The following is a 53,839-nucleotide window of genomic DNA, read 5'->3' as shown; positions in this document are numbered from 1 at the left end:
AGTTGGAGCTTTGCCTATTGAGGAATATCGAGGTTACCAAATGACAACAAATTGGTCAGGTATTGAACCAAATGGCAATTGGTTTCAGCATGCTGGCGGTAGCTTAGAATTTCGTTGAACTTAGAAGGGCCAACAGGTGCGGATTGCGGATCGACCTAAAAATTGAAAAATGGGTAAATAGTGCATGGCAGCAAGTTGCCGTGTCAGAGTCTGCAAAGTTGCTTCAGAGTCTGCAACTTCCAGTGAGTCCATAAATTACACTGCATCAAGTGGTTACTATCGAGTTATTGTTTATTCTTACTCAGGTTCGGGCAACTATGTTCTAAATATGACCCGTTGATTTCATGACTAAGAGCAACGCGTCATTTTTTATAAGGGAATAAACGTGTTGCTCTTCGCGCATTTTTTACTAAGAAGCTAACGGATTTGAACGTAACTACTTTGATTAACTGGGTTGTTTCGCCGTAATCGAGCTACCCAGTGAAGCTATGATAACCATTAAAATCGCAAGCCATTGCCAAAATGAGAGTATCTCGCCCAGAATAAGTAAGCCGGCAATGGCGGCAATCGCAGGTTCAAGGCTCATCATGATACTAAAGCCTTGAGCAGGCATGTTGCGAAGCGCAACCATTTCTAAACTGTAAGGTAGTGCGCTTGATAGAACACCAATCATGATACCAAGCGGGATAAGATCCCAATTTAATAATGCACTGCCTTGCGATACGACGCCAACCGGAACGAGGCAAATAGCGGCTATGCTCATACCAAGTGCAACAGTAGTCCCACCAGAACCTTGATTTCCAGATTTCTTGCCAAACAAGATATATCCAGCCCAACATGCTCCTGCGCCAAGCGCCAAAATCACGCCGATTGGGTCGAGACCGTTTACATTTGACATATCTGGTAACAGTAGCAGTATCCCGACAATTGCGAAAATAACCCAAAGGTAGTCTCGTTTCCGCTTAGATGAAAATAATGCAACGGCTAAAGGACCTGTGAATTCGAGAGCGACACCAATGCCTAGGGGAATGCGCTCAAGCGCAAAATAGAACATGATGTTCATACCACCTAAGCATAAGCCATAGACGATAACGGAACCCCATTGCTCTGGCAATTTACGCCAAGGTCGAAAAACTAAGCATAAAATCAGCGCCGAGAAACCGAGTCGGTAAGCTGTCGTACCTTCAGGGCCAACTAACGGGAATAGTTGCTTTGCAATAGACGCGCCGGATTGAATCGTAATCATGGCGCATAACAAGCAAATAAAAGCAAAAACAAAATCGCGATTAAAAGACCATGATAATCCCATTAAGCACAAAAGAGCGGCTAGTCTAATGTGCTTGAAAGCGCAGAACAATCAATAATTGTATACTTTATTTTATGCATACAAATTAGTGTTTATCTATTAACTTTAGTTTAAAAAAGTACTCAATCTTGCAAATTTTCAACCGCTAAATAAGCTTCCCATGCCACTTCATTTCGGGCCATTGCTTTGTGAAGTCTCGAGCGCTTATGCGCAGATTTGTCTTGTTCATTAAAGAATTCACCGACTCTACACATAGTGCAATATTGCTCGCCCAGATATTCAGGTACTTGAAGCGAGTGGTTTTCACTTAATTCAGTTTTTGAGGACCAGACATAGGTGATACCAGAGGTATCTTTGACGTGTTTATCTCGGTCTACGTTGCGAATTTTATAGTCTGGAAAAAGTTCGATATGAAAAGGACTGCACCCCAAGTAATGGTAGTTTAGATTGCTAATTAATGAACCTTCTAAATTCCACTCACGATAAGGTTTAACATCTTTTGATGTAATGTAGCTTAGCATTGGGCCGTTTGGATCGAGAGCATATTGTTGAGAATGATGAATAAACTTTCGTAATAAAATCCGATTAAGCGTATTCACAGAATATGGCGTACTTTCAAAGGCTTCTTTGGAAGTGAAAGAGGGGATTAACGGGAATTGAAAAATCACGACGTCAAACGTTCGAGCGAGCTTCGCCCAACATGTTGTATCTGTTACATCGAATTCGAAGTAGACAGGGACTTGAGCATTGTGTAAATCATCTATGGCATGTTGTTCGTATTTGTTTCTCAGCGTTTCTTCACTGTCATAAACGGATGCCACCAGTGACAAGTCTGGATAATTCATTTTTAACGCGCGGGAGAAGGTTAGATCACCGTCACCGACAGTGAGGACGCGCCAAGTAGGATTGATATGCATGTTTCAAACTAACGAGTATTCTTGGCGCTATTGTATCAGATGTATCCGTTTAACGACCAGCGTGAGCCAGTTCGTCTAATAAGTGCATGACATCGGCACTTGCTTGTTCCATCTTGTTAAGTTCTTTTACTGCACCTTGTTTGTTGCCAACACGGAACAGTTTCATCGCTTCTACACCTGCTCTGTGAACTTCTTTGTGAGGCGCATCAAGTCGTTTGAATGCAGACAAATCAGAATAGATTTTAGAGCCTTCGGTTTTCATCCACTGACCTAATCGACACATTGTATGGTCGCTAAACTCTTCAGGTTTTGTGCGGCTTTTACCGAGCAATTGGCTATACACTTCACCCTTCCAGACTACATGGTCGAGTTTTACGGTTTGAATAAACGTTAATCCAGACGCTTTTTGGATAGTGCCTTTCATGCTTTTACAACGATCGACAATCACATGATATTCATCATTGAGATGGGCAATGCTTGATGAAAGTTGCTGGTTTGACCCTTGGATGACGGACACGGCCTCAACGGTATGCTGCGTCGTACTGATTATTTTTTTTACAAGGTCGGATACTTCGTTCGCAGATTCGTTGGTATTGTTTGCAAGTGCACGAACTTCGTCGGCAACGACGCTGAATCCTCGGCCCGCTTCACCAGCACGTGCGGCTTCAATTGCTGCGTTTAAGGCCAACAAATTGGTTTGATCTGAAATTTTAGAAATGGTGGTTACGAACGTATTGATGTTGTCAGCCATTTGCGAAAGACCGGATATATTGGTGGTCATACCGCCCATGTTTGTCGACAACGTATCCATCCCACCCAAAATGTCTTTCAGTGAGTTTTCAGATTTGAGGAAAGATTGGTTGACGTAGTTAATAGCTTGGCTTTCAGTACTAATTTCTTCAAAACTGTGTAAAACAGACTCACGAATACCGTGAATTTGAGCCAGGCCGTTTAAGGCAGACTGGAGTAGCTGATTGTCCGTATTGTCGTTCAATAGCGTTTGTTGATGAATGAGTTCTTGTTTTAGTTCTTCGTTTTCCGACTCTAGTTTAGAAAGTTTGTTCTCTGCTTGTGCTAAGCTTTGTCTTAATTTTGTGACTTCTTGCTCGAGCGCTTTGTTACTAAATAATTGACTAAACACAGGCTTTCCTCTGTTGGGATAATAACTATAGAGTATCAGTGGTATGTCACTTAAGCCAGCTAATGCCGTCTTGAAGAACGAAATATTTTATGTGATTTGTCTTTGTACATTTGTAGGTCTGCAAGATTTAGTAAGGTATCAGCAGAAACGTTTGCGCGCAGTTCGACAAACCCAATACTTGCTCCCACAGAAAAAGGTTTTAGCTCGTTTAGTAGCTTCTCGCGCCATTGTTCGGTGACGGGTATAGAAGGGCCGAACGCGACAAACTCATCGCCTCCTAATCGGAAACAGTTTTCAGCACCAAACTCCATACTAATTGCATGAGCAAACAGCTTCAGAATGTTGTCACCTACTAAGTGCCCATGTTTGTCGTTGGCTGTTTTAAAGTTATCAAGGTCAAAGTAATAGAGTTGGCTGTGTGTTTCTTGCTGGGTCTCAAAAAACTCAAAGCAAGCTCGACGATTGCCGAGAGAAGTAAGTGGGTCATGATAGGCTTCAAAAAGCAGCTTTTTCTGTAGAAGTTCTTTCTCAGCCATTTCTTGATTGATTTGCTTAATTAAATTGTGCTTATGTCGAAGCATATGCAACATCGCTACTCCAATCATAATAAAACCCGCATTCTTAATGGAGGTGTCGATGATGTTGAATATTGCGAAGGAATCTTCAAAAAACTCATCAGCGATGTCTAATATCATACCAAAGCAAAAAAGCGCCCAACCAGAAAGAAAAAGAGGCGAAGTTCTATTGGGGTAGTACTGTGCTAACAAGGTTAAAGCCAAGCAAAACCACAGCATTTCCTCGATAGATTCGTAAAAAGAATGGGCTGAAGTCCACACTGTGATTGAGAAGGAAAATCCAATAATCCAAATGAATGCGATTAAAACAGGATGGCGCATTGGCAAGAAATCGAAATTAATTTACTTAAGCGTAGTCAAAGATAAAAACATTGCTATCTGAAAAAGGTGACTAACAAACACAACAGACGTTAAAACAACGCGCATTTTTCGATAGTCGGGATAATAGTCAGGCCAAAGAGGTGAATACTTTTCAACGAGTAGTACGACCCAAAACGCAGCACTTAAATAAATTAACACCATTAAAGGACTCGCTAAGGCGAGTAGTGGGAATGGAATGGTGACGGCAACGGTTAACCCAAGCGGATACTTTAGATTGTGCACCTGGCCGCCATATTGAGCCAGCCATGAATGCTGAGAATCCCCATGCTGTAATATGAAAACATGTTGATAGCCGTGGCATCGGCACCTGTAAATAATTGCCATGCGACAAAAAATAGAAAAGGAAGAAGGCCTAGATACCCCATTTGAATGTGATTGAAAAAACGTTCCATAGATAGCTCCGATTAACCCTCGTTAATTTTCATTGATTTATCGTCAATAGGCAAACGACTTGATTATCTATTTACCTTCCAAAAAATCGATTGAAATAATCTAAACAATCAATTTTATCTCTTTAGAGATTCAACGTATCTTTATCACATCGAAAGCGAACAGCGAAAACGAAAGTAAAAACTGCTCGCACACTTAATCAGTTAAATTAATTACAAGTGAGGAAAACCATGACTTCATTAATCAACACAACTATTAAACCTTTCAATGCAACGGCTTACCACAACGGTGAATTCCTGCCAGTGAGTGAACAAAATCTACTCGGTAAATGGTCAATCGTGTTTTTCTACCCAGCGGACTTCACCTTTGTATGTCCTACGGAATTAGGTGACCTTGCAGATCACTACGAGCAGCTTCAAGGCATGGGTGTTGAGGTGTTCTCTGTATCAACAGACACACACTTTTACACACAAAGCATGGCACGACGCGTCAGACACAATTAAGAAGATCCAATTCCCAATGATTGGTGACCCAACAGGGCGTATCACTCGCAACTTCGGTGTGATGATTGAAGAAGAAGGTTTAGCGCTACGTGGTACGTTTGTGATTAACCCTGAAGGTGAAATCAAGGTTGTTGAAACTCATGACCTAGGCATTGGCCGCAGCGCGAAAGAATTAGTACGTAAAGTACAAGCGGCACAATATGTTGCCAACCACGACGGTGAAGTTTGCCCAGCTTCTTGGCAACCGGGTGATGAGACATTAGCACCATCACTAGACCTCGTTGGCAAGATCTAAGCGTTTAAACAAAAACGTTAAGCAAATAATGGTGGTGCTCTATGAGCACCACACCATTCACAGCAGTTGAGACTAAATCTATGTTAGATAACAACATTAAAAATCAATTAAAAAGCCACTTTAACTCGCTATCTGACCCAATTGAATTGGTCATTGCTGTCGATGAAGGCAAAAAATCACAAGAGTTAAAGCAATTAGCCAACGACTTAGCGTCACTCAGTTCGCTGATTACAGTGAAAGTAGCGACGCAAAACAAGCGTATACCGTCTATGACGGTAACAAGCCCAGCTCGCAAGACTGAAATTACGTTTGCGGGTATCCCAATGGGCCATGAATTTACCAGTTTGGTGCTCGCACTATTACACAGTGGCGGACATCAAGCGAAAGTGAGCGATGAAGACAAATCGTCAATCGCAAGCTTAGAATCAGAATTGAATTTTGAGATGTATATTTCATTGAGTTGCCAAACCTGTCCTCAAGTCGTTCAGGCGATTAACTTGATGGCGGCTCTGAATCCAAATGTGAAAGCCACTATGATTGATGGCGCACTGTTTCAAGACGAGGTCAGTGCGAAAAACATTATGGCGGTGCCAACGGTATACCTAAACGGAGAACTGTTTTCACAAGGCGGCATTGGCCTGACTGAGATACTGAATAAAGTAGACAAAAATGCGGGCGCAAAACAAGCTAAAGCATTAAATGACAAGCAGGTATTCGATGTATTGGTTATCGGTGGTGGCCCTGCGGGTTCTGCAGCATCGATTTATGCGGCGCGTAAAGGGTTAAATACTGGTGTAGTTGCCGAGCGGTTCGGCGGGCAGGTTTCAGACACTGTGGGGATTGAAAACTTTATTTCGGTCAAAGCCACCGAAGGCCCCAAATTAGTCGCGCAGCTTGAAGAACATGTAAAAGACTACAACGTTGATATTATGAAAAGCCAGCGTGCGACCTCGCTTAAACGCGGTGAACACGTAGAGATCGGGCTAGAAAATGGCGCGGTATTGAAAGCCAAATCAGTCGTATTGGCAACCGGCGCACGTTGGAGAACGATGAATGTACCCGGCGAGCAAGAATACAAGGGCAAAGGTGTCGCGTTTTGTCCACACTGTGACGGCCCGCTCTTTAAAGGTAAACCGGTGGCGGTGATCGGTGGTGGTAACTCTGGTATCGAAGCGGCAATTGATCTCGCGAATATCGTATCGCACGTTACCGTATTGGAATTTGCCGATACGCTGCGAGCGGACGAAGTGCTTATTCGTAAGGCTAAGAGTTTGCCAAACATTACGATTATTAAAAGCGCGCAAACAACAGAAGTACTGGGAGACGGTAACAAAGTCACCGGTCTTGTATATAAAGACAGAACGACCGAAGAATTAAAAACCGTGGAACTTGCGGGTATCTTCGTACAAATCGGGCTTGTTCCAAATACTGACTGGTTAAAAGACAGTGGTATCGAGTTAACGCGTTTTGGTGAAATAGTGATCGATGCGAAAGGTGCGACATCTATTCCAGGAATTTATGCCGCTGGTGATGCAACCACGACACCATTTAAGCAAATCATCATCGCGATGGGCAGTGGTGCAACCGCAACACTCGGTGCATTCGACTACTTAATTCGCTTGGGCCAAGAAGACAACAACCAAGCCGCATAAGAATTCATTGCTAATACACCCAAAAGCAATGCAAAGCCACACTCCGGTGTGGCTTTTTTATGTTCAGGCCAAAGTAAAAGGCGTTATTAAAGTGATTGAATTACATGGAGTAAGGCAGTTTTTTAGCAAAGTTTCCAACGAGGAATAGGTAATGTAAATAACGTCAAAAAAGGTGTCGCAACCTTTGTTGTTCTTCAAAGGCTACGAAAACCCTAACTAGAAAATAGAAAAAAGGGGCAACAGCCCCATTGAGACTCACTGGGTTAAAACGTGTCTGTATTTCAAAACGAGTTGAGTTGATAACTCGAGTTTTCCTTTCGAGTCTTAAAATTAGCTGATCCATTTCATAAGTCAAACACAAAAAACAAAAAATTTACAAAAAAGTAACGTTGAGGTGGAATCGCATAGTTTTACGAATCTATAGGCTAATTGAAATAGTCATGGTAGGCTGATTTTAGGAACTGAATTAGTGTTTAATCGAGGAATTCACATGGACCCAGTCAGTCAACTTTTACAGTTTGTATTTACCATTAATTTCTTTGTATTGCTGTTTGTGATTATTGTTTTGAAAAGCAGTATTAAATTTGTGCCACAGAACCGAGCGTGGGTAGTTGAGCGGTTTGGCAAATTCCAGTCTACAAAAGAGGCTGGTTTGAATTTTATTGTGCCATTTATCGATCGAGTTGCCGCAGACAGAAGCCTTAAAGAGCAAGCAATAGATGTCCCTTCACAGTCTGCGATTACGAAAGACAATATTTCACTTATCGTCGATGGCGTGCTGTATTTCCGCGTCCTTGACCCATATAAGGCCACGTATGGTGTAGATGACCATATTTTTGCGGTAACACAGCTTGCGCAAACAACCATGCGTAGTGAGCTGGGCAAAATGGAATTAGACAAAACGTTTGAAGAACGTGATTTACTCAATACGAATATCGTTGCGGCGATTAACCAAGCTTCCGACCCTTGGGGTATTCAAGTTTTGCGTTATGAGATTAAAGACATTGTGCCACCAAATTCAGTAATGGAAGCCATGGAAGCCCAAATGAAAGCAGAGCGTGTAAAACGAGCTCAAATTTTGGAATCCGAGGGCGACAGACAAGCAGCAATTAACGTTGCTGAAGGTAAAAAACAAGCACAAGTTCTTGCAGCAGAAGCGGATAAAGCCGAACAGATCCTAAAAGCAGAGGGTGAAGCAAGAGCAATTTTAGCGGTTGCAGAGGCACAAGCACAGGCACTGCGCCAAGTGGGTGACGCAGCAAACACAGTAGAAGGTCAAAAAGCAATTCAGCTTGACCTTGCAACAAAAGCGATAGCAGCAAAAGAAGCGATTGCAAAACAATCTTCGGTCATTCTATTACCGGATGGCGCGACGGACGCGAGTAGTTTAGTTGCTCAAAGTATGTCTATTATCAATACATTAAATAAAACGCAAAAAGGCTAAGTAATGAGCTGGTTTACTGAGAATCTATGGGAAAGCATCGCCATAATAGGTATTGTCGCTTTGTGCATCGAAATTCTAGTATTTGGGTTTGCTACTTTTATATTGTTGTTTTTGGGGCTGTCCTGTCTCATCAGTGCATTGTCCATGTACTTGGGATTAATCAATGAAAGTTGGGAAGTAGCGCTTACGTTTAATGCAGTTGTAACCGTGGTTTTGGCACTGTTGTTATGGAAACCGCTTGAACGAATGCAGAACAAGCAAGACTTAACGGCTGTGACGAGTGACTTTGCAAATATTGAGTTTCAACTTGTTGAAGATGTGGAACCTAATTCCGACAATGTAACGTTTTCTTATTCAGGTATTTCTTGGAAAGTAAAAAGTACACAGCCGCTTTTGAAAGGGCAGTTTGTACGCGTAACTAAAAAGGATGTGGGTATATTTTGGGTTACACCAGTCGAAAAAATGCAAGAACTGGATCAGTAAACGTTATGTTGGTGTAGAAAAATAGTAACCCTTTTAACGCGCTAAAAGGGTTACTAAAAATCAGTTCAATTGTTCCGCTTTCGATATCGATGGCTCAAGCCAATCAAATGATTCCATTAAGAAGTCAACGGCATTTTCAGTAATAATGACACCATGTGCCATCACGATTGTCATAGGGTGCCATGCGATAATGTGCTCAATGTGCTTTTTAGCTTCCTTCTTATGAAAGGTGAATGTAAGTCGCCAGTCTAAAGGCATTTTACCGTGAGGCGCCAATACCCCAACAAGAGATGCCATAAAGCGTTTAAATGAACCGAATGCTTTTGGTGAAAAGTTTTCAATCAAATCAGTCACAATGAGAGTTTGGCTGGACTTGTGGAAAAACACGCACTCTTCCATTGCGGGAGAGCCAGTGAACAGATGAGAATCAATTTCTTTTGCCCAGGGTGTTTCTGCTAGTTTCTCCAGTGAACCGGTAAAGGACAAATCACCGCGTTTCTTTAACACTTCTTCAGTACCAAAAGATAATGCTTCAGGATAAGCGTCTTGCCACTGCTTCATAAATAGGTGATGCAGATGATTTGGTGCAATTAAATAACGGACAGAGCCTAAGTTTTCGACTTGCTGTTTTAATTGAGGGGTCAATTCAATCGGACTATGGATCCATAAATCGCCATTGCTGAGTTTTACAATGGTCATTCGGGTAGTGAAAGGCATGGTAAAAAATTGCACGGTACTACCATCGACAATCCAGATATGTTCGTCAATACTTTTCATATTACCTCCTTGGTTAAATGTAAAGTACTCGTTAATAATAGTTGCTTCTTAGAGATTACCAACCATTAAATCTCGACCAATTTGTCATTTCACCACGCTGATCGACAACGTGGTAGCTTTCATGCATTGCAGCGGTCGCGCAGGCATGATTTGGTAAAATTCGTAATATAGAGCCTATGGGATAAGATGAAAGCAACTCAGTTGACGGTAAATGGATGATTCCATGTTCTTGATTTACGCTGTTCACCATTGCACTCGCGACGATGTCTCCATTTGCCTTTTCGACTAGACCGTAACCACTTTTACCATCCCCAGGATCTTTTGATAATGCCATCCAGCCAGCATCAATAATCAACCAATTCTTTTCGGCATTGTGGCCAATTACTCGAGTAACGACGGACAGCGCGATGTCTTTTAATTCACATACTCCAAGGTTTGCCATCACCAAGTCAAAGAAAACGTATACGCCGGCTCGAACTTCTGTAACACCTTCCCAGTCCTCACCATGGTGTGCTGTTGGCGTTGAACCTACGCTGACTGTATTACAAGGTAACCCCATTGACCGGATCCGTGATGCAGCTTGAGTTATAGCAATGCGTTCTTGTATGGCAAATTGTTTGATCTCGCTTTCTGATTGGCATAAGTACGCACCGCCGCTATGCGTGAGAACGCCAGCAAAGCAACCTCGACTGGCAAGTTTTAGGGCTATTTTCCCTAGTTGTTCATCCGTTGGTTTGATGCCTGCTCGCATACCATCACAGTCAATCTCAATCAAAACATGTAACGTGCAATGGTTCGTTTCGCAAAACGCTAAAATAGCCTCGGCTTGAACCGCATTGTCGATGAGAATGTTGATGTGAGCACCTTGATGTTGGAGTTCAAGAACAGTAGGTAGTTTATCTGCGGTGATACCCACTGCGTAGGTGATGTTTCTATAACCAGCAGCAACGAATTCTTTCGCTTCTTTGAGCGTCGACACGGTGCAGGGGCTATCGTATGAAGGCAACAAAAACTTAACGGCTTCAACAGACTTTAGGGTCTTTAAATGCGGGCGAGCAGCAACGCCCAATTCGCTCAATCGAGATTTAAGACGAGAAATATTATTCATAAATCTCATTTTGTCGACGAGAAGACAAGGTGTAGAAAGTGAATCTAGCTGCATGATATTTATCCTGTGCCAAACGACTATATGAGTAGACCTCATCACGAAGAAATCTGTTCCCCGTTGAGAGTCATAATTTTGTTATTTTCATCGCGTATAACTAAACGGCTTTTGATTTTTGAGATACACGATGTCGCAAGATTATTACAATATTCATGCTTATGACTTAGCAAATCAATATCAAGCTGTTGATTTTGAATATCTACATGCTCATTGGTTGCATTTGTTGAAACCGTATTTGAGAAAAGCGCAAGCGCGTTTTCTAGACGTTGGTGCGGGAGCGGGTCGAGACGCGGTGTATTTTGCATTAAACGGCAATGACCCATACGTGGTTGCGGTCGAGCCTGCGACGACGTTAAAAAGGATGGGAGAGGCTTATTCCGGGTCGTTACCCATTCTTTGGCTAGAAGACAGCTTACCTCGAATGTTTTTTACTGAGCAGCTAGGGATCCAGTTCGATGTTATTTTATTAAGCTCTGTTTTAAATCATCTGCCAATTTGGGCGCTCAGACCTTCACTTTATCGCGTTACACAACTGTTGCTTCAAGGTGGCATTATCGTGATTAGCTTGCGAGAGTCTCAAGATGTTCAGGACAACGAGCAACGTGGCGTGACCAATATTGCAATTGAACAATTGTTGCATGCCGCAAGGTGTGAGGGTTTATCGTGTATTTACCAAAAAGAAGCGCAGGCGGACTTTTTTGGTCGGGACGCGATTAAATGGCATGTGTTTGTATTTCAAGTTCAATAATTTCTTTCTTGTTACTGGGTGACCACGCTTTTTGCGCAGCGAGTCTTTGGGGTAACCAAGTATAGGCAGTGTGTTCCGACGGATTCAAGACGAGTGTGACGTGTTCTGGCACCTCTACACTAAACACATACTCTGTATTAATGTAGTTACCAGGCTCATAACGATAGCGCCATTGAGGACGGATTTCATAGCTATTGGTATGACTATGTTGAACGACAGAAAGATTTAACTTGTGCGCATCAATACCCGTTTCTTCTTTCAACTCTCGTATTGCAGTATCAATCGGTTTCTCACCCTGCTCTATGCCTCCAGTGACAGATTGCCAAAACTCAGGGTCATCTGCTCGTTGAATTAGTAGAAAATCACCATCACGTTTATAAATTACAACAAGTACGGAGAAAGGTTGACGAAGCACGTTTGCAACTCCACGTTTACTTTGCCGATATTGTAACGGATAAATGTGACATTCAAAGGTATAAATGCATTTTCAAGATGAGTATAATTTTCGTTCAAATAATTTTGATTTTTGCATGGGTGAACTATAATCAAAGTGCATAGCTTTAACTTTTGTGTGTAGTGAGCAGTTTGGCCTGCTAAGCTTGCCTGAGTGTCTCCGCTTTCTACAATACCCCCACAAAAAAGGTCATGCTGGGTGTAACTGACTTTGAGTGGATTTGCCAAATGGCGCTTAACTTGAACCTAATTTACCTTGCTCCAGCAGTTACATCCTTTCTTAACCCGATTTATTATGGCAGTCTAAACAACTCAATTGCATTAACTGGGATTACGCATGGGTTTTACGCGAGTATTCTCGACTTCTCTCCTTTTCAATATACGCATGAATACGCTAATTGTTTTTGCTCTTTGCTCATTTTTAGTCGTTGGATGTGGGCAAGAAAAAATAGGGTTAAACAATCAAGCTGCGATCTCTGTGGGTGAACCCGTTTTAGATGCTCAATTTTCAGGTGATGCTGAGTCAATACTTTTCTTAACCCATGAACAGCAGGTCAAAATTTGGTCTTTTAGTGCAAAGCAAGTCGACGTTATTCTGCCCGAGGACAAATTACCCAAGCCAGCACGGCAGGTTGAATACTCAAAAGACGGCAGCATAGCCCTCGTGATCGGTGAAAATGACGTTGCGATTTTTAGAGTAAAACCACTTGAATACATCGGTAAGCTTAGAATGCAGGGGATTTCGCCACTGGCGCGAATAACGGCATCAGCGTTGTCTGAAAACAAACTCAAATTTGTTGCGGGGATGGAGGATGGTGCGATTAATATGGCTCAGCTAGACACCGGGATTAATAATCAATTTCAGCCACATCGTCAGCAAGTATCACATATTCAATTAACAAATAATGGCGACGTTGTATATAGTGGTTCTCTGGACGGACAAATTGCAAGGTGGCAATTTGGCGAACCGAAAGCGATTTATTCTAACATGTACCAACATCGTATTACGTCGCTGGCAGTAAACAAAAGTGCAGATCGCGTGTTTGTGTCAGATGGTTTACACGAACAGCAAATTCTGGATGCTGAATCAGGCGATGTTATTGTAAAACTTGATTATATTTCTCGTTTTAAGCCTTTTCGAGAAGCGTATTTTGACGAATCGGGCAAGTTATTAATGACGACCTCTAGTAAGTCACAAATTACGTTTTGGGATTTGAAGTCAGGTAGAGAAATTGGTGTATGGTCTTGCCAAACAATGAAGGATGGCGCAACAGTATTGGCTGTAACACAACCAGATAAAACACATATGGTAACCGTGAATACAGATGGCCTCATTGAAACGTGGAATTTGACGCCTTTGCTGGATAGTGTGGATAAGGAATAGTGACATGCGAAATTTAACGATTCTCTTTAGTTTCATACTCCTGATGAGTTGCGGTGGAAAACAAATTGAAAAGGTGGATGATGCGTTTGGACTGGTTAATGAACAAGTGATTTATGGCGCCTTTTCAAAGGATAGCCAATCAGTTCTCTTGTACACCCAAAGTAAAAATCTAGAACTCTGGGATCTATCAAGTCGTACTAAGCGAATGCAACTTGAGTTTAGCCAGATAGGTGAGGTTGCAAGAGCGTTTCTTTTGACTAACCAAAAAACAAACATAGTCGTAGGTGGTGAGCAACGACTCAGCTTTTGGTCCGTTGAAACGGGTCAACTTGAACAATATTTTAGCCTAAGTGGTGCGGATCCTCTTGCGCGAATAGCAAGTATTGCAATGTCGCCCAATGACGAATATCTCAGCGTGGGGATGACTGATGGCTCAATCGTTCTGTTATCATTTAAAGATAAATCACAACGTCTCTTTAAACCTCATTCAAGTGAAGTTGCTTATCTTATTTGGGATTCGGACAGTAAGCAGGTCATGAGCGCTGGGCTTGATGGCGTGGTGTCAACATGGTTGTTCAGTGATGCGACTGTGCTTAGTGAATTTCATGTTGAGAAGCGTGTTACCACCCTCGCAGCAACCAAAACGCTTGATACGGCATTCGTCTCTGATGCATTACATAATCAACGCTATTTTGATGTTAAAAGCGGGCACATCAAAACAACGCTTTCGTATCCTGAACGTTTTCGATGGTTTAGAGAAGGGCTGATCCTTGAAGAGAGACCTTATATTGTAACGACCTCATCCAAATCAAAACTATCAATTTGGTCCAAGGAGACGGGCAAAGAGTTAGGGTCTTGGTTTATCAATGCCTCCGGCGGGGAAGCGCTCGTATTGGATATTATTGAAGAAAAGCCGGGTACTATCCTGACCGTTAGTTCGGATGGGATTATCGAACGATGGCAAATTGATGCTTTGGTTCAAGAATAGAGAAAAAACGGTGCCCATTACGTTGGTTTGATAAATTAGGGCTTATTTTCTCGGCGATTAATGTTTAATGTACTGAGAATCTTGAGTGTTCTGCCGTCCAATATCACTATTTCAGGAGCGTTTAGGCCAAATTAAAAGCGCTCAGCGCTAATTTTAGTGCGCACAGGAGGAATTCGCGTTACAATTGATACTGTATATCATTACTATCTGCCAAAAGAACCTATACCTAACTATGACCAGTATTACGACTCACGAAGCATCTCGTCGCCGATTGCTGCTAGCATTAGCGATAACTTGTACCTTTATGGTTATTCAGCTTTTTGGGGCTTACTACTCAAACTCACTAGCCGTTTTGGCGGATGCCGGTCATTTATTTGTCCACAATAGTTCACTGTTTATCGCTGTTATAGCATCCACTTTTGCAGTCAAACTGGCTCGAAATTTCGATGAAGGACATAAAAAAGCCGAGTACACCGGTGGACTTATTAATGGTGTATTGTATCTCTCTATAAGTGTATTGATTTTATACGAAGGTACACAAAGGTTGTCAGCGCATGGCGCTGGGCACGATTTTGAAATTAACTCTTACATGATGTCCATGATATCAGCGATAGGGTTTCTATTTCATGGTCTTTCCGCTTGGATTTTGTATAAAGGCCGCAAAGACAGCATCAATGTCTACGCAGTGTTCCTGCATTCATTCTTAGACTTATTGTCTACCGTCACCACGTTTATCGCCGGTGTGTTGCTACATTTCACGGGTTGGCAAGTTATCGATGTGATTTCGAGTATGTTCATATCTTTGTTCGTTTTATATACCGGCGCGCGCGTTGTCAGGGTATGTTTAAAGGGACTGTTAAAAAGAGAAGATTTACCAAACTTAGAGCAAGTAGAGCATACTTTACTCGAAGCCGAGCATGTAGATAGCGTTCACAATGTCACCATTAAACGAGTGTCTGGCGTGGTAACTATTGGTGCGCATATTGTCTTAAAACACCACTGTACGCTCGAGCAACATGACGAGCTGTGTAAAATAGCCATAGAAACGTCTTTAAAACAACGATTTGGAGCAGTCAAAAGCATTATTCAAGTTGAAAGTCATAATTGTCCCGCTCATCCTCAGCCAATTATCTAAATTTTTTATTTAAGTTTAAGAGTCGTATGCTCAATGAGGAGAAAGCGTGTTTTTTCGCCACATTTAACTTTGATTGTTTTATGTTTTTGTAAGCTTATCTGTATCTTGTGTTGTCGAATAGATTACCCATATAAACGAAAGCACAAGTTAAGTAGTTAAAATTTCAGTATTTACTTGGCAAATTGCGCGGTATCTTTTAACTTTATAGACAGAAGATAAAATGGAACGCGCGCTTTGATAATCACTCAGCATCGACTTTTCCCGTTATTGTGTACGGTGACCCTTGGCGTCGTTGGTGGCTTTGCGAATCTATTACCTTTCTGGTTTCTTGATAGCTCCGAGTTTCTGTTTGGTCAGCTATTCGTTCTATGTGTGCTGCTATTATTTGGTTGGCAATATGCTTTACTTGCCGTTGCGATTGGTGCCGGTTTCATTTATTACCGTTGGGATCATTGTTGGTCTTCGGTGGTGTTCGCTCTTGAAGTCGTCTGGCTACAAGTTCTTTGTATTAATAGCAATAAGCCCTTATTTTTACGTGGGCTTGCGTTTTGGGTTTTAATAGGCCTAGCGCTCTTATTTCTTTTTGGCTATTTTTTCCTCGCTTTACCACTTCTCGTTATCGTCACTGCGCTTGCAAAGTACTTTATTAATGCTGCGCTATATTTAGCCGTTGTCGATTTGCTTGGCTTTTTCTTTATTCGGCAACTGTGGCGCGCCTCACCGCTATATCAGATGCTAAATTACACCGTTAGTTTATTAATAGTGTTAGTTGTCTTGGTGACCTCCATTGTGTTAACAAACAATTATTACGCCCGCCTCGAGTTGGAGGTGAAAAATCAACTCACCGAAGATTCGTTAACGGTAACAAGACAAATAGAAGACTATCTTCAAAGCTATAAAAGAGCGGTTGCGCTTACCGCTAAAAGTATCGAACTTGGTATCGATAAACAAAACGCGCTTGCTCAATTAATGTTACTCCACCCAAACTTCCGAACAGGTATTGTCACCGACAATAAAGCGCAAATTACGCATTTTTACCCTGAAGGCTTTAAGCTAAGCATGATGGACGAAGACAAAAGTGTCGCAGATAGAGATTATTACCAATCGGCACAACACTATCCTGATGGATTTGTTTCGGATATTTTCAGAGGAAGAGGACTTGGAAACGAACCAATCGTCGCAATTTCAGCTCCGGTAATGAACAATCGCAAATTTGCAGGAATTGTAGAAGGTTCGTTGATATTTGAGTCATTTGAGCAGTTTATTCCCCGACTGGTTAACACCTCTGGCGAATTGCTCGTGCTAGACAGTGCAAATAAAGTCGTTTACAGCTCATTAAAAGCAGAGTTTAAGACACTCGACTTAGTCGCCGACGATAAGCGCGCAGCGTTTGATTCGAACACTCATCTTTTTCAAACAAGCCAAAATGATATTTTCTACTATCACGAAAACAACTCACCCACATTAGGATGGACCGTCGTTACGCTGCTTGAACGTAAGCATGTTAATCTCGCGGCGGCGTCAGCATGGGGATTGTCGGGCTTTCTAGCGGTTACGATTATTGTATTGAGCAGCGTCTTTGTCAGTCAATTAACGCGTGTGCTGGTGAGTCCGATAGAGCGCTTGAGTAACCATATACATGACTTCGATCCGAGCAAGATGATATCGGACGAGCAACGAACTCAAAACGGGTTTCTTGAGATGGTTGGATTGCAACAACAGTTTTCTCAACTTGCCTTGAAGTTAAATACGAGTTTTGCGCGTTTACAGAATTCGTATGATGAAAATGAAGCGCTCAATAAAAAGCTGAAAGACTTTAACGTCAAACTTGAACAACAGGTCAATGAGAAAACGCAAGAATTGATAGAAGCTGTGCGCGTAGCAAACAAAGCGAGTCAGGCTAAAAGTCAGTTCTTAGCCAATATGAGCCATGAGATCAGAACACCGTTAAATGGTATTTTAGGGCTCTCTGAGCATCTTATTAATAGTGACGAGTTATCGACAGAAGTCTCCGATCAAGTACTCATGATCCAACAATCGGCAAACAATCTGCTCTTAATATTGAACGATATTCTGGACTATTCAAAAATAGAAGCAGGGGCATTGAAACTCGATTTTCATCCGACAGAAACTTACCGTTTATTCGATAACATTGCACGGGTGTTTGGTAAAACGGGAACTAAACCAGGCGTCAGGTTTGACTATCAAATTTCTGGAAGCCTTCCTGCCTTTTTGAATTTAGATGCGCTTAGAGTGGGACAGGTGATTAACAACTTGCTGAGTAATGCTGGGAAATTCACCGGTTCAGGTACGGTTTCTTTAGGTATTCAATACGTTGACGGTCGACTTGAAATTGTTGTGGAAGACTCGGGTATTGGTATGAGTGAACAGCAGCTTGCTAATTTATTTAAAGAATTTGTACAAGCGGATACATCAACAACACGCAAATTTGGTGGGACTGGGCTCGGCTTAACGATATGTAAACGTTTGGTTGAGCTAATGAATGGTGAACTTAATGTGCAAAGTGAACCAGACGTTGGGAGTCGTTTTGAAGTGTTTATCCCGTGCGTTGTAGTCGATGGCGAAAGTGTTTCATTAGCACCTATTACTGTCCCTGAGTTATCAGGCATTAAAGTGCTTCTTGTTGAAGACAACTTGGTTAATCAGATTGTAGTCAAAAAGATGTTGGAAAAGACACAGTGTGAAATTGAATGTGCAAGTGATGGAAAAGAGGCCTTAGTTCGTTTACAAGAGCAAAGCTTTCCAATTGTGCTAATGGACTGTCAAATGCCGAATATGGACGGGTTTGAATGCACAAGGCATATTCGTCAAGAACCCGGTAAATATGGTGGGCCACACATTATTGCCATTACAGCGAATGCATTTGCAGAGGATAGGCTCAAGTGTATCCAAGTTGGTATGGATGACTTTGTTGCCAAACCAGTTAAAACGGACGACTTATTCAGAGCGTTAAGTAAAGTGGAGCGGATAGCCACGTAATGTGTTTGACGAATCCGATTTAAGTGAGCGGGTTATATTTAACCCGCTTTTGCTTTCTTGCCTACTTCATCAATATATAAATCAGACATCAAAATTTCAGCGGATACGGGCTTTGAAAAATAGAAGCCTTGCATATAGTTGATGCCTAATTGGCTTAGGTAACGAATGTGCTCCATTGATTCAACACCTTCTGCAATACACGTCATGCCAAGGTTATTCGCAAGCATAGTAATTGTCTTAACGATGGATTTATTACTTGGCGTATGTTCCATGCTACGCACGAATCCTTGGTCAATCTTAATAATATCGATCGGGAATTGGCTTAAGTAGGTCAGCGACGAGTACCCCGTTCCGAAGTCGTCCAGTAAAAGTATAAAGCCTTGCTCATTCAACTCCATTAAGGCCGATTTTGCTTTTACCTTGTCAGCCAACAATGTACTTTCAGTGATTTCCAATCGTAGTCGGCTGCAAGGGATGCCAAATTCGTACAAAATAGCGACTAGATGTTCAGTAATATTTGCTCTAAGCACTTGGTGGGCGGATAAGTTTAGCGAAATATAAAAATCGCGGTTTTCAAGCAGTAACGGTTTCAACTCTAAAATTGCGCGTTTGAGGGCCTGATCTGTCATGACTTCAATAAGGCCAACCTCCTCAGCGACAGGAATGAATTCAGCGGGCGAAATTAACTGGCCTTCCTGTTCCCAGCGCATTAGGAGCTCAACCCCAACCACTTGGTTATTTCGTGAGTTTACAATAGGTTGATAGTGATTAAAAAAGCCATTTTCCTTGACTGCATTTTTTAGGGACGTTTCGAGTTTCAGCTTTCTTAAAATCTCATCGTTCATTGCACTGGTGAAAAACTTAAAGCTATTTCGTCCACTTTGTTTTGCATGGATCATTGCCACATCGGCATGACGTATAAGTTTTTCAGCGTTGTTCGCATCAAACGGATAAATTGCAACGCCGATACTGGCAGAGATGCTTACCGTAAAACCACTAATGGTTATTTTTTCAGGCAAAGCGATAAGTAATGCGCTGACCAACTCGCTAATTATTTCTGGAGATTTTACTGATTCAAAGAGCACAAGAAACTCATCACCACTTTGTCTTCCCAACGTACAACCGCTTGGTAATATTGACTCGATTCGACGTGAAATAGCACTTAAAAGCTTGTCACCAACATCATGTCCATAAGAGTCATTTATGGGTTTAAACTTGTCTAAATCGATAAACAATAAACCAACTAATTCGTCATTTTGGGCAACGTTAATGGCTTTTTGAATGCGTTTCATCATCAAGTTGCGATTAGGTAAACCTGTGAGCGAATCGTAATTTGCTAAAAAACGGAACTCTTTCTCCGTTTTCTTTTGTTCAGATAAATCTGAGAGCACAATCACATAATATTCAATATCTTCACTGGACTTAGTAATAGCATTAATACTTAATTGAATGGGATGTTTTGCGTTGTGCGAGGTCCGTAAGGTGACCTCTTCACGGTGGTTTCCTTTAGGTTGCAGCGACTTGATGTTTTTTAACAAATTGGAGAAATTTCTGCTCCCTAACGCCTCTCTAAATTGCGGAATTGACAAATCTTTAATTTGGCCTTGAGCAATACCAAAAGCATGGCAGAACGTTGAGTTCGCAGCGATAGGAAGCAAATTCGTATCTAGAATTAAAAGCCAATCGTTTATCTGTCCGAACGCATCACCTAAAATAGATGCCATCATGTTCGTCGCTTTTTGCTCTGTGATGTTACTGTAGATACCCGATACTTTAATTGGAATGCCATCTTGGAACTCTGATATCCGTCCGACGTCGTGATACCAACACCACTGATCGTCACTGGCTTTCATTCGATAAGTCGCTTCGAAAACGGCGTCTTGTTCTTTCTTGTTGAGGAGCGCAAACCATTGTTGTTCGACAGCAGGATAGTCATCTGGATGAATGAGGTCTTTGTGTATTTCAGCATTACATATATCGTCCAAGTCCTTATAGCCGAGTTCTTGGATAAGCCGTTGTTGAATAATAGTACGTGTTACCAGATTGACTTCCCAAATACCGCTGTTTGTTGCTTGCAATGCGAGGCCAGTTTGCTTCTGGCTACGAGTCATTTCTGTCAACGCGTTTTTTATAATTTGCTGTTTCTTATTACTTTGACGTAACCAAAGAGCAAAAAGCGCCAAAGCAAAGACAACATAAGCTGTAATGGCGAGTGGGGATGCGTACGGGGCATGAGCAACTGATATTTTCAATGATTTACTAGCTAATTCACGATTACTGCCGCGTTCTTTCAAAAAGAGTGTTAGTTGATAATTACCAGGCTTTAACTGACTAAAGAACAGCTTACCTAGTTTTACATCGTGATAGTCGGCGTTAGTCGGCCCAGTCATTTTTGCTGAATAATAGTCGTTGTGTTGATCTAAAAAATCAAAATCTGAAAAACGAATGAGCAAACCTACATCATCGTGCTTAAGTGCGATTGAGTCTGAAATGGCGAATGGCTTGTTTTTAGACATTAAGGCCAATTCGGTGATTTCAATTTGGGTTTGGCTGCTCTTGGTTGCTAAGGCCGTTGGATCAAAAACAATCATCCCTTGAGTCGACCCGAAGGCGAGATTGCCATTTTTTAACTTTGCGCTTGCACCGGAATTAAATTCATCGACTGGAAGTCCATTGTGATGACTAAATAATTTGATACTACGGTCAGACAGGTCAAACCGGTAAAGACCTTTTTGGGTGCTTGCCCACAGCGCATTGGTATTATCAAGTTGTAGTTCATAAATGGTGTTTGTTAACAGCCCTGATTTTTCATTGAATACACTGAGTTTCTCTAGTGTTTCTAGACTAATCGCCACGAGGCCTTCCGTGGAAGTGGCGAGCCACAATGTGCCATTAGTGTCTGCAACCCAACTATCTACCACGGAAAATCTTGAAGAATCTTCTTTGCCAAAATCGTAAACGAGAAACGTGGTGTGGCTTTGGGTGTTATAACGCACTAATTTACTATTTGTCGAAATGAGTAAATCATTTGGATGCGTGGGAAGTGGTGCTAGGAACTTATAAAAGGAATTCGTAGAAAGTTGTTCCGATAAACCATCAATTGGATTGCACTGTAGTTCGGTTTTAGAGCATTGGTAATAATTTTTGTTTGAAGCAAAGTAGATAAATTGTTCCGATTCATACATGCCACGGATATAGTCATCGTTTTTCAACTGAGTTTGGATTTCAGTGAGGTTTCGAATCTCATCGGTTGCAGGCGTGAAGACTTGAATGCCAAACGGAGTTTCCAATAACAAAACTTTAAGATTTTGGTACTGGCCTGATGCAATTGTTACAACAGCGTTGAGACCAAATATTTCTTTGGGGTCGGTGTTTTGGAAAAACGTCTCCACCGCTTGATTGTGTTCAACAGCAATAAGGCCATTGTCTGACCCCATCCAAAGTTGATTATCAATTTCTTCAATTGACCAAATAGTGTTGCTCGCAAGCGGGTGTGAAGGCGACTTTACATTAATAAATCGCTTTGCTTGAAGCGGCCAATAAAAAACGCCTTGCTCCCTTGAGGCCATCCACATGACATTATTTTTGTCTACCATAATGTCGTAGACACTGATGTTCGTCACATTATAGCGACTGCCATCAAAGCTCAGGACCTTGCTTGCAGTTTTACTTTTACGGTGAATTTCATATAGGCCCAATTCGGTTGCTATGAATTCGCCAAATTCTGTTTTTTGATAGTCCCAAATATTGAGGTCAGCGACCAGTGTATACGTGTGCTCAGGTTTGAATTCCATGCCATCAAAAGGCAATACGTAAAGGCCTCTGACTGTGCCAACCAAAAGTCCCAATGTCGGATCATAGGTTAGGAATTTCACATTTTGATTTAATTTATCGACTTTCTCTGCGGTGATGAATTGAATTGGGTTGAGTAAATGTTGACGAGTGTCCAATTTGTACAAGCCCACGTCACTGCCAATAAGCAAATCATTCCCGACGAAAGCAAGCGAACGAACTAAGCTGACGGTGTCAGGTAATGCGACGAGAAAATTGGATTCAAGTGTTCTCAAGTCAATCGTAAATACTTGACGTTCAATGCCAACGTATAACAAGTTGCCGCGTTCGATAACAACAGAAATAGGAGAGAACAATGTACTTTCAGGCGTGATTTTACCGGAATAGATTTTTTTGCTGACCAGTGTTTTGGGATCAATGAGGTAACTACCTGAATAGCCAGTAGAAACAAAAATTTGACCATTATTTAGAGCGCGCAGCAAATAAATGGGTTTATCAGAAAAATCAATGTCGTTATTAACAACGTTAATTTGATAACCATCAAAACGATTGAGCCCTTGCTCGGTACCAACCCATACATAACCGAGCTTATCTTGCACTATGTTATTAACGACACTTTGGGATAAGCCTTCATTAACAGAAAGGCGTGTCAGTCTTTGCGCGTAATTTGTCGTCGCGAAGGCATTTAATGCAACGCACAAAGAAAACAGAAGCATAAACACAGACGTCAAACGCATCTACTCTAACTCCAATGCTGCGAAAACCAATTTGTTCCGCCTACATCCAAGTACTCAAGCTTCTTCCATGAACAATTTCATATTCTAATAGTATAATTTACCACATATTTTAAGAATTATTTACATCATTTAAGTCGAAAAGATAATTTGTTTTCTTTATAGAAACAATCATAGGTATAAAAGACGGATAAAACAAAGTTTAAAAACAGTATTGATAATTATTGTTGTTTACACTAAAATCCATTTTGTAAATCGTACTGAGATTGGTTCTTATTTATGTATATCTGTATTTGTCATGGTGTTACCGATAAAAAAATTGCACAAGCTATTGATGATGGTGCGATGACTATGCGTGATCTTGCAAAAGAGCTTTCTGTAGGCACGCAGTGTGGTAAGTGCACAAACTGTACGAAGAAAATTTTGAATGAACGACTTATCGAAATAGCTGATATTACCGATCAAGTCGCATAAACGAATACAAAGCAAAAAGGCTTACCACTGGTAAGCCTTTTTGCTTTGTATTCTTAACTCAATCGATTTTTGATTAGAGCTGCGACTGTAGATAGTTCTCGATGCCCATTTTTGCAATTAAGCTAATCTGTGTATCAAGCCAATCAATTTGCTCTTCTTGTTCACCCAAAATATGGTTAAGCGCTTCACGGCTGATGTAATCTTGTTTACTTTCGCAAAGAGCTATCGCATTGTGAAGGTCTTTCACGGTGTCTTGTTCAAACGAAAGATTGGCTTCAATCATTTCTTGGCTATTTTCGCCAATTCGAAGTCGACCTAAATCTTGTAAGTTTGGCAGGCCTTCTAAAAATAAAATCCGTTCAATAAGGCGGTCCGCGTTTTTCATTTTTTGGATTGAAACTTTGTAGTCAGCTTTATCAAGTTGGCTAAAACCAAAGTCCTTAAACATTCTAGCGTGCAAAAAATATTGGTTAATGCCAACAAGCTCGTTTGCAAGAACTTTGTTTAGTGACGCTATGACAGCTTTATCACCTTTCATTTGAAATCCTTATGCCAACTGTGACTGAACGTAATTTTGTAGACCAATCTTGTCCATCAGACCAAGCTGTTGTTCAAGCCAATAGACGTGGTCCTCTTCAGTGTCGAAAAGTAGTTTTTCAAGTACTGAACGAGATTGGTAGTCTTGCTCTTGTTCGCAAATCGCAATGGCTGCTTTTACAGATGTCACCACCTCAAGTTCGAGCGTGAGGTCATTTTGCATCATAGAACGTACGTCAGAGCCAATTAACAAGTCACGACGATTCGTCATATTTGGTACACCACCCAGGAAAAGGATACGTTTAATGAGCCAATCCGCATGCGTGGTTTCTTCTTCCATTTCATGATTTAGACGCTCATACAACTTCGCCATTCCCCAATCATCGTACATACGCGAATGGATAAAATATTGATCGATAGCGGCCAGTTCGTTTGCGAGAAGTGCATTAAATGCATCAATGACTTTTTGCTTGCCTTGCATAGCGGGCTCCTAGGGATATCTATAATGCGGGTCAGTGTACCTTCTGCATACTGAGTGTCAATAAAAAACGTTTAAAAACATACGGTTAAAAACTGATTGTGATTCTCATTTGGTTTCAACATGAGAATCTATTTTCATTACAATAAAAGACTCTATCTAACTTGCTGATATATAACATGTATCTATTTTATCTGCCGAGGTAACTATCTCTATAGTCGCGTGAGAGATGTGGTACTTTTCTTTAAGTGCCAATTTTAATCGAGCTATATCGATGTTGAGTTGATTTCCTAAAATAATTTGCGCATCAAGCATGACTTTGTGTTCATCCAATTGCCAGATATGAATATGAGGAACATCCTTTATTTCCATCGTATGTTTCATGAAATCAACCACCTCTGGCAATGTAATGTGGTTAGGTACAGCTTGCATAAGAATGTTCATACTTTCCTTCGCAAGAAGTGAACCGTGATAAATCACATATAAACTGATCAATACGGTAGCAACGATATCAACCCAATAAATTTGATAAAGGATAATAAGTGAGCCTGAAATGATCACAACCAACGAGGCAAGCGCATCGGATATGTTGTGAATAAATGCCGCACGTATATTCATACTTGTTTTTGCGCCAGAAAAGTACGTTAACAATGCGGTGATGACGTCGATGAACAGGGCAAGCGCTGCAATCCAAACGACAATCCAGCCATCGATGGGTTCTGGATTGAATACTTTGCTAATGGCTTCGAAGATGAGATAAATACCGATTAAAATGAGAGTTGTGCTGTTTATTAATGCGCCAATGATTTCAGCGCGTTGATAGCCATAGGTCATTGTTTCGTTCGCTGGGCGATTCGCTATTTTGCGAGCTAGCAGCGCAATAAAAATAGCGCCAGCATCGGATAGATTATGCAGTGCATCCGCAACAAGCGACAAACTGCCTGATAAAACGCCGCCAACGATTTGCGCGATGGTAAGTAAAATATTAATGAATACGGCATACGTGAGTTTGTCATGAGTATGATGATGTCCATGAGCTCCGTGGTGATGTGCATGTGACATGCTCAATACCTCACTTGAATTTTGTAAGTACCTAACACGATGCTAAACGGTTTAGCATCGTGTGTTCCTCTAGGTAAATGATAATTAGTCGGTCTTTTTTGTCGTCATAACGACTAAAACAGGAAGCACAATTAAGGTCAATAGCGTTGAGGTGATAATTCCCCCAACAATGACGGTTGCCAATGGCTTTTGAATTTCAGCACCAACGCCTGTAGACATCAGCATAGGTAATAACCCCATCGCGGTTGTCAGCGCCGTCATTAATACTGGGCGAAATCGTGAAAGTGCACCATGGATGGCCGCTTCTTGTATGCTAGTTCCACTTTTCATGCGTTGATTAATGCTATCGATGAGAACAACACCATTGAGCACGGCTATACCGAATAGGGTAATAAAACCAATAGCTGTTGGAACGGATAGAAATTGATCAAAAGCGTATAGAGACAACACGCCACCCGCTGTTGCTAAAGGTACATTCACTAAAATCAACAGTGTTTGTTTTAGTGATTGAAACGTAATGTACAATAAAACGGCGACCAGTAATATTGACACAGGAATGAGTATTTGCAGACGCTTCTGTGCGCGTTGCTGATTTTCAAATTGACCACCAATACTAAAACTGTAGCCTGCAGGTAAAAGATTACTCTGTTCGATGGTCTTTTTGATCTCGGAGACAACCGAGCCCATATCACGTCCTAACACGTTTGCTTGTATTACCACACGACGTTGTACGTCATCACGGCGGATCTGGATTGGACCTGTGGCATACGCAACCGTTGCTACATCTTTAACGCGAACCCAATAGCCGCTTGGTGTTTGTATTGGTAAGGCTTCAATTGCGGAAATTGAATTTCGAAATGATTTTTGGAGTCGAACTCGAATATCGAAGCGCGCGTTTCCTTCGAAAATTTGTCCCGTAGTTACCCCACCGATTCCTTTTTCAACAATATCCATTAAATCCTTAACGGCGAGCCCATAGTTCGAAAGTGCCGTACGATTCGGTTCAATGAGTAACTGCGCTTCCCCTCCCAATTGTTCAAGTGCTACGTCAGCCGTCCCTTCTATCGCTTTTATCCGCTGCTCAAGTTGGGTACCCAACAACTGCAATTTTCCTAAATCTTCTCCTGTGATTTTAATAGCAAGTTGTGATTTGACACCGGACAACAACTCGTCAACACGCGTTGCGATTGGTTGTGAAAAATTAAGTAATACGCCAGGAAATTGTTCCAACTGCTTCGCCATTTGTTGTTGAAGTAACTGTCTCGTAAGGCCTTTCGGCCAACTCTCATGCGGGGTTAACGATAAAAACACTTCGATATTGTTTACGGGTTCTGGATCGCCACCTATTTCAGCACGACCAATACGGCTGACGGCATAATCCACTTGCTCAAAGGCTAAAAGTACTTTCTCAAGCTTTGGAGCAAGCGTCAGCGCGGTGTCTAGGCTCGCCGAGGGGGCAAGGGTTACTCTTAGATTAATCGTGCCTTCTTCAAGTTCAGGGACAAACTCACTGCCAAGCTGAGGTATCACCAATAGTGTACTGAAAACGATCCCCAGCATGCCGACCAATATCCTCTTAGATGACCGGACAGCTGCACTTAGTAGACGTAGATAGCTTTTCTCCAACACATTCAGTAGAGGGTTTTGTCGTACAGTGGTTTTTCGCGATAATATTTGACTGGCAATAGCGGGAACAACGACGATAGCAACAAACATTGACGCTAATATTGCTAACATGATTGACACAGCCATAGGTTCGAATAGTTTTGCTTCAACACCTTCGAAACTAAATAGCGGTAGAAACACCACAAGGATGATACTTGAAGCGAAGAAAACAGGCTTTGCAACTTCACAAGCTGCTATGCGTATGGTTTCAGCAGTAGAACGCGAAGTAGATATCTGATTTTCTTTGAGTCTCTTAACCATGTTCTCGACCATTACCACCGATCCATCGACTAACATGCCGATAGCGATCGCGAGACCGCCGAGTGACATAAGGTTTGCAGAGAGCCCCAGTATCGTCATAACAAATAAAGCGAGCGCGATTGAGATTGGTATGGAGATTAGAACGAGCAAAGTCGCGCGTAAGTCCATTAAAAATAAGAGAAGTACGATAATGATAAATAGAAAGGCTAATAGCAAAGCGAAAACCACAGTATCGATGGCTTTTTTGACGAGTTGTGACTGGTCGTAAATAACCTGGAAAGTGACGCCTTTAGGTAACGCTTGATTTATTTGCTCGACGCGTTGATTTATCGCGTTGATTGTCTCGTTCGTGTTTGAGCCGAGACGTTTCAGAATAATCCCTGTGACGATTTCGCCTTTAGTAGTAACGCGTCGATTGTCATCTTTGACTGACATAGTAACCGCTCCTTGACGCTCTTCACCTGCAAACTTTACTAATGCGACATCCGCTACTTTTACAATACGGCCTTCACGGTATTTGACGGGTAACTGTGCAATATCTCGGATAGCAGACTCTGAGCGGATCCAACCAAATCCTCGGATCGCCAATTGTTCTTCTCCACGATTGAGATACCATCCACCCACATTAAGGTTATTTTCTTCGATTGCCGTTATCACGTCTTGCTGAGTAAGTCCAAACGCGTTGAGTTGTTCTGGATTTAGCTCCACACTTAATTGTTTCACTTCTCCACCAAACGACAATACATCGGTGACACCATCGATGGGCATTAGTAGTAATTTCACTACCCAGTCATTGAGGCTGCGAAGCGTCATATTATCGATACCACTATTTACGTCTGCATCTAGTCGGTATTGGTAGATTTGGCCAAGTCCTGAAGTATTCGGACCAATTTCAGAGGCGGATATTGTTCCTGGGAGTGAACCTCTGGCTTGTTCAAGCCGTTCGAAAACTAATTGCCGAGCAAAATAGATGTCGACATTTTCTTTGAATACGATAGTGACACCAGATAGACCGGTCTTTGAAATTGAACGGACAGATTCCACATCTGGCAGCGCATACATCACTGTTTCGATAGGGTAGGTGATGAGTTGCTCCACTTCCTCAGCTGCCAAACCTGGTGCCTCTGTGTTAACAGAGACTTGAACATTCGTGACATCAGGAAAAGCATCTAGATTGATTCTTGGGATGACGATTGCACAAGCAATGAGTAGGACGGCAAGTACTATGCACACGATCGCACGATTTGAAAGTGCCCATGAAATAATTCTATTAATCATCTTGCCTCCTAATGGTTATGCGTATCAAAACCAGCTTTAGCCAGTTCGGAGGCCAAGTAGAAAGCGCCTTTCACAACGACTTTTGAACCACTATTGATATCATCAATGGCGATCCCTCCTTCAAACTCGCCGAGACGTTTTACTTCAATGGGGACATATTCTCCAGATTCGTGCTCGATGAATACTTGCCAATCACCATCGCTTGAACGCACCAGAGCGCTTTCTGGTACCACACTCACATTTTGTCTATTTGCGGGAAGTTTGATTGTGACAAACATGCCTGGATGCAATAGATCGTTCTCATTTTTTACATTGAGTCGTACGACTCGTGAGCGAGTATCGGTGAGTGCAAAATGACTTTGTTGAGTGACCATAGCACCAAATTTCTGGCCCAATACCTGCACTTCGACTTGCGTACCGGGTAAGACGTTTAGCGTTTCTTGCAATGGCAGTTGCGCATCAACCCAAAGTGACGATTCGTCTGTAATAAAAAAGAGAGGAGTACCAGCGTCAACGCGTTGCCCACGAACAAATTCATCATTGATCACAACACCTGCTTGTTCTGCATTTAGGACATACTGGCCCATTTTATCCAATGGCATCGATGGCAAGGCATCGATTTGACCCTGATCGAGGCCGAACGCTAATAGTTTTCCGGTTGAGCGGCGAAAGTCAATGTTAATCAGCTGTTTATCTTTGTCACTGATGATACTGCTTCCTAAATTTTTTACACGCTGCCATTCTTGATATGCACTCAGATAATTCGCTTGTTCGTTTGCGATATCTGGACTGAATAGTGTAACGAGCTGAGTGCCTAGATTGACTATGTCGTTTTGTTTCACATGTCTTTGTATGACGATGGATTCGGTTCTAGGTGTAACAATGTAGCTTGCGTAGTTATTCGCTCGTACTTCACCCTGCAAAGTCAACAGTGAGGTGTGTGTTCTTGGTTTAATTTGTTGTATCTCAAGACCAATGTTGGCGACTTGCTGTGGCGTTAACTTGATAGTGTTTTCTTGGCGTTCATCGTCTAAATGAACAGCGTTGTTTGCCAAAACTGAAAAGTGCATAAGCATGGAAAATAACACGGCGACACGTGTCGACGCGGAGAAATTTAAATTCATAACGTTTACCTAGCATGGGGCAAACTCGGCTCATTTCATGGAGAAGGACACGGGAATTCCTACATGTAAAGGCAATGCTTTAGAAAACTATCTATCATTGCCGCTAAACGTATGTAGAACGTAACTGTATCCAAGTACCATAGCAGTCTAACCAACCCCAATTATGTTGAGCTGGATTAAAACCGAGCAGGCGAGTCTACCGAAAATTTTAATTTAAAAAGGTGATTGAAATTTAAATGCGCTAGGCAATGGGCGGTCTAAGCAAGGAGGCGTAATAGCCTTTGGATTGGTGTTTAATCCAGTTGAAAAGGTGTGTTGTCAGGCCGTCGTCAAGGCTAGGTGAGATAGCGCTGTTGACCCAACTAATATGGGAACCACTGCAATGGCCACAATGATGACAATCTTTAATGTGGTGGCCATCTGCTTCAGAATCAGAGTTTACCGTTTTTTTGGTATCAAAGAGATGGTCGTGCTCAGTTTGTAAATGACTTTCTGTTATTTGATGTACCGCATTCGAATCAGCCATAGCAGCGATACTCTGAAATGCCACTATGCACATCAAAAGTAACGAGGTAACTAAACGAAATAGAGTACTTGAAAACAAAATGACTACCATAAATTATTCTGCGTAGAAGGTATCAAATCTAAACGAGATTGTCATGCATTTGGTGACACAGTGAAAAAACAGTTTAGAGATGTGATGTTAGGAAGCCGTTTTGAATTTTAACGTGAAGCAGTTGCAATCACTCTGACGGTATGGAAGATTACGGATACAAATAGTTGCAAATAAAAAAGAGAAAAATGCTCCAGATTAGACCAGCAGAAATTGAAGATGTTTCTACGATTCTACATTTTATCAATGAGTTAGCGATATATGAAAAAGAGCCTGATGCAGTTTTCGCTACCGAAGAAAAACTCATCAATACCTTGTTTTGTGAAGGCGCAACGGCGCATGCAATTCTGTGCTTTGACGGCGACGAAGTCATCGGGTTTGCAGTGTACTTCTTTAACTATTCTACATGGCTTGGTAAAAACGGCCTTTACTTAGAAGATTTATTTGTGAGCCCATCCCACCGAGGAAAAGGGGCAGGCAAAGCCATTATGAAGTACTTGGCAAATCACGCGTTAGAACGTAAATGCGGTCGATTTGAATGGGTTGTACTGGATTGGAACAAGCCCGCAATTGATTTTTATGAAAGTATAGGTGCTCAGGCTCAAAGCGAATGGATTATCTATCGACTCACTGGACAAGCTTTAGTGGATTTTGCCAAAGCTGAATAATAAGGTTCAGTGCCAAAAGTGGCTAAATTAGTTCTTAGAAGGTGATAAGCTTTAGTTATCACCTTCAGGCTTTGTGCGACTATGTATACCAAAACTCAGTTTCAGACGGCGAGACAATCGCGAGACCCTCGTTTCGATGGGTTATTTTATGTTGCAGTGAAAAGTACCGGGATATACTGTCGTCCCATATGTCCTGCGCCGATGGCGAAAGAGCAAAATGTTGAATATTTTGAATTTGCACATCAAGCCGCACAAGCGGGTTTTAGGCCCTGCATACGTTGTCGACCTGACAGTGCCCCAGGAAGTTATGCTTGGCAGGGGACTGGGACAACCGCGAATCGAGCCAAAAAGCTGATTGATGAAGGCGCATTGAATGAGGGATCAACGACTGATCTTGCAGACCGTTTAGGAATTTCGGTTCGCCATTTGAACAAACTTTTTCAGCAGTACTTTGCAACGACACCTAAGTCCTATGCACTTTATAAGCAATGTGATTTCGCTAAGCAATTGTTACAGCAATCTCAGTTGAGCATCACAGACATTGCCTACGCGAGTGGGTTTTCATCAGTGCGCCGTTTCAATGACGCGTTTTCGAAGCTTTATCAACTCACGCCTTCTCATTTGCGAGCAAAAGGGTCGCAACCGATTACCACATCTATTCGATTATTTTTAACGTATCGACCGCCTTATAACTGGGTTGTGTTGCAACGCTTTCTGGCTGCTCGCTTAATTAAAGGCCTCGAATGGGTTTCGGATATCAGTTATGGGCGAACCTTTGAATTGCATGAGTATTATGGTCGTTTCACCGCAACCCTTAATGAAGAAAAGCATGGTTTCATGGTTGATATTGACATTAATGACGTCAAAGGTTTGCATGTTGTGGTGCAAAACATTAGGCGTGTACTCGATCTTGATGCGGATTGTTCAGTAATTGAGAATCTTCTGAAAGGGAAGGTTAGTGCTAACTTTGAGTTAGTGGAAGGACTTCGTTTGCCAGGTATTTGGAGCCCATTTGAAGCTGGGATAAGAGCTATTTTAGGGCAGCAAGTGTCGGTAAAAGCGGCTCGAACTTATGTACAAACACTTTATGATCAATTAGGTGTGCAAAGGGGGGATGTTAAAACCTTTCCAACCCCTAAGCGAGTCGCGACAAGTGAACTTGATTTTTTCAAGATGCCAGAAAGGCGAAAAGCATCGTTGAAGTTATTAGCTGACTATGAATGGCGGACACCTGCACGGGAACTTGAAGAATGGTTGGTGATTAAAGGAATAGGTCCATGGACAGTCCAATATGCGCAAATGAGAGGACAAAGCCATCCTGATATCTTTTTAGGTGGTGACTTAGGAGTCATTAAAGCGATGGGCAAGTGTGAACAGTTTAAGCAGGAAGATGCGGCGCCATTTCGCTCATATTTAACGTTTCAACTATGGAGTTTATTATGATCCTTACTGCTAAAATGCCATCGCCAATTGGTGAAATTACCTTACAAGCGACGGAAAATGGACTGTGTTATGTTGGTTTTCATCCGATATATGAAGAAGTAAAAGGTTCTAATAAGCATTTAATCCAAGGAATGACGGAATTAACAGAGTATTTCAATGGAAGAAGATTTGAGTTTGAGGTTAAGCTCGACGTAAAAGGGACAATTTTTCAGCGCTCCGTTTGGCAAATACTCAGTACCATTCCTTATGGCCTAACCTATAGCTATAGTTGGATAGCGAATAAACTAGATAACCCCAAGGCTGTTCGAGCGGTTGGGGCTGCCAACGGTAAAAACCCAATCAGTTTTATTGTGCCTTGTCATCGAATTATTGGTGCCAATGGGACCTTAACGGGGTATGCAGGTGGTATTAATGCCAAAGCTTGGTTACTTGAGCATGAAAGGGAACATTATCATTAAATTTCCCAGTATCATGTGCTTATCTCTCTATAAATACAGAATTGTGGCAAATAAGGATCGAAAAGTTAGCGATTTTTTACTATGCTTCACTTACTAACTATGCGAGAGCAAGCTTCTTCGAGACTCCATGAAATTTGTCGCTATCTGGGTGTTTAGCCTTTTTTGCTCAATAACGTGCTATGGTTCTGAAATTATCTTTTGCTACGAAGATAAAGCACTTCCCCCAATGTTTATGGGAGAAGGTTTTGACGTACCCAAAGAAGACCCAGGTGCAAGTATTGAGATTTTGCAAAAGATAACCATTGCTGACCCGCATATTCATTTTCAATTTGTAAGACGTCCTTGGAAACGTTGTTTAGCAGATCTTACTTTAAACAAAGTCGACGCGGTTATCGCCTCTTACCGAGAGGAACGTGAATCTTTTATGGTATTTCCTAAACGAGTGGATGGGCGTTTGCACACTCGTAAAGCAATTAGCCAATTTGGTTCTTGTTTAATCGTTAAAAAGACTCGTGTTAATCGTCTTCAAGGCACGGCAAGTGTCACGGTAGCCGTTCCAAATGGTTATTCCGTTTCATCTGTTTTAGCCGAACAAGGTTACCGAGTGATAAATACTTACTCGCAAAACGATGCTTACGATTTGGTGTTAAAAGGTGTTGTTGATGCAACGGTGGGGATTTGTGAAATCGGCCAAGAAAAAGTGATTGGCTTTTTGCACTCAGATAGCCTTGCTGCAAAGTATCCAGCATCTGAGATGAATTATGGATTTGTCGCGTTTTCAAAAGGATATGCAAAAGAGCATCCCTCTACTGTAAATGCGGTTTGGCAACATTTAGAAAAGATGCCGAGCACACCGCTCTATTTGAAATACATTATGAAAGGATTGGAAGACTGAGTTCTTTCGTTTTTTAGCTGTTGTTTGATATTATCCATTGGATTTTCTATAAGGTAATGACAATGGCACAGCTGTATTTTTATTATTCCGCGATGAACGCGGGCAAGTCGACAACCCTTCTGCAATCCGCATTCAATTATCGCGAAAGAGGTATGACGCCTTTTATTCTTACAGCAGCAATTGACAATCGCTCAGGAGTTGGAAAAGTAGCGAGTCGTATCGGTCTTGAAGCCGATGCACACGTTTATGAAAACGAAACCAACGTGCTTGCCTTAATTAGCGACGCACACCAAAAGCAAAAACTGGATTGTATTTTGGTCGATGAGTCGCAGTTTCTAACAAAAGATCAAGTGCTCCAATTGACTGACGTCGTTGACCATTTGGGTATTCCAGTTTTGTGTTATGGATTACGAACGGATTTTCGAGGCGAACTATTTTTAGGTGCTCAATATTTACTTGCGTGGGCAGATAAATTAATTGAATTGAAGACAATTTGTCATTGTGGACGCAAAGCAAACCATGTGTTGAGGTTAGACGAGCAGGGTCTTGCAGTTGCAGATGGCGCCCAAGTGGAAATAGGTGGCAATGACCGATACGTATCGGTATGTCGAGCACATTATAAAGAAGAGTTAGCGAAAGTCTGCTAACTCAATTTGTAAAATTGGTCATTTCGGCCCAAGATTACTTTAGTGTGCAAATGCGATTCTATGAATTAATCATCGTTATTTGCTCTCGTAAGAACAGACAAACATTCTAAAAAATGTGAGTATCTGGCCGAAATGATAGACAAAGATGCGCCTTTAAGTTTCTTTCAGAAAGAATCTGACGAACATGAGAGTCATGACGAACGAGCATGGCCAGTACTTATCGTCGATGATGATGAGCAGGTGCATATTCTATCTAAATTAGTCCTCAATAATTTCATGTATCATGGAAAAAAACTTGCAATACTCCATGCCTACAGCGGCGACGAAGCTTTATCTATCCTTCGAGACAAACCAAGCGTAGCGCTCGTTCTTCTCGACGTCATCATGGAAACAAACGATGCGGGACTTCGATGTGCAGAGCAAATTCGTAATACCTTGATGAATGATACTGTGCAAATTGTGCTGCGGACCGGACAGCCAGGGGATGTCCCTGAACAGGTTGTTATGCAGCAGTACGATATCAATGATTACAAATGCAAGACAGAACTGACGAAAGAACGGTTGTTCTCGACGGTTACGGCTGCATTGAGGGCATTTGAACATGTCTCAAAACTCAAGCATTTATCTGATGAACTTGCGCTACTTAATCAAAGTTTGGAGTTGAAAGTAGAACAACGCACCGCCGAGCTAAAAGCGTCCAATGATGAACTTGTTGATGCAATGGCTGAAATCGAACGCCAGCAATTTGCGCTTGTTCAGGCTGAAAAACTTGCCTCACTCGGTCAATTGGCTGCAGGTGTTGCACATGAAATTAATAATCCACTTGGTTTTCTATTTTCTAACCTTGAATTTTTAGAGTCTTATCTTGGCAAGTGGCAATCAATGTGGAAAGACACAGTAAATGCTTCGATTTCAAATGAAGAACAGTATCTTCAGCAGCTCGAGGTTTTGAAAAAGAATTACCAACTTGATTGGGTCTTCGACGACGCGAATGACTTAATGGGGGATGTCAAACTTGGCCTCAATCGCATTCAGGCGATAGTGAAAGATTTAGGTGTATTTACGGCACAAGAGGTACAAGCTGTCGAAGACGTTAATTTATCCAAAATGATTCAGCTTGCTTTGGAAAAGTCACAGGAAATAAAACCGCATTGTTGTGTTGTTGAAACTCAAATTCCAGAAGATTTTTTTGATCCGATGTATTGGTTGCCAAATAGGTACAGCAATAACTAATGTAATTAAGAATGCGTATGAAGCGGTTGTAGACAAAGCGGAAGGTAAAGTGCTCATCTCAATTAAACCTTTAGATAAAGACAGCTTAGAAATTCTAATTGAAGACAACGGCAGGGGAGTCGAACCTGATATTTTAAATCGCATATTTGACCCGTTCTTTACCACTAAACCGATTGGCTCGGGTACAGGTCTTGGGCTCAGCATCGCGATAGCGATTATTAAAAGCCATTTTGGCGATATGTATGTAGAGTCTCAGCTCGGTTTGCATACTCGAGTACACATTGTGCTTCCAGTAGGCAAACCTCATTGATAAATTCAGCACGCCTTTGACAATGCGCACTCGATTAAACGACAAATTACTTTGAGTTACTAAAAGCGTATTTTATCGAGTCCGATTCCCCTGAGCGTTTTAATCCAAACAACCATCGAAATATTTGCACGCGTTTCACGATTTCAAATCCTATTGCACAACCAGCCAGAGTGGACACAAGTAAAAGCGGAAACTCGATGATAGGATGGAATAAATATGGCTTAAGCCACCAAGCGAACACGACGATGAGCGTTTGATGGAGAATGTAATATGGCAAGATAGCTTCATTCAAATAACGTAACACAGGACTGGGTCGATTTAGCCAATATCCAGCATATCCCACCACGGCAAACATAAATCCCCAATGGTTCATCGAAAATAGGTAGCCATATAAGATCTTTACCACATCATTGGTTTTATACATCTCAGCAAGAGAGGCAAACATCCCATGTCTATCCAATAAAATAAACATGTAACTAGTTACGGCCAGCATTAAAAATAGACGTCGTTTTTCAATGAGTTTTGACCACCAAATAATGTGTCGAGGAAAAAAGTACCCAAGAATAAAGGCACCAAAATATTTAGCATGATTGTACCAGTCACCTACCAACGCGTTTGATGGAGGATACGACTCCCTTAGAAAGTACCAACTTAAGACAATCGATGTCATTGTGAGAATAACAAACGATCTCGCTGAAATATTCGAAAACCACTTTGCATTTGCTATGTCCAATAGTATCGGGTGAAGCACAATAACAATGGCGCTATAAAGCCATAAATAAGGTAAAAACCAGAGATGATTCCACGTAAGAAGCCCTATAGGGGAGTGATGTTTAGTCAGCAATGTTGTTTTAGGATTGATGTATTGACTCCAAAAAGAGAGAAAGCCTGGCTCTATGAGCTGTTGGCTAAGTGCTTCGACGTAAACCTGGGGGGCGACAATGGTAAACATACCGAAAATGAGCGGAATTAATAAGCGTTTACTTCGAATCAGGAGCAAGTCTTGAGCATGATAACGTTTTAAAACGAGCGACAAGGCAACAGCGCTAATAAAAAACAGCAACGACATTCGCCAAGGATTTGTTAACACCATAACATCTTGTAGCCAGACGTAAGTCGTGTCACTTTTAATATGCCATCCCCAATCAGCAACGTAGTACATGCCGATGTGATATAGAATTAGGACGCCTAAAGCGATTGTACGTATCCAATCAATATCATAACGACGAAGATTAAGGTTGTTTTCCATAGCCAGCTCCAGTTATATTTTTCTCAAGTGTGACGTGACACGTCCAAAAAAATACGCATAAGTGTTTGTTCTGACTTGTTTTAGGGATTAGCGGTGGATATTGGGGATAAAAAAAATACTTGGTTTGAACGTCTAGACCAACATCAACGTTTTTATGGTTATATATGCTTGGCAATCTACCTTTTCATCAATAATTCCATCAATGCGTCAACGCAATGGATGGAGTTTACTCGACATGGCAATCCGAGTATTTCGTTGTGGGAGCCGATTGTTTGGGAATACTCCAGTGCGTTGAGCACATTTTGCTTAATGCCGTTGTTGTTTTGGTTTTTTCGAACATTTCCACCTCGTTTTAGTTATATTCGCAAACAGATTTTAGTTCATTTAGTAGGAACGATTGTGTTCAGTTTAGGCCATATTGCTTTAATGGTTTTAATTCGCCATTTAGTCTATTTAGTGGCAGGTGGACTATATGATTTTGGTGATTGGATGAGAGAAGGATGGTACGAATACCGCAAAGATGCATGGGGCTATGTTTCTTTGTATGTTGTATATCATCTTGTGCGATTTGGTTTTTCTAGGGTGAAAGGAGAAGCAGTTCCTATCACTAGTGAACAAGCTCCAGATGGTAATTCAGTAGTGCCTTATCCGGAACATTTCTTGGTTAGAAAACTGGATAAAGAGTTTTTGGTTAAAGTTGCCGAAATTGAATGGCTCGAATCATCAGGTAACTACGTCAACCTACACAGTAATGGCCGTGTATATCCGCTTCGAGGCACTTTATCTAATGTGTCACAGAGGCTTAAAGCTGCAGGTTTTAGCCGCATTCACCGTAGCTATAGCGTAAATCATCATGCTATTGAAAGCATTCAATATCAGGCAAGTGGAGATGGAGAGATTAAACTAAAGGCCGGAACTCATTTACCTTTATCAAGGCGATACAAAGATGAGTTTAAACGTAGCTTTAGTTGAGTTGATTCTCGAAGTAACGATATCCAATAGGTAGAGTTGATTTTATTGTTCCTAATTGAGGTTTGTGGTAATTTGAAGCGTTATTAGCATCTTATTGATGTAGTTAGCAAAAGATAAATTATTTCATCAAAACATGGAGATTTAGTATGAAAAAACTGCTCGTTTTAGGCTTTAGTTTGCTATTTTCATTTTACGTACAAGCGCAAGATGCGCGACGCGAAGCAGTAGAATCGCTACTCACTTCAATGCAAATGGATTCAATGATGGAATCAATGTATAACCAGATGCAGCAATCTATAGTGAAAAATTCACCCAAACTAGGTAAAACGCCAGAAGAACAAGCGTTATTTGATGAACACACGAAGCAACTTTTTGATGTAATGCGTACGGAAATGAGTATGGATAAAATGCGAGCAGACATTATTGATGTTTATTTAAAGCATTACACTGAAAAGGAAATTTCGGATATGTTAGCATTTTATGAGTCTGAGTCTGGACGTTCCATGCTAACGAAAATGCCTCAGGTAATGTCGGATACAATGCAAGTTTCTATGAAGATGGTTCAAAGTTTCTTACCAAAAATTCAGGAGTTGAGTCAGGAATTTAATGAGAAACTTGAAGTAAAGCGAGCAGAAAAAGCAAATACACAAGCGACTAATAAAAACTAATCATACTTGTTAAATATGTGCCTTAAGCCTTTTGTTTGTTGTGTGGCACGATTTTTTGATCAATTATGGTGTTTAGCTTTGTAAAGGTGCTGGCTCTTTGTGAAGAGCCAGTCTTATCCATCTTAACAGGCAGTTGGAACATCAAATCAATTCGAACTGATAAAATGGACTTCGTCCTTTTGATGAGGCTGCGCTGACCAATTCCAAGCGACAAATCGACTTTGTTTACTCCCTTGTTCCATATCGACAACTTTCCAATTGGTGACGCCCAAATCTTTTGCGTGTTTTTCAAGAGAGTTTAAATTATCGGATTTTGACACGAGACTCGTAAACCAATTTACCTGTTCCGAATATTGCTGGCTTTCACTGATCATGTTTTTAATAAACGTCAGTTCACCCCCTTCGCACCACAATTCCGGTGCATGACCACCAAAATTGAGATTCGATTGAGTCTTTCCTTTTAAGTTACGCCACTTTCGTTCTGTGCCCGCTTGTGCTTCTTGTGCTGAAGTGTGAAAAGGGAAAGGAAGGGGTAAATTATTCATAGTGTATTAAATCTAAGAACTTGGATTCTCGTGAAAGAAAGTTGAAAAAAGTTTCAATTTATAAGAAAATCGACGATGAACGGTGTGCTTAGTCACTAGGAACGTTTCTTGGTTTTGAAGCACTATAGAGCGCTTTTAGTTAGGGTCTCCGAATTTGAAAGCTTCAAATCCAGCACGGAACATTTTCAAATCCGAACGTAACGACCCTTAGTCAACGTTATGATGCCTAATATGGCATAGCGCAACAAAACACCCTAGCTCATCACAGTAATGGAGTTGATCATCATGTAAATTAAACGATTGTTAATCAGCAATGAGGAGTTCGATCTTTTAGATGGCAATAGGTAGTAGTTACTCATTTATGGAAGGAGGTTACTAATTTAAAAGTAAACTAGCAGCTTTATTTAAGGTGTGGTTTCTTGAATGGAAAATATTTAATATATTGCACGAATTTTGGTTTTAAAGTTTCACTATTGTATTTCGCCACTTGCGGAATGAGCTCTAAAGTTGTGATGTAATATTAATATCATATAAAATTTCAAATAATAACTTGAAAACGCCCTAGGAAATATTTTACATTTGTAACCGGTCGTTTGATTGATGGACATGGATTAGTTCGTTGTTAAAGTTTATAAAAAGGATCTAACTTGACAATTGATGGCTGTAATTCATTTCTAAACCTTTCCTTTAAAAGCTTATTTTATCGGTCAAGGGTCAATCTTCCGAGCATGGATAATGCAAGTCTTTTTTGCTTGCAATGATGGAAATTATACCTATTGGATAAGGAAGAAACATGTCATCTATTACCGAGCTTAAAGAACAAGTAAATACAAAAACTACCAATTTTGTTTTGTTGTCAATTGCTACAGCAGGAATTTACTTAATTCTTTGGCTATTCAAAAATTCGAAAATAATAGCGTCTATTACAAAAAAAGAACTCGTAGACGATAACTATCCAATTTATATTGCTGTATGTGTTGGGCTTGGTGGTACTTTTCAAGGTTCTGGTGTTGCTGCTGTAGATGCTGTGGCGGGATTACTCTCAATTTCGAGCGCAGTGCTTTATATCTTGTGGGCATTTAGGGCTAAAACGGCATTACAGGAATATGCAACAAACGAGTATAAAATAGACCTTCGTATGAATGGGTTTTATACGTTCCTGTTTAATGTTTATTATATTAACTATTGTATTAACGATTTGGCTGAGATTCAAAGTAAACAAAATGTTGTTTCTTCAAGTCAGACAGAATCAGTCCAAAGTTAAATATAATAATGGTATAGGAAGTGAATGCTTCCTATACCTAGGATACTTAATATAAAATATTGCTACCAATTCCAAGCGACAAATCGACTTTGTTTACTCCCTTGTTCCATATCGACAACTTTCCAATTGGTGACGCCCAAATCTTTTGCGTGTTTTTCAAGAGAGTTTAAATGATCGGATTTTGACACGAGACTCGTAAACCAATTTACCTGTTCCGAATATTGCTGGCTTTCACTGATCATGTTTTTAATAAACGTCAGTTCACCCCCTTCGCACCACAATTCCGGTGCATGACCACCAAAATTGAGATTCGATTGAGTCTTTCCTTTTAAGTTACGCCACTTTCGTTCTGTGCCCGCTTGTGCTTCTTGTGCTGAAGCGTGAAACGGCGGGTTGCACATAGTAAATGTAAACTGCTCACCAGGTTTAATAATATTATCGAACATCATTTCGCCATTTGGTTGATGTCGGAATTTCAGGCCAAGGTTATTAAACTCAGACCATTGTTTCGCTAACTTTAGTGCGTCTTTATTAATGTCAGAACCGACAAATTGCCAGCTATAGCATTTTAGTCCCAAAATAGGATAAATAGCGGAAGCACCAGTCCCAATATCCAGCCCTTTGACCTTATCGTGAGAATGAAAATCAGGTTGTATTTCTAGAAATTCGGCTAAATGATGAATGTAGTCTACACGTCCTGGGATGGGAGGACACAAAAATGGGTTTGGCACAGTCCAAAAATCTATCCCATAATGCAACTTAAGTAAGGCTTGGTTAAGCGTAATAACTGCTGTTTGATTTGAGAAATCAATGCTTTGCTGTCCTCTTTGAGTAATTACGATATGATTGGACAATGCAGGGTATACGGAAACGAGTTGCTTAAAATCGTAGCCTTGGCGATGAATATTTCGAGTATGCACAGTTCTTCGTGTTATAGGCAAAAGCTAAGTATACTTTAAACCTAGCTAACAAACATAATCTATTCCATCATGCTGTGCTTTCTATCTTTGGAAACTCAAAGTAAATGAGGATGTTAAGCTCTATTCGGTGGGCAACGCATAGTACAAGTACTTTGATTGATAAATAACATAGGAATCAACATGAATAGTCAGGAATATACAATCAAAACCATGTCATTAGATGATCTTAAACTGGCATCAAACTGGGCCGAACTTGAAGGCTGGAATCCGGGCAAATTTGATGCTGAATGTTACTATAGAGCCGATCCAAATGGGTTCCTGATGGGGTATTTAGGCGACGAGCCTATTGCTAGTATTTCGGTGGTTAACTATGGCAATGAGTTTGGTTTTTTGGGGTTTTACATTGTAAAACCTGAATATCGTGGAAAAGGTTTTGGTTATAAACTTTGGCAAGCAGGTATGAACTATCTTTCAGGGATCAATGTTGGATTAGACGGTGTTGTGGCACAGCAAGATAATTACAAAAAATCGGGATTTAAATTCGCCTATCAAAATATTCGTTTTGAAGGTTCTGTCGTCGCACCGAAATCAATTTCGGGAGAGGTTTGTGACCTTATCGACGTTGCATTCGATAAAGTGGCACAGTTTGAAACTGCCTTTTTCCCAGTTGAACGTAAAGAATTTTTGAAAAACTGGATTGAACATCCTGAGCATATTGCGTTTGGATACCTCATCGAAGGTAAACTGAAAGGGTATGCCGTTGCTCGATATTGCGAAAAGGGTGTTAAGGTCGGGCCACTATTCGCCGATAAAATAGAGTACGCGCAAGCACTTTTTGACGCAGTTCAGTCTCGTTTACGGGAAGGTGATACTATATATCTCGATGTTCCTGCAATTAACGAACAGGCGTTAGCATTAGTGGATAATTATGCGATGAAGCCCTGTTTTGAAACTGCACGTATGTACACAGGTAACATTCCTAAACTTGATGTTAGAAGAATCTTTGGTATTACGTCTTTTGAAATTGGATAGGAGGAAACAAGCCTAAGTATTTCATAAACGGCGAGCTGGGTTGCCGTGATTGCTGTCGATAGTCTTAGCTGGTACGATGAGTTTGATTTTACAAAAATAAAAGACATCAGGATGATCAAACAAGAATCGATATTGCTTCCATTTGGTGGTGCAAAACTGCATTTACGTCGAATTTACGATGATGAAAACACAGGTGAACCGGTGTTTTTCATGCACGGAGCTGTCGAAAATGGCAAAATTTTTTATACGGAATCCAACAAAGGGTTGGCGCCATTTCTGGCTGAGCATGGCTATGATTGTTACGTTGCCGATCTGCGAGGTCGCGGAAAGAGTATCCCTAATATTGGCCCAGGTCATAGCTACGGACAGACTGAAGCTATCCTAGAAGACATTCCGACTATGTTGGAAGGAATAAAGGGACTCAGGGGTAAATATCCTCGCTTTTGGGTCGCCCATTCTTGGGGCGGTGTGTTGATGAACAGTTATTTCGCGCGCTTTCCAGAGATGATTTCACACGTTGATGCCTGTGTATATTTTGGCTCTAAACGCAGCCTTTATAACCGACACCCGCAAAAGTTTATACAGGGAAATCTGATTTGGTATGGTCTAGCACCTATTTTAGCTAAGAAACATGGATACCTACCTGCACGAAAGTTAAAGTGGGGAAGCGATGAAGAAACAGTAAAGTCACATCGCCAAAGTATGGAATGGGCGAAAATTAAACCTTGGGTAGATTCAGATGATAACTTTGATTATGCCAAGACGCTTTCCAAGATGGCACTACCGCCAATTTTGCATATTGCAGGTGTTAAGGACAAAGCATTGGCACAACCAATCGACATTAAAAAATTTATGGAAGAGTCGGGTTTAGGCACACAGGAAATTAGGATTTTTGGCAAACGTTTTGGCCATAAATGCAATTATGACCACATTAATATGCTTACGCACCCGAATGCACGTCTCGATCAATTTCAAGACGCGTTATTCTGGTTCCAATCCCATCTTAAAAATAGGTCTCTGTAATCGCTTTGCCAACCCGTAGAGTTAATTAGATAATTGAATTTACGGGCTTACTGATTCCTGGTTTAAAAGGCCCTCAAAATCTTTTTGGTATTTTTTCCAAGCCTCAATAGGCGCTTTTGTTAAGGGTTGGCGTACTTGTGACTTACTCAATGTATGGACCAATCGTTTCCCTTTATAGTAGTTCATGCATTCAGGGTCATAATACTGATCTAAAAAGTTGAGTGTACTTTTAATGGTTTTTTCCGGTTCAGCTAAGAGCGTTTCATAGCTGACCGTGTGAATATGGCGACCAATACATTGCTTGAAATGTGTCATCAGTTCTTCTTCTGCTTGAGCATAAATTTGGTATTCCCTTGCAGAGCAAAAATAAGGTTCATCGTGTTCAAAATAATTAGAATACACGGACCATGCATTCGCATTAAACTCTCGAGTGACATGAATAAAGCGCGCATCAGGAAATAATTTACGGATCACCCCAATAGATTGAAAATTCGAAGGAAGCTTGTTAATGACGTAAGGCGCTTCAATTCGCGCGTTACGAATTTCATTGGTATAAATCTCTCGTCCGTAATCAAGGACATGGGTACTCAAACGGTGCAGACATTCTGGAAAAGGTGCTTCGACGCGTTTTTCTAAATAGCTTACAACCTTGTCACTTATTGCCGTATTTTCACCTAAAGAGTCGATGTTTTCGTGTTGGATCAGCATTTGCTCAAGCAAAGTAGAGCCTGTACGTGGTAAACCTACAATAAACACAGGCGTAAATGTCGCAGTAACTTTATCGAGAGATTGGTTAAAAAAATCACTGCCACATACCGATTTTATCGAACCAAAAAATGGAAGCATGTCTTCGGTTTGGAAGTGACATTGAGTGTACTGAGCCTCATTTGCCAATTTATAATGTAAAAATGCAGACTTGAAATCTTCACTCCGGTGATAACAGTTGGCTAAAGCATAGTGGATTACAACTTCGAGTCTTTTGTTATCATATTGATTAAGTAACTCACTCAGACTTTTAATATGATCTACTAAATTTTGTCTGTCGTCTAATTTTGACAATTCAAACAACATAAACGCCGAAACAGGTCCGGTTGGGCATTTGAGCCCCGCAGTAAAGGTGTTCTTGGCTTCAGAGATGAAACCATGATTTAAATAGAATTGCCCGAGATAATAGTGGGCATGAGCATTATGTTTGGCAATGCTAAGTGTGTACTCGAGTACAGTTTTGGCATCCACAGCAGAACCAACCGCAAGAAATGCATCACCTAAAGCGAATAGGGGATCGAGCATCTTGGGTAAGTGGTTACACGCACGCTTTAAAAAATAAATTGCATGATCATATTGTTCTAATCGCATCGCGATTCGACCAAGTCCAAAAAGAGCAGGGCCGTTGTCGGGTACTTCCTTGAGCACCGCTTTAAACATAAATTCCGCTTCTTTTAACTTATTTTCAGCTAGGAGTTCATTCGCTCTTTGTAGCAACAGCATGGTCGTTCGATGGTTTGTTGTTTTGTCTAACTATAAAATAAAAAAGGCGAAATGTCGTAGACAATTCGCCTTTTCATCATTCAGTTAAACTTAGAACGTGTATGTTGCTTTTACGTAGTAGAAACCACCGTTGATACCCATTGGCGAAGTTTCGTAGTACTTACCACCCCATTGGTTGTTCACTAAGCCATTCCCAGCGAAATCAAGCTTTTCTGCTTCTTGGTCAAACAAGTTTTGAGCACCTGCAGTTAAACTAATCTCGTCTGTTAGGAAGTAGGTGAGTTCTGCGTCTAATGTCACCGCCGCATCAGCTGTTTTTGCCGTTGCGTCGTAATCTACGTGAACGCCTTGGTATTCACCAAAATAGTTAGCACGAATAAAGCCAGATACTTTATCCCACTGTTGAGACCAAGTTAATGTCGCACGGTGGTTTGGAAGATCCTCTTCAAGACGTTTAACCTTGAATTCACCAGTAATAGCTGAGAACTTATCCACTTTCGTGTCGTTCCAGTTATACGCTAGCGCGAATGTACCATAGCCACCAAGCATGTCCATTGAGTAGTTCGCTACAACGTCCACACCTTGCGTCGTTGTGTCAAAGTCGTTAGTGAAGAAACTAACTTGCGCAAGACCATCTACGTTTGGCACACCAGCAGCTTTAAGCGCTGCTTTATCTGCAGGGCTTAACTCAATCTTGTCTGATTGGCTGATACGATCTTCAACTTGGATGTTGTAATAATCAACCGTGAAGAAGAAACCGTCATTTTGGTAAACCGCACCCATTGTGTAGCTTTGTGACTCTTCAGGTTGCAGTTCTTTACCACCAAGTTGAACAGAAATCGGGTTCGTTGGTGGAAGTAGCGCAGAGTCAACCAATACACCGCTGCTTAGGTTAGTTTGAACGTTGGAAACGTTCGCTTGACCAACCGTTGGTGCACGGAAACCTGTACTCACGGAGCCACGAAGTGCCAAGGTATCTGTCGCTTGGAATTGAGCTGTTACCTTATAGTTTGTTGTTGAACCAAACGTATCATAATCTTCAAAACGAAGTGCCCAGCCCATCAAAAACTCTTCAGTAAACGGCGTTTCAATATCTAGATACGCTGCATAGTTACGACGCGTGTATTCACCCGCATCTGAAGGTTTGAAACCAGGGAAGCCATTTGAACCGATACTAAAGCCTTGAGTGTATAAATCACCCACTTTGAACGAAGATTCATCACCTGAAAGTACTTCAAATGTTTCTTCATGCCATTCAAGACCACCAGCAACGTTAACATCGTAGGCTAAATCAAAATCGTAGCCTTTTGACACGTCAAAGTTAAAGTTTTTCTCAAGTTGAATGTACTTACCTGGGCTGAAATCACGTGGTGTGTCTGGACCCATTGAAGCATTAAGCGTGTTGTAGATTAGGAAACGAGCTTCATTTCGACCTACCGAGCCACTCAAATCGTAGTAACCACCAGATAGGAAACCCGACTTAAATTCACCTTTTACACCCATTGTTAATGAGGTATCAGTGATGTTACCACCGAATTGTGGAGTGAAACCGCCTGGAAGCATTTCATTGAAGGCAAAACAGTTACGACCAAGCTCTGTATCAGCCGCAATTAGTTGGTAAGCAGGGTTGTCTGCTAGTGGACCGCCATCTAAATTCACAACTGGACATGTGATACCTGTGCCTACGCCATCAAGATCACCAACAAGTAAAGTTGCGCCATCATCATTTGAATAAACGCCTGGACGAGTTTGAGGGTTACGGTAGTAGAAACCACCTTTAACATCACGTTCAGAATAGTTACCAAACATGTAGAACTGAGTATCGTTGTCTAAATCTAAGCCAACGTTACCAAACAATGTAACGTCATCTTTGACTTCTGGCGCACCCCAAATCTGTGCAGGATCTGCAACTGGAACGCCTTGTGACGCGAACTTAGCCGCATCTGGGCGTTGCACAGAACGACTTGTTGCATCTGAGTTTTTGTATTGGAAGCTTAAGTTTGCAAAGCCCTGATCGGTAAATGGTAAACCGACGTTACCTTCGTAAGTCGTCTGCGCACCATCGCCTTCGTAATATTCGCCATGCTTGACTGAGAAACTGCCGCCTTCAGAGTTATCTTTAAGTACGAAGTTGATAACACCAGCAATTGCATCAGAGCCGTATTGTGCTGCTGCGCCATCACGTAGTACTTCTACTTGTTTCATTGCAATCCCTGGGATCACAGAAATATCTGGACCTTGCGCACCATCGTTAATACCACCGCCAAGGAACGCGATTACTGATGCGCGGTGACGACGTTTACCATTTAATAGAACTAGCGTGCTGTCTGATGGCAAGCCACGAAGGTTGGCTGGGCGGATAAGGGACGCCGCGTCACTGATAGGGTTTTGGTGTACGTTTAGCGAAGGTACTGAACCTTTCAGCATTTCAAGCATGTCATTGTTGCCTGTTTTGCTAAGTTCTTCACCACCGATAATGTCGATTGGTACTGGTGAGTCACCTACTGAACGAGGTGCCGCACGTGAACCTACAACCGCAATTTTTTCTATGTCTTTGGCTTTTTCACCGCCATCTTCGGCTGCCATTGCGTTTGTAGAATACATACCGATTGTTGCAGACGAGGCAAGTGCAAAGCTAATTGCGCGCTGCAATTTACTAATATTATGTTTCATCCTGTTTTCCCCAGTTATATTTGTTGTCATAATGAAAACACAAAACCAAATATGTTATGCGCATTCCGTTTTGTTATACACACAGTTAACATTATGTGCAATCACTAAATTCGTCTTTTTTTCTAACGTTTAGACCAATTTAGCATTCCGTTTCAATTTTGTGGAAATGAACAAGTTCAGGCGTTGTTCACTCAAATTGGGTATTTTGAGGATAGAATATTCTGGAGATACCGCAAATTCTGAAACCAAAATTAAGATTTTTTGGCTTTTTGGAATTATCTTCTTTTTGCCAATAGGTAGTATCCGAATATGCGACTATAGGCAAATAGTTTTCTACACGGCTATTTGCTAAAATGTTTCATCAATACTGATAAGGTTTATCACCACATCGTTTATGAGATTATATCGAGTTGTACATAAAGCACCTTTGAGAGTGGTGAAAATTTCAAAAAAACGTCAACAGTTAAAACTACGACGTGCGCTTATCTTGTTAAAACTCGCATTGCGTCAGGAAAAACAAGAAACAAAGCAGATGCTCGAAATTTATAAACGTTACTCAGTAGGACAAGCCGACAAACAAGAATTAAAAATTGCCCATGCCCAATTTTTTGACCTGTTGAAAGGGTTAGGTTTAGGTGTATTTGCAATTCTTCCTTTTGCTCCTATCACGATTCCAATCATTGTTAAACTAGGCCAATGGTGTGGAGTAGACGTATTGCCCAGTGCTTTTTCGTTTAAGAAAGATAAAGACACATCTTCAAGAAAATAACGCAACACCGTATTTTTTGGCATCGCTTATTTCAAGCCGGCTCTTCATTTTGAATAGCATTGTTTGATATGCTCAGAACAATAGACTTTTAACACTAAAGAGGCATTCATGAGTCAATATTTAGTAAAATCAGGGAAGGCAACGCCACTTTATTTCGTTGCGAAAGACGAATTGGGTTCTTGGCTCGAAGCCCAGGAGAGCTTCACCCAAACTTGGATTTCGCAATTTACCAAGTCAAAACAAAAAGTATTTCATGTGCCTTCTGTAGCCACGGGTGAGCTTGATAAAACGATAGTTGTTGCAGATAACCTCGACGATATGTGGGTTGCAGGCGAGTTGGCTCAACAATTGCCAAAAGGAATATATGAGGTTCAAGGGACCGATGAGTTAGTTGAGCGTGTTGCCTTTAGTTTTGTGATGGGGGCATACCAGTTTGGTGTATACAAATCGTTGGATGTGATTGAAGCTAAGCTGTTAATTGAAAACAGTGCCATCTACGACAAAGTTATCCTGCAGACTAGCGCACTTTTCTTGGCAAGAGATCTTGTAAATATGCCTGCGGCAGACATGATGCCACAGCACCTAGCGGAAACAATGGAAGAACTTGCACAAACTTACCAAGGTCAATTTAGCCAACTTATTGGTGACGAATTACTCGAACACAATTATCCGACCATCCATTTAGTTGGTCGTGCGAGCGATAATAAGCCTCGTTTGTTAGATCTTTCATGGGGTGACGAACAGGCACCTAAACTTACATTGGTTGGCAAAGGTGTATGCTTTGACTCTGGCGGTCTCGATTTAAAACCAGCTGCAGGCATGCGTAACATGAAAAAAGACATGGGTGGGGCGGCACACGTAATTGCCCTTGCTCAAATGGTCATGGCTGCGAAATTACCAGTGCGTTTACGAGTATTGGTTCCTGCGGTGGAAAATGCGGTTTCTAAGAATGCATTTCGTCCAGGGGATGTGGTTAAAACCCGTAAAGGTATAACCGTTGAGATTGATAATACGGACGCGGAAGGTCGTCTTGTACTTTGTGATGCTCTCGCAGAAGCTCAAGCTGAAACACCTGATTTGATCATCGATTTTGCTACTCTAACAGGCGCTTGCCGAGTTGCGCTTGGAACAGAGTTGCCGGGCTTTTTCTCTACAGACAAAGCCGTTGCAGCAGGCATTATCGACGCAGGTGAAAACCTGCAAGACCCAGTTTGGCAACTCCCTTTATTTAGCCAATATAAGGCGTTATTCAAAAGCGACGTTGCAGATATGGCGAACTGTGGTACAACACCTTTTGGTGGAGCAATTACCGCAGCATTGTATTTACAGGAATTTGTCGAGCCTAAAACCACTCCTTGGGTTCATTTCGATGTTATGGCTTGGAATTTACGTCCTTTACCTGGTCGTCCTGTAGGGGGAGAAGCATTGGGTCTTCGCGCCGTGTTCCGTTATTTAGAATCACGATATAAATAGCCGTTTAAATAAATGCCTGCATAATGCAGGCATTTATATTACTCAACTCAATTTGTTTTTTGATTGTTAGCTGAGAATTGTTTGACCCAATAAAACAAGTACATCATAACTAGTTTCGTTACCGCACTGGTGCAAGCCAAAACCAAAAATGGCCACCCTTGTATTAGTGGCATAGTAAGCGCAAATGCAATGGTAGAGATGTCCATCAATAAAATGTACTGACTCATTTTAAGATTGATTGCGCCAGTAGAGCGTGATTTTATGATTTGGATAAATTGATGCGTGTAACCTTGCGCTATTAATAGGCTTGCCACAATGATTAGGCATGTCGACAATCGTCTCCCTTCATCAATAAACGTCACATTAGATGTAAGCGCGAGTAGTCCACCGCATAAAAAGAACCCACCCAGTAATGAGCTTACTTTCGAGTAACGTGTTTGCCGGTCTCGGTAAATTTCAACCAAAATCAGCCACGTAAGAACACTTGCTAGAAGGCGCGGCCAAGCAAGAAAATGGTTAATCGGTTCAATGAAAATCGCGTACAGATAAAAAGAAAAATAGGCAATAAAAGAAACAGTAAATTGATTTACCGAAAGTACTGCAGTGGGATTGTCCTTATGATTTACTTGACGATCGTAAATTGATTTAAGTTGAAGGAGTACTCCATAAGCACTCATCATGATGAGTGCAGCATTAATTGATCCTAAAAGTGTATAAAGCATAAAGTTTAAATGTCGACAATGCGTGTGTTTATTTTAACTTTAACTTGGTTTAAAGCAATATTCCTTGTAAAATGTCGACAATAAGTGTTGTTTATGAACTGTAAGGACTAGATTCATGGTAGTGATTGTTACTGGTGCAAGTCGAGGAATTGGCGCAGAAACAGCGAAGTTACTTGCTCTGCGAGGTTATAAAGTCTGTGTGAACTACCTACGCGATCATGCAAGTGCGCAAAGAGTTGTGAGTGAAATAGAGAAATCAGGAGGTGTTGCAATAGCTTGCCAAGCAGACGTGTCTTCTGAACAAGAGGTCCGACGATTGTTTGAAACGACCGAAAAAAAACTAGGTCCAATTACTCATCTTGTTAACAACGTTGGTAGACTGACTCATCAATCACAGTTAAAAGACATGACACTCGAACGGTTTGAGTGGGTTGTTAAAGCAAATGTCGCTTCATGCTTTTTGTGTACCAAAGAAGCTCTTCACCGAATGGCGCGCGGTGGCGCAATCGTAAACGTCTCATCTCTCGCTGCCGTAACGGGTTCTCCTTTTGAATATGTAGATTATGCAACGAGTAAAGGGGCAATGGACACCTTGACAAAAGGGGTGGCAAAAGAAGCGGCTGAGCTTGGTATTCGTGTTAACGGAGTACGTCCTGCATTTATCGAAACGCAAATGCATGCTGATGGTGGCGACCCAGATAGGGTCGCTCGTATAGCAAATAACATCCCCTTGAAACGAGGAGGAAAACCTATCGAAGTCGCTTATGCAATCGCTTGGTTGTTGTCAGATGAGGCGAGTTTTGTGACTGGTACTTTTATCGACGTAGCGGGTGGTGCATAGAGTCATTTACGTTTTTAATAAACAAGCCGCGGTCCGCGGCTTGTTTATTAGATTTAACTGTGGATTTATGCTTTAGGAATATGTGCAAGAATACCGCAAAGTTGTTGCCAATATTGACCTACAGATTTAATCTCTACTTTTTCTTCAGGTGAATGAGGAAACTTGATTGTGGGGCCAAAGCTGATCATATCCATTGCAGGATAAGGCTCTTTGAATAAACCGCATTCTAAACCTGCATGAATGACCATTATATGTGGCTTGTATCCATAGGTTTGCTCATACATGTCACGGAAAATATGCAGAATTTTGGACTCTGGGTCTGGCTTCCAACCTGGATAAGCACCTGAAAATTGGATTGATGCGCCGGCAAGCGATGCAATTGAAGTCAACATGCCTTCGACATCTTGGCGGCCAGAATCAATTAGCGAACGTATCAAGCACAAAATCTCGATTTGTGATCCTGTTGTGGTAACAACGCCCATATTTAATGACGTTTCCACTACACCTTTAATGTCATCACTCATTCGCACAACACCATTTGGACACGCATTCATAAGGGCAAGAACGGTGCTCTGACTTGCTAAACTCATGACATCTGGCGTCGCTGATTCTTCACTTGCTGTGAACTGAATGTTTTTCTCAACGGCCCCCAATTCTTGAGTAACAAGAGCGGTATATGCGTCCATTGCTACACGTAATGACTCGACCAACTCAGCTGGTATTGCTATTGTCGCATACGCTTCACGAGGAATTGCATTTCTCAGCGTACCACCTGAAATAGAAACAAGACGAAGTGCCTGACTTAACTGACCGTGAGCCAAAAACCGAGCGAGCAATTTATTGGCATTGCCTCTACCTGTGTGAATATCCACACCAGAGTGACCGCCGCGAAGTCCTTTGAGTGCTAACTTGTACGTTACGTAATTCCCGCTCAGTGTTTCACGTTCTACAGAGAGCTTCAGCGACGCGTCAACGCCACCAGCGCAACCCATGTAGATTTCACCTTCTTGTTCTGAGTCGGTGTTTAAGAGAATTTTGGCATCTAGGTATCCCGCTTCTAACCCAAATGCACCGGTCATACCGGCTTCTTCGTCGATCGTAAGCAACACTTCAATCGGACCGTGAGGGATGTCAGATGAATCCAAAATCGCAAGACATGACGCCATCCCAATACCATTGTCTGCGCCTAACGTAGTACCTTGTGCAGTGACCCAGTCACCATCAACGTAGGCTTTAATAGGGTCTTTAACAAAATCGTGATTGGTATCGTCGTTCTTTTGCGGCACCATGTCGATATGCGCTTGAAGAGCCACGACTTGACGATCTTCCATTCCCGCGGTTGCTGGTTTCTTAATGATTACGTTGCCAACACTATCACGTGTTACGAATAGATTTTTGCTTTTTGCGAACGCAATTATGTGTTGCGCGAGTGCTTCTTCATGCTTTGATGGGTGAGGAAAAGAACAAATCTCGCTAAAAAAGCGCCAAATTGGTTTTGGTTCTAATTGAAGTAAATCTTGGTAGGGTTGTGACATCGTGATTCCCGTTTTTTGGTGTTCTCGTAAGAATGGCCTGATTCTACCATCCATTACGAGAACACCAAAGGGAATGCGATTAAGCTTCTTTACACGCCGAAACAGAATGCGCGATTAATTCCAATCCCGTTTTGTCACATGGTGGGAGCGAAGCACTGGGTGGATTAATTGGTGTTACACGATTGCCCCATTTGATGTAACTTGCAGCCCACGTCAGTCCCGCACCAAAAGCCGCAGACATAATATTTGACTCCGG

General features: G+C 41.5%; 46 protein-coding genes and 2 pseudogenes (1 of these 48 running past the window's edge). 25 read left to right on the top strand and 23 right to left on the bottom strand.

Going from position 1 to position 53,839, the window contains the following annotated elements; translation table 11 throughout:
• Positions 1-445 precede the first annotated feature (445 nt).
• The 5 genes and pseudogenes from NI389_RS21070 to NI389_RS21050 form a co-directional block, all read right to left on the bottom strand.
• The gene (locus NI389_RS21070; RefSeq protein ID WP_308363473.1) at positions 446-1,246 is read right to left on the bottom strand and encodes a DMT family transporter; all 801 of its coding nucleotides are present in this window, start codon (positions 1,244-1,246) and stop codon (positions 446-448) included.
• A gap of 182 nt (positions 1,247-1,428) precedes the next feature.
• On the bottom strand, positions 1,429-2,223 hold the full coding sequence (locus NI389_RS21065) for a class I SAM-dependent methyltransferase (RefSeq protein WP_308362650.1): 795 nt from the start codon (positions 2,221-2,223) through the stop codon (positions 1,429-1,431).
• Positions 2,224-2,272: 49 nt separating this feature from the next.
• Positions 2,273-3,364 carry a methyl-accepting chemotaxis protein gene (locus NI389_RS21060; protein WP_308362648.1) on the bottom strand — a complete coding sequence of 364 codons (1,092 nt, stop codon included), beginning with the start codon at positions 3,362-3,364 and terminating at the stop codon, positions 2,273-2,275.
• Between the two features lie 59 nt (positions 3,365-3,423).
• Positions 3,424-4,059, bottom strand: a complete 636-nt coding sequence (locus tag NI389_RS21055) for a GGDEF domain-containing protein (RefSeq protein WP_308362647.1) — start codon at positions 4,057-4,059, stop codon at positions 3,424-3,426.
• 222 nt (positions 4,060-4,281) lie between these two features.
• Positions 4,282-4,712, bottom strand: a pseudogene (locus tag NI389_RS21050) (DUF3429 domain-containing protein).
• A 228-nt stretch (positions 4,713-4,940) separates the two neighbouring features.
• Here NI389_RS21050 and ahpC point away from each other — a divergent pair.
• From ahpC to NI389_RS21030, 4 genes and pseudogenes are all read left to right on the top strand, one after another.
• Positions 4,941-5,508: pseudogene (gene ahpC, locus NI389_RS21045) on the top strand (alkyl hydroperoxide reductase subunit C).
• A gap of 80 nt (positions 5,509-5,588) precedes the next feature.
• The gene (ahpF, locus tag NI389_RS21040; RefSeq protein ID WP_308363474.1) at positions 5,589-7,160 is read left to right on the top strand and encodes an alkyl hydroperoxide reductase subunit F; all 1,572 of its coding nucleotides are present in this window, start codon (positions 5,589-5,591) and stop codon (positions 7,158-7,160) included.
• Positions 7,161-7,650: 490 nt separating this feature from the next.
• The gene (locus NI389_RS21035) at positions 7,651-8,604 is read left to right on the top strand and encodes an SPFH domain-containing protein (protein WP_308362642.1); all 954 of its coding nucleotides are present in this window, start codon (positions 7,651-7,653) and stop codon (positions 8,602-8,604) included.
• Between the two features lie 3 nt (positions 8,605-8,607).
• Positions 8,608-9,087 (top strand): NfeD family protein, encoded by a 480-nt coding sequence (locus NI389_RS21030; RefSeq protein WP_308362641.1) that lies wholly within the window; start codon positions 8,608-8,610, stop codon positions 9,085-9,087.
• Between the two features lie 60 nt (positions 9,088-9,147).
• Here the strand turns inward: NI389_RS21030 and NI389_RS21025 are convergent, their stop codons facing one another.
• On the bottom strand, positions 9,148-9,864 hold the full coding sequence (locus tag NI389_RS21025) for a DUF4336 domain-containing protein (protein ID WP_308362640.1): 717 nt from the start codon (positions 9,862-9,864) through the stop codon (positions 9,148-9,150).
• Between the two features lie 55 nt (positions 9,865-9,919).
• Positions 9,920-11,026 (bottom strand): alanine racemase, encoded by a 1,107-nt coding sequence (locus NI389_RS21020; protein WP_308362638.1) that lies wholly within the window; start codon positions 11,024-11,026, stop codon positions 9,920-9,922.
• 130 nt (positions 11,027-11,156) lie between these two features.
• Between NI389_RS21020 and NI389_RS21015 the strand changes: the two genes are divergently transcribed.
• Entirely contained in the window at positions 11,157-11,777 is a 621-nt protein-coding gene (locus NI389_RS21015) for a class I SAM-dependent methyltransferase (RefSeq protein WP_308362637.1), read from the top strand.
• Here the strand turns inward: NI389_RS21015 and nudB are convergent.
• Positions 11,743-12,192, bottom strand: coding sequence for a dihydroneopterin triphosphate diphosphatase (nudB, locus tag NI389_RS21010; RefSeq protein ID WP_308362636.1), 450 nt, complete (start codon positions 12,190-12,192; stop codon positions 11,743-11,745). The genes NI389_RS21015 and nudB overlap by 35 nt on opposite strands.
• Before the next feature lie 423 nt (positions 12,193-12,615).
• On the opposite strand from nudB, the gene NI389_RS21005 reads away from it, so the two are divergent.
• The 4 genes from NI389_RS21005 (at position 12,616) to NI389_RS20990 (ending at position 18,737) form a co-directional block, all read left to right on the top strand.
• Positions 12,616-13,614, top strand: a complete 999-nt coding sequence (locus tag NI389_RS21005; RefSeq protein WP_308362635.1) for a WD40 repeat domain-containing protein — start codon at positions 12,616-12,618, stop codon at positions 13,612-13,614.
• 4 nt (positions 13,615-13,618) lie between these two features.
• On the top strand, positions 13,619-14,602 hold the full coding sequence (locus NI389_RS21000; protein WP_308362634.1) for a WD40 repeat domain-containing protein: 984 nt from the start codon (positions 13,619-13,621) through the stop codon (positions 14,600-14,602).
• Positions 14,603-14,834: 232 nt separating this feature from the next.
• Positions 14,835-15,737, top strand: coding sequence for a cation diffusion facilitator family transporter (locus NI389_RS20995; protein ID WP_308362633.1), 903 nt, complete (start codon positions 14,835-14,837; stop codon positions 15,735-15,737).
• 234 nt (positions 15,738-15,971) lie between these two features.
• Positions 15,972-18,737 carry a hybrid sensor histidine kinase/response regulator gene (locus NI389_RS20990; protein WP_308362632.1) on the top strand — a complete coding sequence of 922 codons (2,766 nt, stop codon included), beginning with the start codon at positions 15,972-15,974 and terminating at the stop codon, positions 18,735-18,737.
• Positions 18,738-18,775: 38 nt separating this feature from the next.
• Here NI389_RS20990 and NI389_RS20985 read toward each other — a convergent pair whose 3' ends face one another.
• Positions 18,776-23,266 carry an EAL domain-containing protein gene (locus tag NI389_RS20985; RefSeq protein WP_308362631.1) on the bottom strand — a complete coding sequence of 1,497 codons (4,491 nt, stop codon included), beginning with the start codon at positions 23,264-23,266 and terminating at the stop codon, positions 18,776-18,778.
• 276 nt (positions 23,267-23,542) lie between these two features.
• Between NI389_RS20985 and NI389_RS20980 the strand changes: the two genes are divergently transcribed.
• Complete coding sequence (locus NI389_RS20980; protein ID WP_208845308.1) at positions 23,543-23,737, top strand: (2Fe-2S)-binding protein; 195 nt, start codon at positions 23,543-23,545, stop codon at positions 23,735-23,737.
• Between the two features lie 73 nt (positions 23,738-23,810).
• Here the strand turns inward: NI389_RS20980 and bfr (NI389_RS20975) are convergent, their stop codons facing one another.
• From bfr (NI389_RS20975) to NI389_RS20950, 6 genes are all read right to left on the bottom strand, one after another.
• Positions 23,811-24,275 (bottom strand): bacterioferritin, encoded by a 465-nt coding sequence (gene bfr, locus NI389_RS20975; protein WP_308362630.1) that lies wholly within the window; start codon positions 24,273-24,275, stop codon positions 23,811-23,813.
• A 9-nt stretch (positions 24,276-24,284) separates the two neighbouring features.
• The gene (gene bfr / locus NI389_RS20970) at positions 24,285-24,755 is read right to left on the bottom strand and encodes a bacterioferritin (RefSeq protein ID WP_308362629.1); all 471 of its coding nucleotides are present in this window, start codon (positions 24,753-24,755) and stop codon (positions 24,285-24,287) included.
• 156 nt (positions 24,756-24,911) lie between these two features.
• Positions 24,912-25,814, bottom strand: a complete 903-nt coding sequence (locus NI389_RS20965; protein ID WP_308362628.1) for a cation diffusion facilitator family transporter — start codon at positions 25,812-25,814, stop codon at positions 24,912-24,914.
• An 84-nt stretch (positions 25,815-25,898) separates the two neighbouring features.
• A complete protein-coding gene (locus NI389_RS20960) occupies positions 25,899-29,018 on the bottom strand; it encodes an efflux RND transporter permease subunit (RefSeq protein WP_308362627.1) in 3,120 nt (1,039 codons plus the stop codon).
• A gap of 8 nt (positions 29,019-29,026) precedes the next feature.
• A complete protein-coding gene (locus NI389_RS20955; protein ID WP_308362626.1) occupies positions 29,027-30,142 on the bottom strand; it encodes an efflux RND transporter periplasmic adaptor subunit in 1,116 nt (371 codons plus the stop codon).
• A 241-nt stretch (positions 30,143-30,383) separates the two neighbouring features.
• Entirely contained in the window at positions 30,384-30,668 is a 285-nt protein-coding gene (locus NI389_RS20950; RefSeq protein ID WP_308362625.1) for a hypothetical protein, read from the bottom strand.
• 275 nt (positions 30,669-30,943) lie between these two features.
• Here NI389_RS20950 and NI389_RS20945 point away from each other — a divergent pair, with 275 nt between their 5' ends.
• From NI389_RS20945 to NI389_RS20915, 7 genes are all read left to right on the top strand, one after another.
• Positions 30,944-31,423: a GNAT family N-acetyltransferase gene (locus NI389_RS20945; protein ID WP_308362624.1), complete on the top strand. Its 480-nt coding sequence runs from the start codon at positions 30,944-30,946 to the stop codon at positions 31,421-31,423.
• An 81-nt stretch (positions 31,424-31,504) separates the two neighbouring features.
• Complete coding sequence (locus tag NI389_RS20940; RefSeq protein ID WP_308362623.1) at positions 31,505-32,866, top strand: DNA-3-methyladenine glycosylase 2 family protein; 1,362 nt, start codon at positions 31,505-31,507, stop codon at positions 32,864-32,866.
• Positions 32,863-33,324 (top strand): methylated-DNA--[protein]-cysteine S-methyltransferase, encoded by a 462-nt coding sequence (locus NI389_RS20935; RefSeq protein WP_308362622.1) that lies wholly within the window; start codon positions 32,863-32,865, stop codon positions 33,322-33,324. Before NI389_RS20940 ends, NI389_RS20935 begins: the two co-directional genes overlap by 4 nt.
• 127 nt (positions 33,325-33,451) lie before the next feature.
• Complete coding sequence (locus NI389_RS20930) at positions 33,452-34,219, top strand: substrate-binding periplasmic protein (RefSeq protein ID WP_308362621.1); 768 nt, start codon at positions 33,452-33,454, stop codon at positions 34,217-34,219.
• A 62-nt stretch (positions 34,220-34,281) separates the two neighbouring features.
• On the top strand, positions 34,282-34,866 hold the full coding sequence (locus NI389_RS20925; protein ID WP_308362620.1) for a thymidine kinase: 585 nt from the start codon (positions 34,282-34,284) through the stop codon (positions 34,864-34,866).
• A gap of 132 nt (positions 34,867-34,998) precedes the next feature.
• Positions 34,999-36,099 carry a response regulator gene (locus NI389_RS20920; RefSeq protein ID WP_308363472.1) on the top strand — a complete coding sequence of 367 codons (1,101 nt, stop codon included), beginning with the start codon at positions 34,999-35,001 and terminating at the stop codon, positions 36,097-36,099.
• Positions 36,056-36,409: a sensor histidine kinase gene (locus NI389_RS20915; protein WP_308363471.1), complete on the top strand. Its 354-nt coding sequence runs from the start codon at positions 36,056-36,058 to the stop codon at positions 36,407-36,409. The genes NI389_RS20920 and NI389_RS20915 overlap by 44 nt, the downstream gene beginning before the upstream one ends.
• Before the next feature lie 46 nt (positions 36,410-36,455).
• Here the strand turns inward: NI389_RS20915 and NI389_RS20910 are convergent, their stop codons facing one another.
• Positions 36,456-37,658 (bottom strand): acyltransferase family protein, encoded by a 1,203-nt coding sequence (locus tag NI389_RS20910; protein WP_308363470.1) that lies wholly within the window; start codon positions 37,656-37,658, stop codon positions 36,456-36,458.
• 93 nt (positions 37,659-37,751) lie between these two features.
• Here NI389_RS20910 and NI389_RS20905 point away from each other — a divergent pair, with 93 nt between their 5' ends.
• Complete coding sequence (locus NI389_RS20905; protein ID WP_308363468.1) at positions 37,752-38,630, top strand: LytR/AlgR family response regulator transcription factor; 879 nt, start codon at positions 37,752-37,754, stop codon at positions 38,628-38,630.
• Between the two features lie 146 nt (positions 38,631-38,776).
• On the top strand, positions 38,777-39,298 hold the full coding sequence (locus NI389_RS20900; protein ID WP_308363467.1) for a DUF2059 domain-containing protein: 522 nt from the start codon (positions 38,777-38,779) through the stop codon (positions 39,296-39,298).
• 146 nt (positions 39,299-39,444) lie between these two features.
• Here the strand turns inward: NI389_RS20900 and NI389_RS20895 are convergent, their stop codons facing one another.
• The gene (locus NI389_RS20895; protein WP_308362614.1) at positions 39,445-39,843 is read right to left on the bottom strand and encodes an RlmF-related methyltransferase; all 399 of its coding nucleotides are present in this window, start codon (positions 39,841-39,843) and stop codon (positions 39,445-39,447) included.
• A gap of 793 nt (positions 39,844-40,636) precedes the next feature.
• On the opposite strand from NI389_RS20895, the gene NI389_RS20890 reads away from it, so the two are divergent.
• Positions 40,637-41,107 (top strand): hypothetical protein, encoded by a 471-nt coding sequence (locus tag NI389_RS20890; RefSeq protein ID WP_308362613.1) that lies wholly within the window; start codon positions 40,637-40,639, stop codon positions 41,105-41,107.
• Positions 41,108-41,169: 62 nt separating this feature from the next.
• Here NI389_RS20890 and rlmF read toward each other — a convergent pair whose 3' ends face one another.
• Positions 41,170-42,027 carry a 23S rRNA (adenine(1618)-N(6))-methyltransferase RlmF gene (rlmF, locus tag NI389_RS20885; RefSeq protein ID WP_308362612.1) on the bottom strand — a complete coding sequence of 286 codons (858 nt, stop codon included), beginning with the start codon at positions 42,025-42,027 and terminating at the stop codon, positions 41,170-41,172.
• 180 nt (positions 42,028-42,207) lie between these two features.
• Between rlmF and NI389_RS20880 the strand changes: the two genes are divergently transcribed.
• Positions 42,208-43,059: a GNAT family N-acetyltransferase gene (locus NI389_RS20880; RefSeq protein ID WP_308363466.1), complete on the top strand. Its 852-nt coding sequence runs from the start codon at positions 42,208-42,210 to the stop codon at positions 43,057-43,059.
• A gap of 111 nt (positions 43,060-43,170) precedes the next feature.
• A complete protein-coding gene (locus NI389_RS20875; protein WP_308363465.1) occupies positions 43,171-44,082 on the top strand; it encodes an alpha/beta fold hydrolase in 912 nt (303 codons plus the stop codon).
• A 39-nt stretch (positions 44,083-44,121) separates the two neighbouring features.
• Here the strand turns inward: NI389_RS20875 and NI389_RS20870 are convergent, their stop codons facing one another.
• Both NI389_RS20870 and NI389_RS20865 read right to left on the bottom strand, forming a co-directional pair.
• Entirely contained in the window at positions 44,122-45,570 is a 1,449-nt protein-coding gene (locus NI389_RS20870) for a tetratricopeptide repeat-containing sulfotransferase family protein (RefSeq protein WP_308363464.1), read from the bottom strand.
• Positions 45,571-45,660: 90 nt separating this feature from the next.
• Positions 45,661-48,243 carry a TonB-dependent receptor plug domain-containing protein gene (locus tag NI389_RS20865; RefSeq protein WP_308363463.1) on the bottom strand — a complete coding sequence of 861 codons (2,583 nt, stop codon included), beginning with the start codon at positions 48,241-48,243 and terminating at the stop codon, positions 45,661-45,663.
• Positions 48,244-48,637: 394 nt separating this feature from the next.
• On the opposite strand from NI389_RS20865, the gene NI389_RS20860 reads away from it, so the two are divergent.
• The gene (locus NI389_RS20860; protein ID WP_208845347.1) at positions 48,638-49,012 is read left to right on the top strand and encodes a hypothetical protein; all 375 of its coding nucleotides are present in this window, start codon (positions 48,638-48,640) and stop codon (positions 49,010-49,012) included.
• 108 nt (positions 49,013-49,120) lie between these two features.
• Positions 49,121-50,485 (top strand): leucyl aminopeptidase family protein, encoded by a 1,365-nt coding sequence (locus NI389_RS20855; RefSeq protein ID WP_308363461.1) that lies wholly within the window; start codon positions 49,121-49,123, stop codon positions 50,483-50,485.
• 47 nt (positions 50,486-50,532) lie between these two features.
• Here NI389_RS20855 and NI389_RS20850 read toward each other — a convergent pair whose 3' ends face one another.
• Positions 50,533-51,207: a hypothetical protein gene (locus tag NI389_RS20850; protein WP_308363460.1), complete on the bottom strand. Its 675-nt coding sequence runs from the start codon at positions 51,205-51,207 to the stop codon at positions 50,533-50,535.
• Between the two features lie 115 nt (positions 51,208-51,322).
• Here NI389_RS20850 and NI389_RS20845 point away from each other — a divergent pair, with 115 nt between their 5' ends.
• Entirely contained in the window at positions 51,323-52,048 is a 726-nt protein-coding gene (locus tag NI389_RS20845; protein WP_308363459.1) for an SDR family oxidoreductase, read from the top strand.
• A 65-nt stretch (positions 52,049-52,113) separates the two neighbouring features.
• Here NI389_RS20845 and NI389_RS20840 read toward each other — a convergent pair whose 3' ends face one another.
• Together NI389_RS20840 and NI389_RS20835 are read right to left on the bottom strand one after the other, a co-directional pair.
• Positions 52,114-53,583, bottom strand: a complete 1,470-nt coding sequence (locus tag NI389_RS20840) for an aminoacyl-histidine dipeptidase (RefSeq protein ID WP_308363458.1) — start codon at positions 53,581-53,583, stop codon at positions 52,114-52,116.
• A gap of 79 nt (positions 53,584-53,662) precedes the next feature.
• Positions 53,663-53,839: the end of a ketoacyl-ACP synthase III gene (locus NI389_RS20835; protein WP_308363456.1), read on the bottom strand. It continues 894 nt past the right edge of the window; 177 of the gene's 1,071 nt are visible here — the last part of the coding sequence; its start codon lies off the right edge, out of view; it ends in the stop codon at positions 53,663-53,665.

It is taken from the genome of Pseudoalteromonas xiamenensis (assembly GCF_030994125.1).
GTDB classification, from domain to species: Bacteria; Pseudomonadota; Gammaproteobacteria; order Enterobacterales; family Alteromonadaceae; genus Pseudoalteromonas; species Pseudoalteromonas xiamenensis_B.
The sequence above is the reverse complement of the archived record's forward strand: the minus strand, read 5'-3'. Positions and strand labels throughout refer to the sequence as shown.

What these genes read in the sequence shown, in the direction of transcription:
- NI389_RS21025 (WP_308362640.1), bottom strand. Translation starts at nt 9,864, where the DNA reads ATGAAAAGTATTGACGAACATATCTGGATTGTCGATGGTAGTACCGTG.
- NI389_RS21015 (WP_308362637.1), top strand. Translation starts at nt 11,157, where the DNA reads ATGTCGCAAGATTATTACAATATTCATGCTTATGACTTAGCAAATCAA.
- NI389_RS20895 (WP_308362614.1), bottom strand. Translation starts at nt 39,843, where the DNA reads ATGAATAATTTACCCCTTCCTTTCCCTTTTCACACTTCAGCACAAGAA.
- NI389_RS20910 (WP_308363470.1), bottom strand. Translation starts at nt 37,658, where the DNA reads ATGGAAAACAACCTTAATCTTCGTCGTTATGATATTGATTGGATACGT.
- NI389_RS20955 (WP_308362626.1), bottom strand. Translation starts at nt 30,142, where the DNA reads ATGAATTTAAATTTCTCCGCGTCGACACGTGTCGCCGTGTTATTTTCC.
- bfr (WP_308362629.1), bottom strand. Translation starts at nt 24,755, where the DNA reads ATGCAAGGCAAGCAAAAAGTCATTGATGCATTTAATGCACTTCTCGCA.
- NI389_RS20945 (WP_308362624.1), top strand. Translation starts at nt 30,944, where the DNA reads ATGCTCCAGATTAGACCAGCAGAAATTGAAGATGTTTCTACGATTCTA.
- NI389_RS20985 (WP_308362631.1), bottom strand. Translation starts at nt 23,266, where the DNA reads ATGCGTTTGACGTCTGTGTTTATGCTTCTGTTTTCTTTGTGCGTTGCA.
- NI389_RS20840 (WP_308363458.1), bottom strand. Translation starts at nt 53,583, where the DNA reads ATGTCACAACCCTACCAAGATTTACTTCAATTAGAACCAAAACCAATT.
- bfr (WP_308362630.1), bottom strand. Translation starts at nt 24,275, where the DNA reads ATGAAAGGTGATAAAGCTGTCATAGCGTCACTAAACAAAGTTCTTGCA.
- NI389_RS20925 (WP_308362620.1), top strand. Translation starts at nt 34,282, where the DNA reads ATGGCACAGCTGTATTTTTATTATTCCGCGATGAACGCGGGCAAGTCG.
- NI389_RS21005 (WP_308362635.1), top strand. Translation starts at nt 12,616, where the DNA reads ATGAATACGCTAATTGTTTTTGCTCTTTGCTCATTTTTAGTCGTTGGA.
- NI389_RS21030 (WP_308362641.1), top strand. Translation starts at nt 8,608, where the DNA reads ATGAGCTGGTTTACTGAGAATCTATGGGAAAGCATCGCCATAATAGGT.
- NI389_RS21065 (WP_308362650.1), bottom strand. Translation starts at nt 2,223, where the DNA reads ATGCATATCAATCCTACTTGGCGCGTCCTCACTGTCGGTGACGGTGAT.
- NI389_RS20900 (WP_308363467.1), top strand. Translation starts at nt 38,777, where the DNA reads ATGAAAAAACTGCTCGTTTTAGGCTTTAGTTTGCTATTTTCATTTTAC.
- NI389_RS20930 (WP_308362621.1), top strand. Translation starts at nt 33,452, where the DNA reads ATGAAATTTGTCGCTATCTGGGTGTTTAGCCTTTTTTGCTCAATAACG.
- ahpF (WP_308363474.1), top strand. Translation starts at nt 5,589, where the DNA reads ATGTTAGATAACAACATTAAAAATCAATTAAAAAGCCACTTTAACTCG.
- NI389_RS20865 (WP_308363463.1), bottom strand. Translation starts at nt 48,243, where the DNA reads ATGAAACATAATATTAGTAAATTGCAGCGCGCAATTAGCTTTGCACTT.
- NI389_RS20890 (WP_308362613.1), top strand. Translation starts at nt 40,637, where the DNA reads ATGTCATCTATTACCGAGCTTAAAGAACAAGTAAATACAAAAACTACC.
- NI389_RS21000 (WP_308362634.1), top strand. Translation starts at nt 13,619, where the DNA reads ATGCGAAATTTAACGATTCTCTTTAGTTTCATACTCCTGATGAGTTGC.
- NI389_RS20950 (WP_308362625.1), bottom strand. Translation starts at nt 30,668, where the DNA reads ATGGCTGATTCGAATGCGGTACATCAAATAACAGAAAGTCATTTACAA.
- NI389_RS20860 (WP_208845347.1), top strand. Translation starts at nt 48,638, where the DNA reads ATGAGATTATATCGAGTTGTACATAAAGCACCTTTGAGAGTGGTGAAA.
- NI389_RS20920 (WP_308363472.1), top strand. Translation starts at nt 34,999, where the DNA reads ATGATAGACAAAGATGCGCCTTTAAGTTTCTTTCAGAAAGAATCTGAC.
- NI389_RS21055 (WP_308362647.1), bottom strand. Translation starts at nt 4,059, where the DNA reads ATGATATTAGACATCGCTGATGAGTTTTTTGAAGATTCCTTCGCAATA.
- NI389_RS20845 (WP_308363459.1), top strand. Translation starts at nt 51,323, where the DNA reads ATGGTAGTGATTGTTACTGGTGCAAGTCGAGGAATTGGCGCAGAAACA.
- NI389_RS20875 (WP_308363465.1), top strand. Translation starts at nt 43,171, where the DNA reads ATGATCAAACAAGAATCGATATTGCTTCCATTTGGTGGTGCAAAACTG.
- NI389_RS20995 (WP_308362633.1), top strand. Translation starts at nt 14,835, where the DNA reads ATGACCAGTATTACGACTCACGAAGCATCTCGTCGCCGATTGCTGCTA.
- NI389_RS21020 (WP_308362638.1), bottom strand. Translation starts at nt 11,026, where the DNA reads ATGCAGCTAGATTCACTTTCTACACCTTGTCTTCTCGTCGACAAAATG.
- NI389_RS20935 (WP_308362622.1), top strand. Translation starts at nt 32,863, where the DNA reads ATGATCCTTACTGCTAAAATGCCATCGCCAATTGGTGAAATTACCTTA.
- NI389_RS20850 (WP_308363460.1), bottom strand. Translation starts at nt 51,207, where the DNA reads ATGCTTTATACACTTTTAGGATCAATTAATGCTGCACTCATCATGATG.
- NI389_RS20980 (WP_208845308.1), top strand. Translation starts at nt 23,543, where the DNA reads ATGTATATCTGTATTTGTCATGGTGTTACCGATAAAAAAATTGCACAA.
- NI389_RS20880 (WP_308363466.1), top strand. Translation starts at nt 42,208, where the DNA reads ATGAATAGTCAGGAATATACAATCAAAACCATGTCATTAGATGATCTT.
- NI389_RS20940 (WP_308362623.1), top strand. Translation starts at nt 31,505, where the DNA reads ATGTATACCAAAACTCAGTTTCAGACGGCGAGACAATCGCGAGACCCT.
- NI389_RS21035 (WP_308362642.1), top strand. Translation starts at nt 7,651, where the DNA reads ATGGACCCAGTCAGTCAACTTTTACAGTTTGTATTTACCATTAATTTC.
- NI389_RS21070 (WP_308363473.1), bottom strand. Translation starts at nt 1,246, where the DNA reads ATGATTACGATTCAATCCGGCGCGTCTATTGCAAAGCAACTATTCCCG.
- NI389_RS20960 (WP_308362627.1), bottom strand. Translation starts at nt 29,018, where the DNA reads ATGATTAATAGAATTATTTCATGGGCACTTTCAAATCGTGCGATCGTG.
- NI389_RS20965 (WP_308362628.1), bottom strand. Translation starts at nt 25,814, where the DNA reads ATGTCACATGCACATCACCACGGAGCTCATGGACATCATCATACTCAT.
- NI389_RS20855 (WP_308363461.1), top strand. Translation starts at nt 49,121, where the DNA reads ATGAGTCAATATTTAGTAAAATCAGGGAAGGCAACGCCACTTTATTTC.
- NI389_RS20870 (WP_308363464.1), bottom strand. Translation starts at nt 45,570, where the DNA reads ATGCTGTTGCTACAAAGAGCGAATGAACTCCTAGCTGAAAATAAGTTA.